Consider the following 57,671-nt stretch of genomic DNA (forward strand, 5'->3'; position numbering starts at 1 on the left):
GCCGCGCGCCCGGTAGCGCTCGGCGTACGCGGGCGGGAAGCCGACGACTCCGTCCAGTTTCATCGCACACACCTTTCGGTTCCGCGCGTCCGGCCCTGACCGAACGGGCGGTAGTACCTACTTACGTAGTACACACGGAGCCTAGAGGGGGCCCGGTACAGCGTCAAGCAGCATGCCGCACCTCACTGCACCTGTCCCCGAGTCCCGAGTGACCGCAGAGTGCTTGACTGTCCGAATCGCGGCCCCCTATGGTCCGGATAGATACCTACCTCAGTAGGTACCCTCGGAGTCCGTCAGGGCGCGAGGGCGAGCCGCAACGGCGCGGAGGCGATCATGAAAAGACGACTGGCGGGACTGGTGCTCGCCGCGATGCTCACGGCCTCGTGTGCCGGCGGAGGCGGGACCGGCGCGAAGCCGAAGGCGGACGAGCCGGTGCCGCTCACCGTGGGCACCCTCGCGATCTCCGCGACCGCCCCGCTCGAACTGGCCAGGCGGGAGGGCTACTTCGCGGACGAGGGACTCAAGGTCTCCCTCAAGTACATCGAGTCCCCGGCCGCGGTGCCCTCGGTGATGAGCGGCGCCATGCAGTTCGCCTGGCTGAGCGCGCCCGCCGTCCTCGTGGCCCGGGACAACGGGGTGCCCGTCGTGTCCGTCGCCGACGGGGTGACCATCGCCCCGCGCGGGGCGACCGCCGTCGACCTCGACACGTACCAGATCAACCTGCTGACGAAGACGGGCGGCCCGATCCGCAGCCCGAAGGACCTGGAGGGGCGGAAGATCGGGGTGAACGCGTTCTTCCAGCTCCCCGACCTCTCCGTCCGCAACGCGCTGCGCGAGTCGGGCGTCGACGTCTCCAAGATCGAGTTCATCGAGGTGCCGATGCCGCAGATGGGCGCCGCCCTCGACGCCGGGCGCATCGACGCGGCGAACGCCTCGGAGCCGTTCGTCACCCTCATGACCTCCTCCAAGAAGGCCCAGGTGCTCCTCTCGGCGGGTGTCGGGCAGGAGATCGGCACCCCGCAGAGCGTGCTGGTCACCTCGGAGAAGTACCTCAAGGGCAACCCGGAGGTCGTGAAGGCGTTCCAGCGCGCCGTCGGCAAGGCGGCCCGGTACGCGGCCGACCACCCCGACGAGGTGCGCGCGATCGTGCCGACGTACACGACGATGCCCGCGGAGGCCGCCGCGAAGATCCGGCTGGGCTCCTACGGCGGGGAGTCGGACCGGGCGGGCTGGGAGAAGTGGGCCGACATCCTGAAGAAGGAGGACGTGCTCAAGAAGGAACCCGACGTCGGCAAGGCGTTCGTGGAACCCACCGGCTGACGGCGCGGCACCGAGGCGCCCGCGCGGCTCAGTCGTCGGCGTAGAGCGCGGTGAGCAGGGCGATCACGTCCGGGGCGGCCGGGTGCGGGTCGGCGCGCCACCACAGCAGGCGCACCGCGACCGGCTCGGCGTCCCGCACCGGGCGGTAGACGACGCCCGGCCTCGGGTACTGGTGCGCGGTCGACTCGGCCGTCACACCGACGCCGCGCCCGCCCGCGATGGCGGTGAGCCAGTCGTCGACGTCGAGGGTCTCCTCGGTGACCGGCCGGGACTCCACCGGCCACAGGTCGGCGGTGGTCGTGCCGGTACGGCGGTCCACCAGCAGGGTGCGTGCCGCGAGGTCGGCGAGCCGGACCGCGCGGCGGCGGGCCAGCGGGTCGTCGGCCGCCAGCGCGCACACCCGGCGCTCCTCGCCGACCACCGCCGTGCCGAACCGCCGGTCCGCCGGGGCGCGCCGCACGACCGCGAGGTCGCAGGCGCCCTCCGCGAGACCGGCGGTCGGCGCGTTGACCCGCACCAGCCGCAGGTCCGCGCCGGGATGCGTCGCGGCCCAGCGGCGGTGGAAGGCGGCGGTGTGCCGTCCCAGCGCCGACCAGGCGTAGCCGAGCCGCAGCCCGTCGGACCCGGCGGTCGCCGTACGGACCAGCCCGTCGACCTCGGCGAGGGTGCGCCGGGCCCGCTCCAGCACCCGCAGCCCCGCCGGGGTGGGTGCCACCTCCCGCGATGTGCGCCGCAACAGCCTTACGCCCAGGGCCTGTTCGAAGGCGGCGAGGGAGCGGGAGACGGCGGCCTGGGAGACGCCGAGGGTGAGCGCGGCGTCGGTGAAGGTGCCCTCGTCGACGATGGCGACCAGCGCGCGCAGGTGCCGCAGTTCGACGCGGGACACCTTCTCGGCGTGCCCCGCCGGGGACGCGGTCCGCTCGGGGTGCTCGGTCCGCGCGGGCTGGCTGGGCGTCGCTTCCTGGTCCATGACTCCAGCGTATGGAGGCGGGCGCCATCCATGACGGTGGCGTATGGATGGGCCGGTCCGCGCATTTTGCGCGAGGTGGGGCCGGACCCAGGATCGGCGCATGTCATCAGCTCGCGCGGGCCACGGGTCCGACGTCGCCGCGGTCCCGGACCCGGCCGCCCCGGACGCCGTTCCCGTGGTCCCCGGCGCCTCCGGGGCCGGTTCCCGGCGGCTCGCCGGGGTGCTCGTGATGACCGGGAGCGGGCTGTCCAACCAGGTCGGCGCCGCGGTCGGCTCGCTGGCCTTCCCGGTGATCGGCCCGGTGGGGGTGGTGGCGGTACGGCAGTACGTCGCCGCGGCCGTCCTGCTGGCCGTGGGGCGCCCCCGGCTGCGCGGCTTCACCTGGGGGCAGTGGTGGCCGGTGCTGCTGCTCGCCGTGGTCTTCGGCACCATGAACCTGTCCCTCTACACGGCCGTCGACCGGATCGGCCTCGGGCTGGCGGTGACCCTGGAGTTCCTCGGCCCGCTCACCGTGGCGCTGGCCGCCACCCGGACCCGGCTGGACGCCTGCTGCGCGCTGGTCGCGGCGGCGGGCGTCGTCACCCTGCTGCGCCCGCGCCCGTCCGGCGACCATGTCGGCTTGGCCCTGGGGCTGCTGGCCGCCGCCTGCTGGGCCTCGTACATCCTGCTCAACCGGACCGTCGGGCGGCGCGTGCCCGGCGCGCAGGGCGCCGCCGCGGCGGCCGGGGTCTCCGCCCTGCTGTTCCTGCCCGTCGGGATCGTGGTGGCGGTGCACCGTCCGCCGACCCCGGCGGCCGTCGGCTGCGCCGTGGCCGCCGGGGTGCTCTCCTCGGCCGTGCCCTACCTCGCGGATCTGCTGACGCTGCGTCAGGTCACGCCGCAGGCCTTCGGGTTGTTCATGAGCGTCAATCCGGTGCTGGCCGCGCTGGTCGGACTCGTCGGGCTCGGCCAGGAACTGGGGGGAGCGGAGTGGGCGGCGATCGGCGCCGTGGTCGCGGCGAACGGGCTGAGCGTGCTCGCCCGGCGGCGGGGCTGAGCAACCCCCTTGTGCCGGAGCGGAGTTCAGGCCGGGGCCGGGGCGGGGTCCTGCGTGGGTTTCCGGGCGGGGTCCTGCGTGGGTTTCCGGGCGGGGTCGTGGGTGGGTTCCTGGGCCGGGGTCTCGTCCTCCGGGCGGGCGAACTGGGTGCGGTACAGCTCCGCGTACCGTCCCCCGGCCGCCAGCAGCCCTTCGTGCGTGCCGCGTTCGACGATCCGTCCGGCCTCCACGACGAGGATCAGATCGGCGGCCCGCACGGTGGACAGCCGGTGCGCGATGACGACCGCCGTACGGTCCTGAAGCGCCTCGGTGAGGGCCTCCTGGACGGCTGCCTCCGAGGTGTTGTCGAGGTGGGCGGTGGCCTCGTCGAGGATGACGACGCGCTGGCGGGCCAGGAGCAGCCGGGCGATGGTCATGCGCTGGCGTTCGCCGCCGGAGAGCCGGTAGCCGCGTTCGCCGACCACGGTGTCGAGGCCGTCGGGCAGCGAGCGGACCAGGTCGTCGAGGCGGGCGCGGCGCAGGGCGTCCCAGAGGTCGTCCTCGGTGGCGGCGGGGCGGGCGAGGAGCAGGTTGGCGCGGACCGACTCGTGGAAGAGGTGGCCGTCCTGGGTGACCATGCCGACGGTCGCCCGCAGGGAGTCGGCGCTCAGGTCGCGGACGTCGACCCCGCCGACGCGGACGGCGCCCCCGTCGACGTCGTAGAGGCGCGGCAGGAGCTGGGCGACGGTGGACTTCCCGGCGCCGGAGGAGCCGACGAGGGCGACGGTGCGGCCGGGTTCGGCGCGGAAGGAGACGCCGTGCAGGACCTCGGCGCCGCCGCGGGTGTCGAGGGCGGCGACCTCCTCCAGGGAGGCGAGGGAGACGCGGTCGGCGGCGGGGTAGCCGAAGCGGACGCCGTCGAACTCCACGGAGACGGGGCCGTCGGGGACCTCGCGGGCGCCGGGCTTCTCGGCGACGAGCGGGGTGAGGTCGAGGACCTCGAAGACCCGCTCGAAGCTGACCAGGGCGCTCATCACCTCCACGCGCGCTCCGGCGAGCGCGGTCAGCGGCGCGTAGAGGCGGGTGAGGAGGAGGGCGAGGGCGACGACGGCGCCGGGGTCCAGGGTGCCGTCGAGGGCGAGGCTGCCGCCGAGGCCGTAGACCAGGGCGAGGGCGAGGGCGGAGACGAGGGTGAGGGAGGTGATGAACACCGACTGGGCGGTGGCGGTGCGCACGCCGATGTCCCGGACGCGGGCGGCGCGGGCGGCGAACTCGGCCGACTCCTCGGCGGGCCGGCCGAAGAGCTTGACCAGGGTGGCGCCGGGGGCGGAGAACCGCTCGGTCATCCGGGTGCTCATGGCGGCGTCGAGGGTCGCCGCCTCGTGCTGCATGGCGGCCATCCGGCGGCCGAGGCGGCGGGCGGGCACCACGAACACCGGGAGGAGGGCGAGGGAGAGCAGGGTGACCTGCCAGGACAGGGTGAGCATGACGGCGAGGGTGAGGACCAGCGTGACGATGTTGCTGACCACGCCGGAGAGGGTGTTGCTGAAGGCGCGCTGGGCGCCGATGACGTTGTTGTTGAGGCGGGAGACGAGCGCGCCGGTGCGGGTGCGGGTGAAGAACGCGACCGGCATCCGCTGCACGTGGTCGAAGACGGCGGTCCGCAGGTCGAGGATGAGTCCTTCCCCCAGCGAGGCGGACAGGCGGCGGCCCAGGATGCCGAGGGCCGCCTCCACGACGGCGATGGCGGCGATCAGCAGGGCGAGGCGGACCACGGTGCCGCTGTCGCCGTGCGACACGATCGCGTCGACGACCCGCCCGGCCAGCACCGGTGTGGCGACGGCGAGCAGCGCGGTGGCCGCGCCGAGGACGACGTAGAGGACGATCCGGCGGCGGTGGGGGCGGGCGAAGACGGCGATACGGCGGAGGGTGGCGCGGTCGAAGGGACGCCTGCGCCGTCGTCGGCGCCGGGGTTTTCCGTCCTGGGGGTCCTCGTCTCGGGGATCGTCGTCGCGGGGGTCGTCGTGCCGGGCGTTGAGGACGCTGTAGAGCTGCGTCCAGGCGGTGGTCTCCATGCTCATACCGGCGACCGTAGAACCTCAAGTTTTGTTGAGGTCAAGAGGAGAAGGGTACGGGCGGGGCGCTCCGGTCGGGGCGTGCGTGCCGAAGGGGGAGGGTGGGGGCGGGACATGGCGATGTGCGCTGCTTCCCTGCCTGCGTCCACGCTGCGGTCATCCCGTGTTGACGTGGCGGGGAGAACGTCTCCGAATGTGACAGCGGTCCCCCTCGCCGGGCCCACCCGGCCCTCGCGCCCCCGGCCCCCGCGCTCCCCGCTCCGGGCGGGGTGTCTCCGGCGGCTGCCGGTGCGCCGCGCCCTGTGTCTGCTGCCGCTGGTGCTCGTCGCGGTGGTCGCGGTGCGCAACCGGCGGGTGCTGCTGGACGGTGTGGCCCAGCTGGGCTCCGCCGACTGGCGGTGGCTGGTGGCGGCGGCCGGGGCGACCTGTCTGACGTGGGTCGCGGCGGCCGTCACCCGGCAGGGCGCGGTGACCCAGCGGCTGCCCCGACTGCGGCTGCTGGCCACCCAGTTCGCGGCGGGCGCGGCCAACCACCTGCTGCCGACGGGGCTCGGCGCGAGCGCGGTCAACCTGCGGTTCATGACGGTGTGCGGCGTCCCCGCGGCCCGCTCCTCGGCGGCCCTCGCCCTCTACCTCCTGGCGGAGGCCGTGGCGCGGGTCGCCCTCCTGGCCGCGCTGCTCCTGGCGTTCCCCGGCGCCCTCCGCCTGGGCACGCTGCTGCCCGAGGGCGCGGCGGGCCCGCTGGCCGCACTGGTCGGTGGTGCGGTGGCGCTGGCGGCCGGGGCGGTCGTCGCCGTACGGCGGTGGCGTACGGCGGTGACGTCGTTCCTGCGAACGGCGTACGGGGAGGCCCGGTCGGTGCACGCCCGCCCGGCGCGCGCCCTGGCCCTCTGGGGCGGCTCCCTGGCCTTTCCCGTGCTCCAGGCGGCCGGACTGGCGGCGGTGGGCAGGGCGCTGGGGCTGCCGGTGCCGCCGGTCCACATGATGCTGGCCTACCTCGCGGCCACCGTCGCGGTCGCCCTGGTCCCCACTCCGGGCGGCATCGGCTCGGTCGAGGCGGCCCTCGTCGTCGCCCTGGTCGCGACGGGCGCCCCGGCCGCCCTCGCGACGGCGGTCGTCCTGGCGTACCGGGTGATCACGGTGTGGGCGCCGATGGTGCCGGGGGCGGTGACGCTGGGGGTGCTGGTGCGGAGGAAGGTGATCTGAGCGGCGGCCGGGCCGCCCGACCGGTGACGGGCCGCGCGGCGGGCCGGCCGTCTACTCAGGAGCCCTGGATCTGCTCGGCGAGTCCGACGATGACGCCGTCCGGGCCGCGGAGGTAGCAGAGCAGGTAGCTGTCCTCGAACCGGGCGATCTCGCCCACGAGTTCGCCGCCGTGCGGGCGGAGGCGGGCGACGGTGTCCTCGATGTCGTCGACGGCGAACATGACGCGGTGCGTGCCGAGGATGTTGTGCGGCTTGTCCCTGGGCCCGTCCGCGATCGCCTCGGGGCTGCGGTACCGCGCCAGCTCCAGGCGGCTGTGCCCGTCGGGGGTCCGCAGCATGGCGATGTCGCAGTGGGTGCCGCTCAGCCCCGTGCACTGATCGGCGAACCCGCCCCGCACCTCTCCCCTGCCCTCCAGCTCCATCCCCAGCTCCACGAAGAACGCGACGGCCGCGTCCAGGTCCCCCACGACGATGCCGACGTTGTCCATCCGCTGAACGGCCATGCCGCACTCTCCTCATTCACGTCATTCACGTCATTCACGGCTTCCGACGCGGCCGGGACGACCGCCGCCACCCCTGGGACGGAGCGGGTGCCCCGTTCTCGACATCCGCGGCCCCACGGACCCCGAGCACCTGGATCGTGCCTCAGGGGGGACCGTCCCGCACGCACCGACGTGCCGCTCCTCAGTGCGCGGCGGGGCCGAGCGACGCGATCCAGGACGTGAGGTCGGCGGCCACGACCTCGAAGCCCGCCGGGTCCAGATCGCCGAGCCCGGAGGAGAAGACGGCCGAGTCCGGGTCACCGCCGCGTACGAGGAAGCCGCGTCCGCCGCTGTCGTCGCCGACGAGGAGGAACCCCGGCGCGTACAGGCCGACTTCGTAGGTGGCGTTCCGTTCGGCGACGTCCCCGGCCGCGTACACCACGATCCCGGACGCGGTGAGCAGGCCGTCCCGCTCGTTCCACGCGGTCCCCGTCACACCGCACCCTTCTCCTGGTTCTCCGGCCGCCCGCAGGCGGCCGTCCCGGCGGATCTCGGCCTGTTCGGGCCCGCCGTGAGCAGACCCAGCAAACCACCGCAACCGTCCTCGCGCGCAACCCCGTTCGGCCTCCGTCAGGGCGGCGCGTGGTGCGAACTGGTGTTCCGGATGCGGGAGGATGGCGGGCGCGGTCGTGTGGTGGTGCACGGGCGTGTCCGTTCTTCTACACGAGCAGGTGACTACGTGACGACGACACTGCACGGCGGTCCGTCCGCCCCCTCCCTCCGCGGGGGTGGCCGGTGACCCGTGGGCTGACTCTGGACGACTTCGTCCTGGCCGGGATCGCGGTGGCGGCCGGGCTGCTGGTGGCGTTCCTGTCGCGGACGGTGCTGCGGTGGCTGGCCAAGCACGCCAAGCGGACCAAGTGGAGCGGCGACGACGTCGTGGTGGACGCGCTGCGCACGGTCGTGCCGTGGGCGGCGATCGCGGCGGGCGGTGCGGCGGGCGCCGCGGTGCTGCCGCTGACGCGGGCCGTGCAGCACACCGTCAACCAGAGCCTGACCGTGCTGCTGATCTTCGCGGTGACCGTGTCGGCGGCGCGGGTGATCGCCGGGCTGGTGCAGACCGTCACGCACGCCCGCTCGGGCGTCGCCGGGTCCGCGACGATCTTCGTCAACATCACCCGCGTCCTGGTCCTGGCGCTCGGTTTCCTCGTCGCCCTCCAGAGCATCGGGGTCTCCATAGCGCCGATGCTGACCGCGCTCGGTGTCGGCGGTCTGGCCGTCGCGCTCGCCCTCCAGGACACTCTCGCCAACCTCTTCGCGGGCATCCACATCCTGGCCTCCAAGACCGTCCAGCGCGGCGACTACATCCGGCTGAGCAGCGGCGAGGAGGGCTACGTCGAGGACATCAACTGGCGTCAGACGACGGTCCGCGCACTCTCCAACAACCTGGTCGTCATCCCCAACGGGCAGCTCGCCAAGACGAACATGACCAACTTCATGCGTCCCGAGCAGATGCTGACGATCCTCGTCCAGGCCGGCGTGGCCTACGACAGCGATCTGGAGCAGGTGGAACGGGTGACGACGGAGGTGGTCACCGAGGTGATGACGGAGATCACCGGCGCGGTCCCGGACCACGAACCGGCCGTGCGGTTCCACACGTTCGGTGACTCGCGGATCGGGTTCACGGTGATCCTGGGCGTGGGCGAGTTCAGCGACCAGTACCGGATCAAGCACGAGTTCATCAAGCGCCTGCACCGCCGCTACCGCGACGAGGGCATCCGCATCCCGGCGCCCACCCGCACGGTCGCGCTCCAGCAGGGCGCGGTGGTGATCCCGCAGCAGCGCACCGGCGACGGGATCGTGCAGGGCGGTCCGCCGAACGCCCTGCACGAGTAGCCACCGGAGACCGTCGCGGGGCGGGGCATCCGGCGCCCCGCCCCGCAACGGCGTTACAGCGTGGCCGAGTTGTCGTGCGGGCGGGCCGCTGTGTCCCGGCGCGGTCGGGCGGGGGCGGTGACGACGGGGGTGACGGTCCAGTCCGGGTGACCGGGCATCCGCGGGGTCGTCGTGCCGTACAGCCAGTCCCGGAGGAATCCGGTCACGTGCCGTCCGCCGACGTGCGCGGCCAGCTCGACGTAGTCCTCGGTCGAGGCGTGGCCGTCGCGGTGCCGGGCGAGGAACAGCCGCTCGACGGCGTGGAAGCGGTCCTCGCCGATCAGGTTGCGCAGCGCGTACAGGACGAGGACGCCGCCCAGGTAGCGCTGGCTGTCGAAGAGGTTCGCGGCGTTCGGCGCGGCCACCGGGCCGGACGTCCGCCGCCACTGGTCGCCGCGCGCGTACGTGTCCTTCATGCGCGCCTCCAGCGTGGTGAGGCCCAGGGAGTCGGCCCAGCCGCGCTCGTAGCGGTACAGCAGCCCGTAGAAGTCGGCGTGGCCCTCGTTGAGCCAGAGGTCGGACCAGGTGGCGGGACTGACGCTGTTGCCGAAGTAGGCGTGGACCAGCTCGTGCATCATGTGCGAGCCGATCTTCGACTCCTCCTGGAGGAGGAAGTTCGGCTTGTAGAGCGTGAGGGTCTGCGTCTCCAGGCCGGTGAAGTCGAAGGCGTCCGGGGCGTCGTTGTTGCAGGGCAGCAGCCCGTACGTCTCCAACGGGTAGGCGCCCAGGTGCTGTTCGGCCCAGGCGACGATGCCCGGGGTGAGCGCGAGCGCCGGTTCCAGGGCCTCGGCGCGGGCGGTGGGCACGATGTCGCGCAGCGGCAGCCCGTGCGGGCCGCGCCGCTCCTTGACGACGTAGTCGCCCACCGTGATCTGGACGATCTCGGTGGCGATCGGGTGGTGGGAGCGGTAGACGAACGCCGTGCGGTCGCCGGGGAGTTGCTCGGTGCGGACCAGGCGTCCGCTGGCCACGCCGCGCAGTCCGGCCGGGACGGTGACGCGGAAGGTGAAGTCCGCCTTGTCGGAGGGGTGGTCGTTGCAGGGGAAGACGGTGTGCGCGGAGTCGGGCTGCGGGCAGATCGCGAAGCCGTCCGGGGTGGGCACCCAGGCCGTGTGCGGGAGGGCGCGGCGCGGGTCGGCGGTGTAGGCGACGCGCACGGTGGTACGGGTTCCGGCGCGCAGCGGGCGGGCCGGGGTGACGCGCAGCTTCTCCTCCGCCTGCTCGTACGTGGCGGGGCGTCCGGCGACCTCGACGGAGCGTATGTCCAGGCCGAGGGCGTCGAGGGAGAGGCGGGTCAGGGCGCCGGTGGTGCGGATCTCCAACTCGGCGGTGGCGTCGACGAGGCGGGTGCCGGCGTCGTAGGCCAGGTCGAGGTGGTAGGCGGAGACCCGGTAGCCGTCGTTGCCGAGGGCCGGGTAGACGGGGTCGCCCAGGGTCTCGGGGCCGGGGACGGGGTCCTTGCCGGGCCCGTTCCCGGGGCCGGTGCGGCGGTCGGTGCCGGTGGCGGCCGGTCCCCCGGGGGCCGCGTGGGCGGTCGGGGTGACGGCGAGGGCCGCCGTGCCCAGCAGGAGGGCGGCCGGTGCCGTCACTCGGGTGCGATGTCTCATGGTGGTGAGTCCGCTTTCGCCAGGCGGCCGGATGGTCGGTCCGGCCGTCGTGGAAGGTGGTCGTGGATCGTGCCGGTCGATCCCGGTCGCGGAGCCTCGGTGCCGCGTGCCCGCCGGTCGTGGTTGCCCCCGGCCGGTCCCGCGCGGACGTCGATCGTCGTTCCGCGCCGGTCGTGGTCGTGCGCCGGGCGCGGGTCCCCGTCGATCGTGAGCCCCCGTCGATCATTGATCTTCGTACGATCTACCTGGATGACGAGCGGGGAGGCCGGTTCGGTTGCCCGCGGAGGCCCATGGGTTCGCCTCCGGTACCGGCTGCGGGCCGCGGCCGGATCGTTGCCGGGACGCCCGGCCGCTGTCGAGCCCGGCACGGGCACGAGATATCTTGATGTCGAGCAATGTTGCAGACGTGGAGCGGAGCACCCGGTGACTGACTCGACCATCATCTATACGCACACTGACGAGGCCCCGGCCCTCGCGACGTATTCCTTCCTGCCGGTGGTCCAGGCGTACGCCGCGCAGGCCGGTGTCTCCGTGGAGACGCGGGACATCTCGCTGGCCGGGCGCATCATCGCCGTGTTCCCGGAGTACCTCACCGAGGACCAGCGCATCCCGGACGCCCTGGCCGAGCTGGGCGACCTGGCGAAGACGCCCGAAGCCAACATCATCAAGCTGCCGAACATCTCGGCGTCGATCCCGCAGCTCAAGGCCGCCGTCGCCGAGCTTCAGGCGCAGGGCTACGCGCTGCCGGACTACCCGGACGACCCGAAGACCGACGAGGAGCGGGACGTCCAGGCCCGCTACGACAAGGTCAAGGGCTCCGCCGTCAACCCGGTCCTGCGCGAGGGCAACTCCGACCGGCGCGCCCCCGCCTCGGTCAAGAACTACGCCAAGACCCACCCGCACCGCATGGGCGCCTGGACCTCCGGGTCGAAGACGAACGTCGCGACGATGGGCGAGAACGACTTCCGCTCCACCGAGAAGTCCACGACGGTCCCCGCGGACGACACGCTCCGTATCGAGCTGGTCGCCGAGGACGGCACCACCACCGTGCTGCGCGAGTCCGTACCGGTCCTCGCGGGCGAGGTCGTCGACGCGTCGGTGCTGCACGTGGCCGCGCTGCGCGAGTTCCTCACCGCGCAGATCGCCCGCGCCAAGGCCGACGACGTGCTCTTCTCGGTCCACCTCAAGGCCACGATGATGAAGGTCTCCGACCCGATCGTCTTCGGCCACGTGGTCCGCGCCTTCTTCCCGAAGACCTTCGACCGCTACGGCGCCGCCCTGGCCGCCGCCGGTCTCTCCCCCAACGACGGTCTGGGCGGCATCCACAAGGGCCTGGAGTCGCTGCCCGAGGGCGCCGAGATCAAGGCGTCCTTCGACGCGGAGCTGGCCGAGGGCCCGGCGCTGGCGATGGTCGACTCCGACAAGGGCATCACCAACCTGCACGTGCCGTCCGACGTGATCGTCGACGCCTCGATGCCCGCCATGATCCGCACCTCCGGCCACATGTGGGGCCCCGACGGCCAGGAGGCCGACACCCTCGCGGTGCTCCCGGACTCCTCGTACGCCGGTGTCTACCAGGCCGTCATCGACGACTGCCGCGCGCACGGCGCCTACGACCCGGCGACCATGGGCTCGGTCCCCAACGTGGGCCTGATGGCGCAGAAGGCCGAGGAGTACGGCTCCCACGACAAGACCTTCGAGGTGAAGGCCGCCGGTACGGTCCGCCTGGTGAACACCGCGGGCGAGACCGTCCTGGAGCAGGCCGTCGCCGAGGGCGACATCTTCCGCGCCTGCCAGACCAAGGACGCCCCGATCCGCGACTGGGTCAAGCTGGCCGTGACCCGTGCCCGCGCCACCGGCGACCCGGCCGTCTTCTGGCTGGACGCCACCCGCGCCCACGACGCGCAGCTCATCGCGAAGGTCGAGGAGTACCTGGGCGAGCACGACACCGAGGGCCTGGACATCCGCGTCCTCGCCCCGGTCCAGGCCACCGAGCTGTCGGTGGAGCGCATCCGCCGCGGCGAGAACACCATCTCGGTCACCGGCAACGTGCTGCGCGACTACCTCACCGACCTCTTCCCGATCCTGGAGCTGGGCACCAGCGCCAAGATGCTGTCGGTGGTCCCGCTGATGGCGGGCGGCGGCCTCTTCGAGACCGGCGCGGGCGGCTCCGCGCCCAAGCACGTGCAGCAGCTGGTCAAGGAGAACTACCTGCGCTGGGACTCCCTCGGCGAGTTCTTCGCCCTGGTGCCGTCCCTGGAGCAGTACGCCGAGGCCACCGGCAACCCGCGCGCCAAGGTCCTCGCCGACACCCTCGACCGCGCGACGGCGACCTTCCTCAACGAGGACAAGTCCCCGACCCGCCGCGTCGGCGGCATCGACAACCGCGGCAGCCACTTCTTCCTGTCGCTGTACTGGGCGCAGGAGCTGGCCCGCCAGACCGACGACGTCGACCTGGCGAAGGCGTTCACCGGGTTCGCCGAGGCGCTGGCGGCCGACGCGGAGAAGATCGTCGGCGAGCTGAACGCCGTGCAGGGGCAGCCCGCCGACATCGGCGGCTACTACCAGCCCGACCCGGCGAAGGCGGCGGCGGTCATGCGTCCGTCGGCCACCTGGAACGAGGCGCTGGCCTCGCTGAGCTGACGTCCCGCACCTCCCGGACCCCGCGACGGGGTCCCCGTCCCGCCCCCGGCCGGCGTTCCGCCCCGGCCGGGGGCGCGGTCGTGTCCGGACCGCCGGACGCCATGGCTCCCCTTCCTCTGGAGGGGTGATTGCCGTGGTTTGTGACGTCCTCGTGTCACGTCCCGAAGAAGCCTGTCGTGGCCCCGGCCGCCCGTGCTTACCTCGACGCAGGTTCCCGCCTCACCCGCACGAGGAGCACCATGCCGAGCCAGCCCATCGACTCCGTCACCGCCGGTCACACCCCGGACGAGCAGCCCGCCGCGCCCGACACGTCGGCCTGGTCGTTCGAGACCCGGCAGATCCACGCCGGGGCCGTACCCGACCCGACCACGGGGGCGCGGGCCACGCCGATCTACCAGACGTCGTCGTTCGTGTTCCGCGACACGCAGCACGCGGCCGACCTGTTCTCGCTGGCCGAGCCCGGCAACATCTACACCCGTATCCACAACCCCACCCAGGACGTGTTCGAGCAGCGGATCGCCGCGCTGGAAGGCGGGGTGGCGGCCGTCGCGCTGGCCTCGGGGCAGGCCGCCGAGACCCTGGCGATCCTGACCCTGGCGGGCTCCGGCGACCACATCGTCTCCAGCACCTCGCTGTACGGGGGCACCTACAACCTCTTCCGGCACACCCTGCCGCGCCTCGGCATCGAGGTGTCCTTCGTGGACGACCCGGACGACGCCGAGGCCTGGCGGGCGGCGGTCCGGCCGAACACGAAGGCGCTGTTCGCGGAGACCCTGGGCAACCCGCGCGGCAACGCCCTCGACGTCCGGGCGGTCGCCGACGTGGCGCACGCGGCGGGCGTCCCGCTGATCGTCGACAACACGGTGCCGACGCCCTACCTGCTGCGGCCGATCGAGCACGGCGCGGACATCGTCGTGCACTCGGCGACCAAGTTCCTCGGCGGGCACGGCACGACCATCGCGGGCGTGGTCGTCGACGGCGGCACCTTCGACTTCGGCGCCCACCCGGAGCGCTTCCCCGACTTCACCGAGCCCGACCCCAGCTACCACGGCCTCCAGTACTGGCCCGCCCTGGGCCCCGGCGCCTTCGCGATCAAGCTGCGGGTGCAGCTGCTGCGCGACCTCGGCCCGGCGCTCTCCCCGCACTCGGCGTTCCTGCTGCTCCAGGGCGTGGAGACGCTGAGCCTGCGGCTGGAGCGGCACTCCGCCAACGCGCTGGCGCTCGCCCAGTGGCTGGAGCAGCGCGACGAGGTCGCCGCCGTCCACTATCCGGGACTGCCGTCCAGCCGCTGGTACCAGGCGGCGCAGACGTACCTGCCGAACGGGGCGGGCGCGGTCGTCTCCTTCGAGCTGCGGGACGGCGTCGAGGCGGGCAAGCGGTTCGTGGACGCGGTCGAGCTGTTCAGCCACCTCGCCAACATCGGTGACGTCCGCAGCCTGATCATCCACCCGGCCTCGACGACGCACAGCCAGCTGGACGAGGCCCAGTTGGCGGCGACCGGCACCTCGCCGGGGCTGGTGCGGCTGTCGGTGGGCATCGAGAACCTCGCCGATCTGAAGGCCGACCTGGAGGCGGGCTTCCGCGCGGCGAAGGGCGCGGGGTCCTGAACGCCGTACCCGAAGAGGGGGTTCCGCTCCCGCCGGCCACCGGGGCCTGGCGGGAGGGGGACTCGGCCGGGCGGCGGCAGTGGTACGTCGCGAAGGAGCCGCCCGTGCTGGAGGCGGGCGGTGAACTGCCGGGCGCGCGGCTGGCGTTCGAGACGTGGGGGCGGCTCGCCCCGGACGGCTCGAACGCGGTGCTGGTGCTGCACGCGCTGACCGGGGACAGCCACGCCGCGGGTCCGGCCGGGCCCGGTCATCCCACGCCCGGCTGGTGGGACGCGCTGGTCGGGCCGGGGCGGGCCCTGGACACCGGCCGCTGGTTCGTCGTCGCGCCGAACGTGCTGGGCGGCTGCCAGGGCAGTACGGGCCCGGCCTCACCGCGGCCCGACGGGCGCCGGAGCTGGGGCGGGGCGTTCCCGTTCCTCACCCAGCGCGACCAGGTGGCCGTCGAGGCGGGCCTCGCGGACGCGCTCGGCGTCGACCGGTGGGCGCTGGTGGTCGGCGGGTCGATGGGCGGGATGCGGGCGGTGGAGTGGGCGGTGTCGTACCCGGAGCGGGTCGGCGCGCTGCTGCTGCTCGCGACGGCGGCGGCGGCGAGCGCGGAGCAGATCGCCTGGGCGGCCGTGCAGACCGGGGCGATCCGCGCCGACCCGCACTGGCACGGCGGGGACTACCACCACACCGGGCGCGGCCCGCACGCCGGCCTCGGCCTCGCCCGCCGTCTGGCCCACGTCACCTACCGCAGCGAGCCCGAACTCCGGGTCCGCTTCGGCCGTGCCCCGCAGGACACCGAGGACCCCTTCGGCGGCGGCCGCTACCAGGTCGAGTCCTACCTCGACCACCACGCGGCCAAGCTGGTACGGCGGTTCGACGCGGGCAGCTACGTCGTCCTGACCGAGGCGATGAACGCCCACGACGTCGGCCGCGACCGCGGCGGCCCGCGCGCCGCCCTCCGCCGGGTCACCGCCCCGACGCTGGTCGCGGGCGTCGACTCCGACCGCCTCTACCCCCTGTCCCAACAGGCGGAACTGGCCGCCCACATCCCGGCCGCGGACCACCTCCGGGTGGTGGAATCCCCTCACGGCCACGACGGCTTCCTCATCGAGACGGAACAAGTGGGTTCACTGGTCGCGGAGTTGGTGGGTCGGGTACGGGCTGGTGGGGGCGGCGGGAGCGGCGTGAGTGGGGGCGCGTGACCGGGGCACGGCACGCGGGCACAGGGGGCCGACCCCGCGCCGCCGTCGGTGGCGTGTGGCACCGTGAGGTGGCCGATGTGTGCCGTGACCCCAGGGAGCAGCCGTATGACCCCCGCCGAGCCGTCCTTCGTCCTCCTGCCCGGGGCGGTGCGGTCGCCGGTGGTGCTGCATGTGCCGCACGCGGCGCGGGAGATCCCTCGGGAGGCGCGGGAGGGGATCGTGCTGGACGACGAGGCGCTGGCGCGGGAGGTGGATCACCTGACCGACGCGCACACCGACCGGATCGCCGCGGAGGCGGCCGGGCGGGCGGAGGTGGCGCCCTGGCGGTTCGTCAACCGGGTGTCGCGGCTGGTGGTCGACCCGGAGCGGTTCCCGGACGGGCGTGAGGAGATGCTGAAGGCGGGCATGGGCGCCGTCTACACGCGGACCACGCGCCAGCAGGCGCTGCGGGCCCCCGACACCGACCCCGAGCCGCTGCTCGCCCGCTACTTCCGGCCGTACGCGCGGGCGATGGGCGAGGCCGTCGCGGAGCGGCTGGCGGCGACGGGGCGCGCGGTGGTCCTGGACGTGCACTCCTACCCCACCGAGCGGTTGCCGTACGAGCTGCACGGCGGCGGCCCGCGCCCGCCGGTCTGCCTGGGCACGGACGCCTTCCACACCCCGCCCGCGCTGGTCGCCGCCGCGCGGAAGGCGTTCGCGGGGATCGGGGAGACCGGCCTCGACAGCCCGTTCGCCGGGACGTACGTCCCGCTGGAGTACTACGGGACCGACCCCCGGGTCTCCGCCCTGATGATCGAGATCCGGCGGGACACCTACATGAGCGAGCCGGGCGGCCCGGCCGGGCCGGGGCTGACCCGGCTCGCGGCGGCGCTCGCGGACCTCGTGGACGCCGTCACCGGGTGACCGGGCTCCACCCGGCGACGGGGCTCAGGCCCGCATCCACTCCGTGACGACCGTCTCGCCGCCGGTGCGCAGCCGCAGCGCGAACGGCCCCGACGGCGGGGCCTCGCCGCTGAACCGGCCCAGGTCGTCGGCGGTGAGGGAGGCACGGGCGCGCGGCCCGTCGAGGACCTCGATCGACGCGGGCTGCGGCGGCAGCAGCTGGCCGATCAGCCCGGCGGAGGTCACCTCGACGTCGACGGTGAGCCCCCCGGAGTGGAAGGTGAGCATGCGCGGCGGGTCGGCCGCGCCCCGTACGGGGATGGCGTCCACCAGCGAGTCGAAGGTCAGCTCGGCGATCCGGGCGTCCAGGTCGTGCAGCGCGTACGCCTCCAGGGCGAGACGGCGCAGCCCGGACGGGACCGGGTCGAGGATCGCGGCGGCCTGCCGCAGCTCCTCCTCCAGACTCCCGTGGTCGAACTCCACGTCGAGGTCGAGGTCGTCGGCGTCCTCGTGGGCGTCGTCGGCGTTGTTCTCGGTGCGGCTCACTGTGCTCCCCGTGCGTCGAGTCGGGCCCGCAGCCGCCGCAGGCATCGCTGGCGCATCGGTCCGATGCTGCCGACGGCGATGCCCAGGGCGGCCGAGACCTCCTGGTAACTGGGCGGCGGCGAGGAGATCAGCACCCGCAGCAACTGCCGGCAGCGCTCACCGAGCGCCTCGAACTCCTGCCAGAGGTGGCGGACGCGCTCGCTCTGCTCGGCCGCCTCCTCCGCGTCCAGCACCGCCTGTTCCGGCGTACGGTCCTCGCTGACCCGGTCGAGCAGCTGGGGATCGTCCGTCGGGGTGAGACGGCGCAGACTCCTGATCACTTTCAGGCATTCGTTGCGCGTGGTGCTCGCCAGCCAGGAACCCGCCTTGTCCGGTTCACGGATGCGCCCGAGGTGCTGGGCGAACCGGAACCAGGCGGTCTGGTAGACCTCGTGGCCGTCGGCCTCGGACAGCCGGTGCGCGCGCACCACCGACCAGACCAGCGGGCTGAGCCCCTCCACGAGCGCCTTCCAGGCCGCCGTGTCACCGTCGACGGCGGACTGGACGAGCGCGCCGACTTCACTACGGTCCACGGTCCCACCCCTCGAGTACGGCATGTCATCGTACGCCGTGAGGGAACGGGGCCCGGACCTCATGCCGGCCTCACGCGGGGCCGCCCGGCGCGGTGACGGGCACCGGCCGCCAGGTCGGCGGCAGCAGCGCGGGCACGTGCCCGCCGCGCACCTCGGCGAACTCCTCGGCGCCCTCCAGCAGTTGGCGGGCGGCGGCGCGCGGGTCGGTCTCGCCGGTCAGTGTCATGTGGGCGGCGACCAGCCCGGCGACCAGGGGCGTCGCGAAGGAGGTGCCGCTCCAGGAGGCCAACCCCTCGAACATCACCTGGTCGGGCTTGCCGGTGGCGGTCGCGCCGGGCTCGCTCAACACCCCGCTGTGGCGCGGCGACTGGCAGGTGCAGGCGTAGGTGAAGCCGTAGCGGCACTCGTCGTAGGTGGAGTGCTGGTAGACGTACGGGACGGGGCTGCCGAAGCCGGTGAGGGCGCTGGTGAGGCGCTCGCCGGGGGCGAAGACCCGTACCCAGGGGCCGTGGTTGCTGAAGCAGGCGCCGAACTCGCCGTCACCGCGCAGCGCGCCGACCGAGAGCACGGCGTCGGCGTAGTCGGGCAGGGTGGCGTAGGCGGCGGGCCAGAACGGTGTGGCGCTGGCGTTGTTGCCCGCGGCGGCGACCAACAGGGTCCGCTGTGCGCGTAGTTCGTCCATGAAGGCGGCGACGCCGAGCAGGCCGTCGATCCGGCCGTTGGAGGTGCCGGCGGAGAGACTCAGGATGTCGGGCCAGCCGCCCTGTTCCACGGAGTCGAAGAGGCGGTCGCCGAAGTCGTACTCCAGGATGGCGCCCGCGTCGTTCAGGGTGTTGCGGACGGTGACGTCGGTGTTGGGGGCGACGGCGGCGACCAGTCCGGCGATGAACGTGCCGTGTCCGACGTACTGCTGGAGGACGCCCTCGTCGTCGGTCTCGACGAGCTGGGTGTCGCCGTCGGTGTGGGCGAGCAGCGGGTAGGAGCGGAAGTCGTGGGTGAGGCCGTTGTCGACGACGAGGACACCGACGGCGTCGGCGCCGTGGGCGATGTCGGCGGCGGCCGGGTTGGGGAGGTCGTGCGGGGAGACGGGGACGGGTTCGTCGCCGGGGCAGGCGTTGACCGCGATGGACACCACGTGGTTGCGGCTGACCAGGCGGCGGCCCGCGCGGCCCTCGGCGCCGCGCAGCGCGCGCAGCGCCCCGGCGACGGCCCGGTCGGTGCCGGGGGCGCCCTGGCCGGGGTCGGCGACCTGGATGCGGGTGATCCCGGACCGGTTGGTCTCGGGGCCCGCGCGGCGCACGTGGTCGGGGGTGAGGTCGGGGGCGGCGGTGAAGTGGCTGCGGACGGCGTCCTCCACGACCTGGGCCTCCTCGCCGTCGCGGGCGAGGACCACACCCTTCTCGTAGATGAACTCGGCGGAGTCGTCCGGGCCCATCGCGAGGGGGACCCCGGGCAGCGCGCGCTGGATGTGGTCGAACTGCTCGTGGAATCTCCGTGGTGCCATGGCGTGTTCCTCCCCTGAACCCGATGGTCGTCAGTCAGAGCCGTGAGGCGTCCTCCTGATACAGGTGGTGCGACGACCAGGACGGGGGGTGCGGTTGCGCCCGCCCGGAGCGCGCCGCCGGACACGCGCCCACCCGCGTACGCCCTCCGTGTGTCCCCGGCCCGCGCGACGGGGGCCGGGAGGCGGTCAGGGGGATGGTGCGGGAGGTGCCTCCGGGGCTCGGCGGGCGGTCCGCGGGGGCCGCTGGACAGGACATTCCGTCGATATGACGTGATGTGCCTCCGGCCCTGTGTGCGCTCCCGGCGGGAGCACTACCATCCATGGGGTGACAGCGGGAAACGACACGGTTCTCGAACTGCTGCCGATGGTGTTCGCCGCTCCCAACGACGCCCTGGCGCGGGCGGAGGGAGTCCTTCGCACCGATCCGCCGCCGTTGCACGCCTCCGTGGCCCACCAGGTGATCGGCATCTGGCAGCGGGACTGGGGCGACATGCGTCTGGCCCTGGACCATCTGCGGCGCGCCCGTGATCTCGCGGCCCGCGCGGACTCCGCCGAGCGGGAGGCGGACGTGCTGGCCACGCTCGGGGTGGCGCTGGTGCACGCGGGCCGCACCCGCCAGGGCCTGGCCGCGTTCGAGCGGGGCGTCGGCCGGGGCAGCGGCCACACCCGCGCCCGGGTGCTGTTCCGGCGGGCGTACGCCTGGTGGGTGCTGGGGCATCACCGGGAGGCGCTGGAGGACGTACGGCGGGCCGTGCCGGTGCTGCGGCAGGCGGACGACGTGATCTGGACGGCGCGGGCGCTGACGCTGCGCGCGACCGTGCACCTGGCGCTGGGGGCGGTGGACCGGGCGGACGCCGACTTCACGGCCGCCGAGGCGCTGTGGGACACCACCGGCCAGGAGCACGACAAGGCGGACGCGGTGGAGAGCCGGGGGCTGGCCGCGTTCCGGTCGGGGGACGTCCCGGCGTCGCTGCGGCTGCTCGACGAGGCCGAGGAACGCTACGCCAAGCTCGGCACGCCCACGTTCATGCTGGACATCCGGCGCTGCGAGGTGCTGATGGCGGCCGGTCTGGCCCCGGAGGCGCTGGCCCTGGCGGACGGGGCGATCGCCGTGCTGGACGGGCTGGGCGGCCAGTCGACCCGTAAGGCGGAACTCCTGCTGGCGGCGGCGAAGGCCGCGCGGCTGGCCGGTGACCCCGCGACGGCGACGGCGCGCGCGGCGGTCGCGGTGCGGCTCTTCGCCGGGCAGCGGCGCACCTGGTGGGAGGCGCACGCCCGGCTGGTGCTGATCGAGAGCCGGGTGGCCGCCGGCCGGGGTTCGGGGCGGCTGGTGGCGGAGGCGGTCCGGGTCGCGGAGCGCCTGTCGTCGTTCGGGGCGCCGGCGGCGCCGGAGGCCTGGCTGCTGGCGGGGCGGATCGCGCTGGGCCTGGACTGGACCGAGGACGCCGAGCGGTATCTCGCGGTGGCGGCCCGCAGCCGCCGCAGCGGGACACCGCTGGCCCGGCTGACGGGCTGGGCGGCGCAGGCGTTGTGGGCGCGGGCCACGGGGTCGGAGCGGGGGGTGCTGGAGGCCTGCCGGCGCGGGCTCGACGTCCTCGACGACCACCGCACCACCCTCGGGGCGTCGGAGCTGCGGGCCCGCGCCACCGCGCAGGGCGCCGAACTCGCCGCGCTGGCGCAGGAGGTGAGCCTGGAGCGGGGCGGGCCGCGCCGGTTGCTGGTGTGGAGCGAGCGGTGGCGGGCGACGGTGCTGTCGGCGCCGCCGACCCGGCCGCCCGCCGACCCGGCGCTGCTGAGCGGGCTCACGGCGTACCGGGAGATCGCCGCCCGCGCGGAGGAGGCCCGGCGGGACGGGCGGCCGGTGCCGACGCTGGAGCGGGAGGAGCGGCGGCTGGAGCGGAGCATCCGTTCGCGGACCCTGCACATCCGGGGCGAGTCCCCCGGCGACGGGGACCGGTTCGACGTGGGGCGGCTGCTGGAACGGCTCGGGGAGACACGGCTGGTCGAACTCGCGGTGCTGGACGGGCGGGTGCAGGTGCTGCTGTGCGGGGGCGGGCGGGTGCGGCGCTTCGTCGGCGGGCCGGTCGCGGAGGCCGAACGGGAGGCCGAGCACGTGCAGTTCGGGCTGCGGCGGCTGGCGCATCCGGGCGCGGAGCGGATGGTGCCGGTGGTGGAGGCGGCGGGCCGCACCCTGGAGCGGCTGCTGCTGGGCGGGGCCGCCGCCCACCTGGGCGCCGGGCCCGTGGTCGTGGTGCCGCCCGCCCGGCTGCACCAGGTGCCGTGGGCGTTGCTGCCGTCGCTGCGGGACCGGGTGCTCAGCGTGTCGCCGTCGGCGGGCAGTTGGCTGCGGGCCCGGGAGACGGAGCCGCCGCCGGGCGGGCGGCATGTCCTGGTGCGCGGGCCGGGGCTGGCGACCGGGGGCGCGGAGGTGCCGGAGGTGGCCGGGCGGTACGGCAGGCCGACGGTGCTGGAGCACGCCGACGCGCGGGCACCGCGGGTGCTGGCCGAACTGGACGGGGCGGCGCTGGCGCACATCGCGGCGCACGGCACGTTCCGGGCGGACAGCCCGATGTTCTCCTCGCTGCGGATGGCGGACGGCCCGCTGATCGTCCACGACTTCGAGCGGCTCGCCCGCAGCCCCTACCGGATCATCCTGTCCTCCTGCGACACGGCCCGCCTCGCCTCGGTCGGCGCCGACGAACTCCTCGGTCTGGTCACGGCGTTGCTGCCGCTGGGCACCGCCGGGGTGGTGGCGAGCAGCGCGCCCGTCAACGACGAGGCGGTCGTCGCGCTGATGCTGGCCCTCCACAAGGGCGTCAGCGCGGGCCTCTCCCTGGCGGAGGCCCTGCGCGACGCCCGCGCGGCCCTGCCGGGCGACGCCCTGCACCAGGCGACGGGCTGGGCGTTCACGGCGTTCGGCGCCGCCTGAGCCCGGCCGCGCGCACCGCCCTCCGGGCCGGACCGGGCGGCCGTCTCACGCGGTCCGGGTGTCCGGGCGAGCCATCGGCTGGGGCAGGTCCATCGGCTGGGGCAGGTCCGCCGGTCGGGGCAGCTCCACCGGCCGGGGCACGTCCCGCGGGCGCGGCCGGGGCAGGGCGACCAGCGGCGGGAGGGCGGTGCGGTCTGCGGCCCCGAGGCGGGTGTAGGCGCCGTAGAGGTGGTTGCCGACGGTGCGGACGGAGAGGGTGAGGCGTTCGGCGATCTGCCGGTTGCTGAGTCCGGCGGCGGCGAGAGTGACGATCTGCCGCTGGCGGGCGGTGAGTTCACCGAGGACCAGGCCCGCGAGGGCCGGGGTGCGGGCGCCCTGGCAGCGCCGGGCCAGGGTGACGGCCCGGGTCCGGGCGGTGCGGGCCGGGCCGGGCGCCCGGTGGACCCCGGCGGCCTGCGCGGACGCCTCGGCGGCGAACAACAGGAAGCCGCGCGCCTCCAGTTCGGCGGCGACCGCGTCCAGGGCGGGCCCGTCCGCGCGGGCCAGCGCGTCGGCGTGCCGGGCGAACACCCCGCCGGGCGGGAGGAGTCCGGCGGCGCGCTCGGGTGCGCCGAGGCGCACGGCGTCGTAGGCGGTGGCGGCGTCGAGGTCCGCGAGCGCGGTGTCGAGGTCGCCGTGGGCGGCGGCGGACCAGAGGGTGGCGGGGCACGCGGCGGCGGTGGGACGCGGCCGTGCGCCGTCGGGGGCGGCGGGCGAGGTCCGTGCGGCGGGGGTGGGGGTGCCGCCCGACTGGGCGGTGGCGGAGGCCAGTTCGGATCGGCAGGCCGGGTCGGCCGGGCTCGTGGCGAGGCCTTCGCGGGCCCAGGCGGCGGCCTCGTGGAGTGCGCCGCGCAGCCGGGACCAGCGGGCGCGGGCGGCGGCGTAGGCGGCGGGGACCGGTTCGCCCTCGGTGACCAGCCACTCCCCCACCGGGGCGCGCAGCGTGCGGACGTCGGCGCGGGCGATGCCGTCCGCGACGGCCGCCGCCTCCGTGTCCAGGGCGGGCCCGTACGGCGGCCGGTGCGCGGTGAGGCGGCGGGCCCGCAGGCGTCCGGCGGCGGCGCGCAGCAGCGGGCCGTGCAGCGGGTGGGCCAGACGGACGGTGCCGTCGTCCTCCACGTGGACCAGTCCCTCGGCCTCCAGGTCCTCCAGGACGCGCAGCGCACGGCCGTCGGCCGGCAGTGCCCGCGGACGGGGCTCGGCGAAGGCGAGCCGGTCGAGGGCGTCGCGCTCGTCGGGGCGGGGGCGGTCGAGGACGGCGGCGGCCCGCTCCCGCAGCGCCGGGGTCACGGGAAGCGGGCCGCGCCACGCCCAGGTGACGCCGTCCCGCGCGCCGCGCTCCGGCACGGCGCCTCGGGCCGGTGTATCCCGGCCGCGCACCGCGTCCAGCAGGTCGCGCAGCAGCCGCAGGTCGCCCGCGGCGAGGTCGTGCAGGCGGCGGGCGGTGAAGGGCTCCGCGCGCACCCCGACGGCGGCCTCCAGCAGTCGGCCGGTGTCCTCGCGGGACAGCGGCTCCAGGTCGAGGCGGGGCAGGAGTCCGCCCGTCCACAGCCGGGTGACGGCGCCGGGCGCGGGCGCGCCGTCGGCGACGAGGACGAGGAGCCGGGTGCGGCCCTGGACGGCGAGCTGGTGCACGAGGGCGGCGGAGGCGGCGTCGAGGAGGTGGGCGTCGTCCACGAGCAACAGGCGTACGGCGGACAGGAGTCGGACCGCGCGGTGCAGGGTGACGCCCTCCGGGAGGAGGTGGGCGAAGGCGCCGAAGGCGGTGCCCCGCGTCTCGGGCGTCCCGGCGACCCGGGCGGCGTCGGTGCCGCGCAGCGCCTCCGCCGCGAGCCGGGTCCGGCCGACGCCCGCCGGTCCGCCGAGCACCAGGCCGGGCCGCCCGGCGGCGAACGAGCCCCGGACCAGGTCCAGTTCCTCGTCCCGGCCGGTGAACGGCCACGGCAGCGCGTCCACCACCGTCAGGGCCGGGGCGGTGCCGGTGGCGGGCGCGGGGACCGGCGGGGCGGTCAGGGCGGCGGCCGGGGCCGGCAGCGGGGAGGCCGGGGTGGGCAGCGGGGCAGGGGCGTTCGCAGTCGTCACACCTACAGGAGTCGGCGTACTCACCCCTGATACAGGGGCACTTGAGTAGACCCCGACTCAGGTCCGGGAGCGGTGCGCCGGGGCAGGGTGGACCCCATGACCGCCCGATACTGCTCGCTCGCGCGGCAGCCGGTCCCCGCCTACGCGCCGGGGCTGGCCGCCGAGCGGCTGGGCGCGCTCCTCGGCGGTCACCGCATGTGGCTCAACGGCACGGTCCTGCACTACTGCTTCCTCGACGGCGGGACCGACGGTTCCGTCATCCCCGTACCGGGCTCCGGGGCGACCCGGTGGGTGTCGTGGGTCGGGGACAAGGAGCAGCGGGACGTGGTCCGCGACGCCTTCCGCGCGTGGGAGGACCTGGGCATCGGGGTGTCGTTCGCCGAGGTCTCCGACCGTACCGAGGCCGAGCTGCGGATCGGCTTCCAGCACGGCGACGGGTCCTGGTCGGCGGTGGGGCGGGACGCGCTGCGGGTCGGTCTGCACGAGCGGACCATGAACTTCGGCTGGGACCTGACCCCGCCGGGCGAGCGCGCGACGGCGCTGCACGGCATCGGGCACGCGCTCGGCATGCAGCACGAGCACCAGAGCCCGTACGCGGGCATCCACTGGGACGACGAGGCCGTCTACGCCGACCTGGCCGGGCCGCCCCACCACTGGAGCCGGGAGCGCACCTATCTGAACGTCCTGCGGAAGCTGGACCCGGCCGAGGCCAACGGCTCGGTGTGGGACCCGCATTCGGTGATGCAGTACCCGCTGCCCGCCGGACTGGTCCTGGAACCGGAGCAGTTCCGCGGCGGCATCCAGCCGCCGGGCGGACTGTCGCCGCTGGACAAGGAGTTCGTCCTCCGCTGGTATCCGCCGCGGGGCACGTCCCGGCCGCCCGCGCTGGTGCCGTTCCGGTCGGCGCGGCTGACACTGGCGGCGGGCGAGCAGGCCGACTTCACGGTGGAGCCGCCGGAGACCCGCGCGTACACCCTCGCCGCCTTCGGGGAGGCCGACACGGTCGTCGTGCTCTTCGAGGAGCGCGGCGGGGAACCCCGCTTCCTCGCCGGACACGACGACGGCGGCACCCCCGGCAACGCCACGATCACGGCGCGGCTCGTCAAGGGCCGCCGCTACACCGTCCGGGTCCGCCTGTACTCCGGGTGGGGCTCGGGGGAGACGGCCGTCATGTGCTGGTGATGACGGGCCGGTGCGGCGCCGTACGCACCGAACAGACCACTGTCCGGCGCCGGGGGAAGGACCGGCGGACGCAGCCTTCGGGGGAGGGATGGCGTCCGCCGGTCGCGCCCCGGGCCTTCGTCCGGGCGCGAACGGCGTGTTTCCATCGTGCGAACATGCAGGCCGGGGCCCGGACAGGACCGTCGGCCGGTGTGACCATGTCGGCATGCTTCCGGGTGAGGATCGCACGGCCCGGCGAGTGCTGACGGTCTGCCTGGCGGCCGGGGTGACCACCCTGCTCGACCAGTCGGTCCTCACCATCGCCGTGCCGGCGCTGCGTCAGTCGCTGTCCGCGGGCGCGACGGACGTCCAGTGGCTGGTCTCCGGCTACTCGCTCGCGTTCGGTCTCGCGCTGGTGCCCGGCGGCAGTCTCGGCGACGCGCGCGGCCGCAAGGGGTTCTTCCTCGCCGGGCTCACCCTCTTCGTGCTGTGCGGGCTGGTCGCCGCGACCGGGACCCGGCCGGAGACGGTGGTGGTGGCCCGGCTGCTCCAGGGCGCGGGTGCCGGGCTCGTCAACTCGCAGGTGATCGGCACGATCCAGGACGTCTTCCAGGGCCTGGACCGGGCGCGGGCGCTCGGCCTGTACGCGGTGACGGCCGGGGTGGCGTCGGCGATCGGACCCGCCCTCGGCGGCGGCCTGGTCGCGCTGGCCGGGCCCGACGCGGGCTGGCGGCTGTGTCTGCTGCTGAGCGCCCCGTGCGGCGCGCTCACCCTCTGGCTGGCCGTACGGCGGCTGCCTCCGCCCCGGCGGGTCGCGGCGGCCCGCGGCCTCGACGGCTGGGGCCTGCTCTGCGTGGCGGCGCTCACCCTGTCGCTGATGCTGCCGTTCATCAGCACCCCGGACGGCGTGGGCGAGGCGGCGCTGTGGGGCGGGGCGGTGCTGGTGTCGGCCGGCGCGCTGGTGGCCGGGCAGCGGCGGCGGGCACGGCGCGGGCGGGTCCCGCTGCTCCCCGCCGCGCTGGCCCGCTCCTGGCCGTACGCGGCGGGGACGGTGGTGGCGATGGCCCAGTTCGGGGCGTCGCTGGCGGCGGTCCTGACGCTGACGCTGTTCCTCCAGAGCGGGCTCGGGCTGTCGGCGCTGGCGACGGCCGCGGTGACGGTGCCGTCGGCGGCGGCGATGGGGCTCGCCTCGGCGGTGGCGTGGCGGGTGGTGCGCCGGATCGGCGCCCGTACGGTCGCGCTGGGGCTGGCCGTGGGGGCGGTGGCCCTCCTGGCGGGCTCGGTGGCCGCGGTGACACTCCCCCGCGGGGTGCTGCCGTACGCGCTGGCGTCGGTCCAGGTGGCGGTGGGCGCCGCGGCGGGCCTGGCGGTCGCCCCGAACCAGGCCCGTGTCCTCCAGCACGCGCCCGCCGAGTCCGCCGGGGTGGCGGGCGCCGTCCTGCAGATGGCGCAGCGCGTCGCGGCGGCGGTCTGCCTCAGCGCGATCTCGGGCGTCTACCTCCGCATGTCCCCCACCCGCCCCGAGACGGCCTACGCCACCACGTCCGCCCTCTGCGCCACCCTCCTCCTCCTGGCCCTCCCCCTGACGAGAACCCCCCGCCCCCCGGAGGAACACGAGGAACCGCGCCCGACGGCCCGCCCGACCCGCACCGCGGATCCCCACCCCACGCACCCCACCTGAGGGGCGCGGGGGGTCTGCGCACGGCGCGGGGGCCGGCCCGCGCGCAGAAGCCCCGCGCCACGGGACGGTCGCCTCACGTCGCGGGAAGGTGCCCCCGCCGCCGCCACTCCGCGGCGAGCGCCCCATACGACCGCACCCGCTCCCCGTGGTCATGGGTGATCGTCGTGATGAGCAACTCGTCGGCCCCGGTGGCCTCCTGGAGCTGTTCGAGCCGGTCGGCGACCTGCCCCGCCGTGCCGACGAAGCGGGTGTCGAGCCGGTCCTGGACGAGTTCCTGGTCCGCGGCGGACCAGGGGTACGCGCGCGCCTCGTCCAGCGTCGGGTACGCGATCGCGCCCTCGGCGGTACGGATGGACCGCACCCAGGGCGCGTACCCCTCGGACAGCTCGCGGGCCCGTGTCTCGTCCTCGGCGACGACGACGTCGGCGGAGACGGTGACGTAGGGCGCGTCGAGGGCGTCGGAGGGCTTGAAGTGGGCCCGGTAGGCGTCGACGGCCTCCAGGACGGTGGCCGGGCTGACGTGGTAGTTGGCGGCGAACCGCAGGCCGCGCGCGCCCGCCACCTCGGCGCTGCGCCCGCCGGTGCTGCCGAGTATCCAGACGTCGACCCGCGCGCCCTCGCCGGGGACGACGTGGGCCTCGACGCCCTCGGGCGAGCGGTAGGTGCCGGCCAGCAGGGCGAGGAGGTCGTCGATCTGCCGGGCGTAGTCCTGGGACTCGGCGCCGGGCTGGAGGAGCAGGCCGCGCTGGAGGGCGACGCGCGGGGAGCCGAGGAGCCGTTCGAAGGAGAAGCGGGGCGGGATGAGCAGGCCGTTGGGGGCGCGGCCGTCGACGACGGGGGTGGCCGGGACGGGCACGGCGGACGGTGCGCCCTGCGGGGGGCGGCCGTCGGAGCGGCCGAGGCCGAGGTCGAGGCGGCCGGGGTGGAGGGCGTCGACGAGCCCGAACTCCTCGACGACGGACAGGGCGGTGCGGTGGCCGAGCTGGACGGCGCCGGAGCCGAGGCGGATCGTGGAGGTGGCGGCGGCGGTGAGGGCGAGCAGCACCGCCGGGGAGGTGCCCGCGACACCGGGGTTGAGGTGGTGCTCGGCGAACCAGTAGCGGGTGTACCCCTGGCGTTCGGTCCGCCGGGCGAGGTCGAGGGAGTTGCGCAGGGCGTCGGCGGCGGTCGCGCCGGTGGGGACCGGGACGAGGTCGAGGACGCCGAGGGGGATGTCAGGCACGGGCGGGCTCCTCGGGGGCCGGGGGCGGGGGCAGGACCGGCGCCCAGGGGAAGGGCGGGTCCGGTATCTCCTTGCGCAGGACGGGCGCCACCTCGGCCTGGAACAGTTCCAGGGAGGCGCGGTGGCGGGTGTCGTCGAGGCCGCCCGCGTCGGCGCTGACGTGCTGGACGGTGTGGCCGAGCCGCTCGTGGTAGCGGTGGACCTTGTCCACGATCTGCTGCGGGCTGCCGATCAGGGCGGAGCTGCGCTCGACGAAGTCGTCGAGGGTCTCGAAGACGACGGGCAGCCCGGTCTGCTTCTGGAAGGCGAGGTTGGCCTCGAAGACGGGCCGGTAGGTCGCGCGGGCCTCCTGGGAGGTGCGGGCGACATACAGCCCGGCGGAGCCCGCGCCGACGGTGAGGCGGGCCGGGTCGTGGCCGTGGTGGGCCCAGCGTTCCCGGTAGTGGTCGACGAGGGCGGCGTACGGCTCGACGGGGTGGGTGACGTTGGCGGAGAACAGGGGGTCGCCGTAGCGGGCGGCGAGTTCGACGGACTCCTTGCTGGTGGCGCTGCCGTGCCAGACCCGTACGGGTCGCTGGTAGGGGCGGGGCCACACCTCGGCCTCGTGCAGGGCGGGGCGGAAGCGGGTGTCGGCGGTGACCTTGTCCTGGCGCCAGATCCGGCGGAAGACGTCGTAGCTCTCGGCGTTGCGGTCCCACTGGTCGTCGGGCGTGACGTGGAACAGGTCGCGCTGGGCGGAGCCGTTGCCCTTGCCGATGATCAGGTCGAGGCGGCCGTCGGAGAGGTGGTCGAGGGTGGCGTAGTCCTCGTGGGCGCGGACCGGGTCGAGGAGGCTGAGGGTGGTGACCGCGGTGAAGAGGCGGATGCGGCGGGTGAGGGCGGCGATGTGGCTGAGGACGACGGGCGGGGCGGAGGAGAGGAAGGGGCGTTCGTGCCGCTCGCCCACGCCGAAGCCGTCGAAGCCGAGTTCCTCCGCGAGGAGCGCGTTGCCGACGACCTCGCGGAAGCGGTCGCGGGTGGACGGCCGCACCCCGGTGACGGGGTGCGGCCGGTGCACGATCAGGGTGATCGCGAGGAACCTCACGAGGCGACCCGCGCGCGGCCCGCCTCGTCGGGGTGGGCGAGGCCGAGGTGGTCGCGGAGGGTGGTGCCCTCGTACTCGGTGCGGTAGACGCCCCGTTCCTGGAGGAGCGGCACGACCTGGTCGGCGAAGGCGTCGAGGCCGCCGGGGGTGAGGTGGGGGACGAGGATGAAGCCGTCGCTGGCGTCGGCCTGCACGTAGTCGTCGATGGTGCGGGCGATCGTCTGCGGGGAGCCGACGAAGTTCTGCCGGTTGCCGGTCTCGATGACGAGGTCGCGGATGGACCAGTTGTTGGCCTCGGCGAGGGCGCGCCACTCGCGGGCGACGGCCAGCGGGTCGCGGTACATGCGGACCTGGGCCCGGCCGCGGGCGATGTGGGACTCGCCGAGGTCGGGGTCGATCGTGGGGAGGGGGCCCTCGGGGTCGTAGCCGGAGAGGTCCCGGTTCCAGACGAACTCCAGGTGCTTGAGGGCGGTGGCGCCGCTGACCTGCTGGCGGCGGACCTCGCGGGCGAGTTCCTCGGCCTCGGCGTCGGTGTCGCCGAGGACGAAGCTCGCGGCGGGCAGGATCAGCAACTCGTCCGAGCGGCGGCCGTACTTGGCGAGGCGGGACTTGACGTCGGTGTAGAAGGCCTGGCCGGTGTCGAGGGCGGCGTACCGGCTGAAGATGGCGTCGGCGCTCGCCGCGGCGAACTCGCGGCCCTCGTCGGAGTCACCGGCCTGGAAGATCACCGGGCGGCCCTGGGGGCTGCGCGGCACGTTGAACTGCCCGTGGATGTCGAAGTGTTGCCCCTGGTGGACGAAGGCGCCCGCCTTGGCGTCGGTGAGGAAGGTGCCGGTGGCCTGGTCGGCGACGATCTCGTCGCCCCGCCAGGAGTCGAAGAGTTCGCCGGTGGTCGCGAGGAACTCCTTGGCGCGCGAGTAGCGTTCGTCCTGCGGGAGGAAGCCGCCGCGGCGGAAGTTCTCCCCGGTGAACGCGTCCCAGGAGGTGACGACGTTCCAGGCGGCCCGGCCCGCGGAGAGGTGGTCGAGGCTGGCGAACTGGCGGGCCACCTCGTAGGGCTCGTTGAACGTGGAGTTGATGGTGCCGGTGAGGCCGAGGCGGTCGGTGACGGCGGCCAGCGCGGCGAGGACCGTGAAGGTGTCGGGGCGGCCCACGACGTCCAGGTCGTAGATCTTGCCGCCCTGTTCGCGCAGGCGCAGGCCCTCGGCGAGGAACAGGAAGTCGAACTTGGCGCGTTCGGCGGTGCGCGCGAAGTGGGCGAAGGAGCTGAACTCGATGTGGCTGCCGGCCCGCGGGTCGCTCCACACGGTGGTGTTGTTGACGCCGGGGAAGTGGGCGGCGAGGTGGATCTGCTTACGGGGCTTGCTCATGGGGGTCGGTCCCTCTCCGGCTCAGGCGGCGTAGCGGTTGGCGGGGCGGGTCAGGCCGAGGTGCCCGCGCAGGGTGTCGGCCTCGTAGGCGCGGCGGAAGGCGTCACGGCGCTGGAGTTCAGGGACGAGGCCGCGGGTGATGGCGGGCAGGTCGTGTCCGGCGACGGCCGGGCGGAGCCGGAAGCCGGTGATCCCGGTGGCCTGGAACTCCTGGAGCAGGTCGGCGAGTTGGGCGGGGGTGCCGGTGAAGATCCGGGCGTCGCTGGTGAATTCCTCCCCGGCGAGGGTGTCGAGGCGGTCGCGGCGGGCGGCGGCCTCGGCCGGGTCGTCGTCGAGGAGGACGACGAGGTCGGCGAAGACGTGCAGCGGGTCGGCGGTGCGGCCCGCCGCCTCCTGCTCGGCGCGGATCTCGGCGACGATCGCACGGGCCTGGGCGGTGTCGTGCGGGGTGACGTAGCCGACGTCGGTGGCGCGGGCGACGAGGCGGTAGGGCACGGTGGCGTGGGCGAGGGCGGTGACGAGGGGCTGGCCCTGCGGCGGGCGGGGGGTGATGGAGGGGCCCTTGACGCTGAAGTGGCGGCCCTCGAAGTCGATGTAGTGCAGCTTGTCCCGGTCGACGAAGCGGCCGGTGGCGGCGTCGCGGATCTCCGCGTCGTCCTCCCAGCTGTCCCAGAGGCGGCGGACGACCTCGACGTAGTCGGTGGCCTCGTCGAAGAGGTCGCCGACCAGGGCGGGCGTCTCGGGTGCGTCGTGGGCGGCGATCCGCGGCACCGTGCGGCGGCCGAAGTGGGCGGCCTCGTTCTGCCGGCTGGTGATCTGCACGCGGAGTCCGGCGCGGCCGGTGCTGACGTAGTCGAGGGTGGCGATCGCCTTGGAGATGTGGAACGGCTCGGTGTGGGTGGCGACCACGGTCGGGACGAGGCCGATGCGGCTGCTGAGGGGGGCGACGCGGGCGGCGATCAGGACGGCGTCGAGGCGGCCGCGGACCTGGTCGGTGCGGTCGTCGGGCTCCAGGAGGTGCGAGGACTGGGGGCCGAGTCCGTCCTCGATGGTGACGAAGTCGAGGAGTCCGCGTTCGGCCTCGGCGACCTGGTCGGCCCAGTGGGCGGCCGTGAACAGCTCCCGGGGCCGGGAGACCGGCTCGCGCCAGGCGGCGGGGTGCCAGCCGGTGCCGTCGAGGGCGACGGCGAGGTGCAGCGCGGAGGAGGCGGACGGGTCGGCGGGGCGGTGTGCGGAGGAATGGGTGTTCGAGGACACGGGGGTGCCTTCCTGGAAGTCCGTACGAGAGGGCCGGCCCGGGGACGCGGGGCGGGCGCGGCGGGGGTGCGGCGGGGCACGCCGGACGCGGCGCGGTGCGCAGACCGGGGCCGGTGCGGCGGGTGCGGCGGGGTTCAGCGACAGAGGGCGGCGGCGACGCGCTGGAGGTCGATGTGGGGCCGGGAGGTGAGGTGGAGGGGCCGCGGCGGGTGCGGGAGGCGGGTGTCCCGCGCCGTCACCCCGTGGGTCGCCTCGGTCACGTCCGTCACCTCCGCCCCTGGTACGGCGGCCGACCGCCGTCGCGGCGGGGCCTGAGCCGTCTCGTCGTGACTCACAACGTGCCCACCTCGTGGGATGTTCCCGGCGAGCGGACCGCGACGATGGTGGAGCGGCGGCGCAGGACGAAGCCCAGGGACTCGTAGAGCCGGATCGCGGGGGCGTTGTCGGCGGCGGCGTGCAGGAAGGGGGTGTCGCCGCGCTCGCGGATTCCGGCCGCGACGGCACGCAGGAGGCGGGTGGCGAGGCCTTGTCCGCGGTGGGCGGGGTCGGTGCAGACGGCGCTGATCTCGGTCCAGCCGGGCAGCCGCAGCCGCTCTCCGGCGAGCGCGATCAGCCGCCCTTCGTGACGCAGCCCGAGGTAGGTGCCGAGGGCGACGGTCCGTTCGAGGAAGGGGCCGGGCCGGGTGCGGGCGACCAGGTCGAGGATCTCGGGCACGTCGGCGGTGCCGAGTGGCCGCGCCTCGGGGTCGGGCGCGTCACGGAAGGCGTCGGTGGCGACGAGCTGGACGCCCGTGCCGCCGCCGAGCAGCTCCCAGCCGTCCGGAATCCGGTCGACGGGCTTGACCCGTACGGCCGTCGCGGGGCCGACGAGGGTGCGCAGGTCGGCCCAGGCCGCCGGGTCGGCGGGGTCGTCGAGGGCGGCGAAGGCGTACACGTCGGCCGGGTAGCGGGCGGCGCGGCCGTACCGTTCGGCGAGGTGGGCGTGGGGGCCGGTCAGGGCGTTCCAGACGGCGTTGTCCAGGGGGTGGGGCGGGGCGGGACGGGTGGCGAGGGGGACTCCGCCGCCGCGGAGGTCGGTCGATGGGGCCACGGGGGCGGAGTCCCTTCTTCGTGCGTGTGCGGGTGCGCGTGCTGGTGGTGCGTGCGGATCGGTGGCGCCAGACGGCGCCTTACGTATCGTCAGGCGTTGTCGAGAGGCAGGCCGGGCGGGTTGACCTCGGACTTGGCGACCGCCTCGTTGGAGAGGTTCCAGGCGGCGAGCCACTTGGCGTACTGGCCGCCCTCGACGAGGTGGTTGATGGCCTCGGCGAGGGGCTCGGCGAGCCCGCTGTCCTTCTTGGCGGTGGCGGCGATGAGGCCCTGAAGGGTCTCGCCCGCGCCGGAGAAGGTGCCCGCGGAACGGGTGGCGGTGGCCGTGCCCGCGCTCTTGGCGACGTTGTAGGCGATGCCGGGGTTCGGGCCGAAGAAGGCGTCGATCTTGCCGCTGCTGAGGGCCAGGTAGGTGCCGTTGCGGTCCGGGTAGTACTTGACGGTGAGCTTCTTGCCCTCGCCCTCCAGCTTCTTCTTCCACTCCAGGAGGATCTTCTCCTGGTTGGTGCCGGAGCCGACGGCGACGGTGAGGCCCGCGAGCTTCTTGTAGTCGCCGTCGAAGTTCCAGGTACTGGACTTGGGCACCTCGAAACCGAGGTTGTCCTGGCGGTAGGAGGCGAACTCGTACTTCTTCTTGCGCTCCTCGGTGTCGGTGATGTTGGAGAAGCCGACGTCGACCTTGCCGCTGTCGATGCCGACGAAGAGGTTCTCCCAGGTGGAGTTCTTCACGTCGGCCTTGAGGCCGAGGACGGCGGCGACGAGGCGGCCGAAGTCGGGCTCGGCGCCGGTGAGGGTCTTCTGGTCGCTGCCGACGTAGGCGAGCGGGGCGAACCCGGCCGGAAGAGCGCCGACGCCGATGTGCAGGGTGCCGCTCTTCTTGACGGCGGCGGGCAGCTTGTCGCTGATCGACTTGACCTCGGCGACCTTGAGGGTGGTCTCCTTGGCGGCGCCGTTGGACAGGCGGCCGACGGTGACGCTGCCCTCGGTGGTCTTCTCCGTGGTGGTGGCGGCGTCGCTCTCCCCGCCGCAGGCGGCGAGCCCGGTGGCGAGGGCGGCCACCGCGGTGGCCGCGGTGAGGCCGCGTATCAGGCTGCGTCGGGTGAGGTGCGTAGACATGGTCGTCCTTCGTGCTGGGCGCGCGGGAAGTCGCCGAGGGTGCTGGTGAGGTGGGTGCGGGGGCGTGGTGGGGGGTGTGGGGGGAGGTCTCGGGGGCGCCGCGGGGTGCGCGGCGCCGGGGGCGGGGGGCAGTGCCGGAGGGCGGTGGCGGGGTGGCGCGGTCAGAGGACCTTGCTGAGGAAGTCCCGGGTGCGTTCGTGGCGCGGGTTGTCCAGCACCTCGGCGGGCGGGCCCTGTTCGACGATCCTGCCGCCGTCGATGAAGACGACCCGGTCGGCGACCTCGCGGGCGAAGCCGACCTCGTGGGTGACGATGACGAGGGTGGTGCCGCTGGTGGCCAGGTCCTTGATGACGGCCAGGACCTCACCGACGAGTTCCGGGTCGAGTGCGGAGGTGGGCTCGTCGAAGAGGATCACGCCGGGACGCAGCGCCAACGCGCGGGCGATGGCCACGCGTTGCTGCTGGCCGCCTGACAACTGCCTTGGGTAGGCGGTGGACTTGTCGGCGAGGCCGACCCGGTCGAGGAGTTCGCGAGCCAGGGCCAGTGCCTCGGGTTTGGCGAGCCTGCCGGTGGCGACGGGCGCGGCGGCGACGTTGTCCAGCACGGTGAGGTGCGGGAAGAGGTTGAAGTTCTGGAAGACGAACCCGATGCGGCTGCGCTGGGCGAGGATGGCCCGCTCGCTCAGCTCGCGCAGCCGGTCGCCGTGGCGGCGTACGCCGATCAGCTCGCCGTTGACGCTGACGTAGCCGATCTCCGGCTTCTCCAGGTGGTTGATGACCCGCAGCAGGGTGGACTTGCCGGAGCCGGACGGGCCGAGGATGACGGTGACCTCGCCGGGCCGCACGGTCAGGTCGACGCCGTCCAGCACCCGGTGGGCGCCGTACCACTTGTGCACGTCGTGGACCTCCACGGCGGCGGGCGCGACCTCGGCACCTATGAGCGCGCCGGCGGCCTTCACCTCGCCCGAACCCGTACCCGTACCCGTGTCGGTGTCGGGGTCCGTGTCGGACTGCCCGGCGGCGTCGCCGGCGTCTGCCGGGTTCCTGACGGTGCCCGCGTCGTTCACGGTGCCCGCGTTCTTGACGGTCTCGGTGCTCATACGGCGGTCTCCCTGCGGATTCGGGCACGCAGGTCGGTCAGACCGGTGCGCAGCTTCTGCAACGGCGTCGGCGGGAGGGTGCGCGAGGCGCCCCGCGCGTAGTAGCGCTCGACGTAGAACTGGACGACGGAGACGAGGCTGGTGAGGATCAGGTACCAGACGGTGACCACCAGGAGCAGCGGCACGATGTCGCCGGGGTAGGTGGAGCCCATGGTCTGGGCGGTGCCGAACAGGTCGAGCAGGGACACGTAGAAGACCAGCGAGGTGGACTTGACGAGGCCGATCAGCTGGTTGACGTAGTTCGGGGTGATCGAGCGCAGGGCCTGCGGGAAGACGATCCGGCGGAACTGGTAGCCCTTGGGCAGGCCGAGCGCGGAGGACGCCTCGTGCTGGCCCTGGTCCACGGAGAGGATGCCGCCGCGGACCACTTCGGCCGCGTAGGCCGCCTCGTTGAGGCTGAGGCCGATGACGGCGATCGCCTTGTCGGTGGCGAGCCGGGACTCGTCGAAGGTGAAGAAGGCCGGTCCGAACGGCACGCCGATGCTCAACGTCTTGTACAGGGCGCTGAAGTTGTAGAGGAAGAGCAGCACCACGATGAGCGGGATGGAGCGCAGCGCCCAGACGTAGGTCCAGCTGACCGCGCGGAGCACGGGGCTGCGGGAGAGCCGGGCGAGGGCGAGCAGGATGCCGCCGAGGAGACCCAACACGGCACTGTAGGCGGTGACTTCGAGGGTGATCAGCAGACCGTCGAGGATGACCGGCCGCAGGAACCAGTAGCCGAAGCGGTCCCACTGGTAGAACGGGTTGGAGATCAGTCCGTGGATGAACTGGGCGACGAGGACGAGGACGACGGCGGTGGCGATCCAGCGTCCCGGGCGGCGCAGCGGCTGCACGCGCTGGGCGGTGAGCCGGGGCGGCGGCGGGGTGTCGGCGGGCGGTGCCTCGGCGAGGGTGACGGCGCCTGGGGGTTCGGTCATGAGGGGCTCCGGATGGAGTCGGGCATCCCGGACCACGGCGTACGTGGGTGACCGCGGCGGCGGGGCGGCGGGGACCGCTCCGCGCCGGGCGCGTGGGCACGGCGCACGGAGGCGTACGGAGAACCGGGATGGGGCGGGCAACGGCACACCGGTGGGCCGGTGTGCGTCAGGAACGCGGAAGCGGGGCGGTGTGAGGGGTCAGCCCCGACAGCGGGCACGGCCCGGTGCGGTACACAGTGCGCTGTTCACGCGGAGGAGGTCGACGGCGCGGTCGGCGACCAGGGGCTGCGCGTACGGGCGTACGCAGCCCGCGGAGCGGCGGGGCGCCGTCCTGGGAGCTGCGTACATGTCCGTCACCGTGTTTCTTCCGGCCCCTGGGGCCCTCGCGCTTACCGAAACGTCATCCGGTCCGGTCGTCACCTGGGGCACCCCACCGCCGAGCGAGGGTTGCCGGTCAGCAAGCCAGGGCTTGTCGCTGACGCTCATGACCGTTCTGGGGCGTAAGTAAGACAGTTGGCCGGATGAATGTCAACGCCGGTCCGAGGGGTGGAACGGGTCAGGGGCGTTCGACCTGCGGTGCCGTGTCCTGGGCGGGCTCGGTGTGGGCGGCCCAGTCCAGGATCTGGACGGCGGAGCCGGCTGCCTCCAGGCCCTGACAGCGGGCGTGGTGGCGGCGGGCCACGGCGTCGAGGTCGAGGTGGGTGCCGAAGGCGGGGTGGGCGGCCAGGCGGCGGGCGTAGTCCCACAGCGCGCGGTGGCCCGCGATCCGGCGGACGGCCTCGGCGTCCAGATGGTGGCGGTGGACGGTGTCGAGCTGGACGAGCGTCACCCACAACTCGACGTCGGCCGCCGTGATCTGATGGCTGATCAGGTGAGGCTGGGCGGCGAGTCCGCGTTCGAGGACGTCGAGGGTGGCGAGCAGGGTGTCCAGGGCGACGGCCCGCTCGGGCTCCCCGGCCGCGGCGGCCCCGGCCCGCTGGGCGGCCTCCTCGATGCCCTCGGCGCACATCCGCTCGACGGCCTCGATCTCGGACTCGGCGCCGCACGGGTGGAGGACGGCCCGGCCGCCGCCGAAGCGCCGGGCCAGGTCGCGGGCGATGTCGGGGCCGTGGGTGGAGACGATGCGGCCGGACCAGTCGTCGCTGAGGACGGGGCCGACGGCGGGGCCGGTGTAGCGGTGGGCGCTGGCGTCGTAGAGGGGCCGCAGGGCCGAGTGGCCGCCGTCGGGACAGTCGGGGACGGCGGGCAGGACGGTGACCGGACAGGCGCGGTCGAGGCCGAGGAGGCTGTGGGTGACGGCGATGCGCAGCCCGTCCGGGTCGGCCGGGGAGAGGTGGAGGCGGTAGCGGCCGGGCACGGCGTAGTGGCCGCTGCGGGCGTCGCGTCCGATGCGGCCCCGGAAGGCGGGGGCGGGGCGGGCGGACGGGTGGGCGGCCAGCGGTGTGACGGACATGACTCTCCCCTGGGGGCGGTGCGCGGGCGGGCGCGCGGCGGGTGGGGCGGACGCGGGTCCGGCGGACGCGGGCGCGTCGGCGGAGCGGGTGCGGTGGGCGGGGCTCGCGTCCGCGCGCGACGCGGGGGCGGTACGCCGGGGACCTCACGGTGTCCGGGGGGACCGCCGGGGCGGTGTCGCGCGCGGGGACGACCTGTTCAGCCCCTGGGGATCGCGCTGGAGACGCGCTGGAGGTCGATGTGACGGCGGGAGGTGAGAAGGGGCGACGTCCACACGGTGCGGCTCACTCGGCCTGCGAACGGCTCACGCCCCATGATTCCCTACCTGTTCACTAGGATTCCCGATCCGAGTGTCGATCGGGCCCCGGCGGGCGTCAAGAGGGCGTCCGCCAGGTGGTCGCGCCGTCTCGGTGGGCGGGCAGCACGGAGGGGACGGGTGGTGCGGAAGGGGCGGGTGGGACGAGGGGGGCGAGGGGAACACCGCCGGAGGGGACGGGAATCTCCGGGCGGGGGACGTCGGGAGCGAGCCGTCGGAGGGGACCGGGCGTCGGGCGGGTCCTAGAACGGCAGGCGGTACACGGAGACGTGGGAGGCGGACTCGGCGGTGAAGGGGGTGCCGGTCCAGTCGGCGTGGCGGCTCTCGCGGGCGAAGCCCGCCAGGCGGGCCATGAGGTCGAGTTCGGCGGGCCAGATGTAGCGGTGGGGGCTGAGGTGGAGGGTGGCCCGTTCGTCGCGGCCGGTGCGGGCGCTCGTCCGCGCGTCGTAGCGGACGTGGTGGGAGACGACGTGCTGGCGCAGGACGTCGTAGGTGTCGAGGCCGAGGTAGCCGGGCTCGGTGTGCCAGACGGTGGCCTCGCGGCCCGGCGGGAGGCTGCGCAGTTCGGGCACCCACAGCTCGACCACGAACCGGCCGCCGGGGCCGAGGTGCCGGGCGGCGTTGCGGAAGCAGTCGATCTGCGCTTCCTGGGTGAGGAGGTTGGAGATCGAGTTGTAGACGACGTAGACGAGGCGGTACTCCCCCGGCGCCCGCGCGGTCGTCATGTCGCCGACGACGACCGGGAGCGCGGTCGCGTCCGCCTTGGTCCGCAGCTGTCCGACCATCGGCGCGGACAGCTCGATGCCGGTGACGGGGACGCCGCGCGCGGCGAGCGGGACGGCGACACGTCCGGTGCCGATCGCGAACTCCAGCGCCGGGCCGCCGTCGGCGAGTGCGGCGAGCCGGTCGACGGCCGGGTCCAGCACCTCGGGCGCGAACATGCCGGCGCCGGGGGTGTCGTAGCGGCGGGCGGTGTCCTCGTCCCAGAGGTCGTCCTGTTCCATGACCTCAACGGTCGTCAGCCGGTGGGCGGTTGTCCAGCCGTTTTCCGTGGGGTGGCCGCCGCGAAGGCGTCGGCGGCGGCGAGGTCGAAGGCGCCGTGGTCGCTGCCGAGGCCGCCCGCGACGAGGGCGGCGGCCGCGCAGCCGAGGACGGCGGCCTCACCCGGTGCGCGGCCAAGGGAGACGCCTCGGAGGTAGCCCGCGGAGAAGGCGTCGCCGCAGCCGGTGGTGTCGACGACGTCGACGGCGAAGGCGGGCACGGTCTCGGTGCCGTCGTCGCCCACCACGAGCGCGCCGTCGCCGCCCCGGGTCACGGCGACCGTGCCCGCCCCGGCGGCCCGCAGCTTCTCCACCCCGGCGAGCAGGTCGCCCTCCCCGCTGAAGCCGAGGACCTGGTCCTCGTTGGGCAGCAGGTGATCGACGTACGGCAGGGCCGCGGCCAGCTGCTCGAAGGAGCCGAGGACACCGGGGGCGAGGAGGTCCACGGAGGTGACGGTGCCGTGCTCCCGGGCGTGCGCGAGGATGCGGGCCGCGGTGTCGACGCCGATCAACTCGGGGCCGCCGAGGTGCAGATGGGTGGCGGCGGCGATCGCGTCCCAGGGCACGTCGTCGAGGCCGTAGGTGATGTTGGCGCCGAGCAGGTGCAGGGACGGGCGGTCGCCGTTGGGGCGGATCGGCAGGACGCTGGCCGAGGTGGCGGTGTCCGCGCGCCGGACGAGGAGTCCGGTGTCGACGCCGCCGCGTCCGAGGAGCTGGATCAGCAGGTCGCCGGTGGGGTCGGTGCCGACGGCGCCCGCGGTGCGGACCGTCGCGCCCAGTTTGGCGAGCGTGAGGGCGGTGCCGCCCGCCGTCCCGGCGGCGGTCATCCGCAGGTCCTCGACCAGGGTCGCGCCCTGCCCCTCGGGGATGGCGTCCACGGGGCGGACCAGGACGTCCAGGACGTGGACACCCAGGGTGACGACGCGCATGGCGGGCGTACCGGAGGGGTCGGACGTGGCGTGGGGCGTGGCCTCGGGTGTGGCGTGGGGCGCGTGCGGGGCGCTCATCGGCTCTCCTCGTGCGGGCCTCGGCCGCCCTCCTGCGGGGCGGGCGGTACGGGGTGGGTGGTGCCGTAGTCGCGGGCGAGCGCGGCCTCGATCACCGCGTGTTGCTGCGCCTCGTCGAGGACGCGGGGTGTGCCCAGGGCGAGGGCGTCGCGGTAGACGCCGCAGGCCCATTCGAGGAGCAGGGCGTGCTCGACGGCGATGCCGAGCGTCGGCGCGTGGGTCACGGCGCCGTGGTTGGCCATCAGCGCGGCGGCGCGCCCGTCGAGGGCGTCGAGCACGGACGCGGCGAGTTCCGGGGTGCCGAAGGTGGCGTAGGGCGCGACCCGGACGGAGCCGCCGAGGGCGAGCATCTGGTAGTGGACGCAGGGCAGTTCGTCGAGGACGCAGGAGGCGGCGGTGGCCAGGGGGGCGTGGGTGTGGACGACGGCGCCGGAGCCGTAGCGGCGGTACACGCCGAGGTGGAGGTCGAGTTCGGAGGTCGGCCGCAGGGTCCCGGCGATGATGTTCCCGGCGAGGTCGACGACGGTGACCTGGTCGGGGGTGAGGGTGGCCAGGACCGCTCCGGTCGCGGTGATCGCGACCCGGTCCCCGCTCCGCACGCTGACGTTGCCCGCCGTGCCGACGAGAAGCCTCTCGGCTCCCAGCCGTCGGCAGGCGTCCGCCACAGCGGCCCGGTCCGCCACCGCGTCCTGTTCCTCCGCGGTGGCCCTTTCCTGACCCGGCACGGCGGTGGAGTCGGTCATGGCGGCGACGGTAGCCCAGAGGTGAACGGTTGTCACGTTCGGGGACAGGGTCAACTCCGCTTCCCGAAGGTGCTGTTGGGAGCACCGGGGTCCGGCCTCGGAGCCGCGTCCGGGGGGGGCGGACGTGCGGTGCCCGGTCCCTCGCGGCGGGCCACGGCGGGCTGGTGCCGGCGGACGGGCCCACGGGGGCCCGGTGACGGGTGGGACGGGCGTACGACGGACCGCGGGAAGGAGGAGACGCCGGGACGACGGACAGCGGGCCCGCCTCGTCGGCGGACCCGCTGTTCACGACCACTGTCGGGACGACAGGATTTGAACCTGCGACCCCTTGACCCCCAGTCAAGTGCGCTACCAAGCTGCGCCACGTCCCGTCACGTTCCGTGCCGGTGAACCGTGGGAACGCGCAGGTGAACCTTACCGTACGCGCACGGGTGCCGTGTCCGGCGCCGGGTGCGGGGCGGGCGCTGCGGGCGCTTCGGGGCGCCGTACGGGGACCAGCAGGGCGGCGAGGGCGGCGCCCAGGCAGAGGAGCGCGAGCAGGGCGAACCCGTGGGTGTAGCCGGAGTCGTAGGGCAGGCCGGAGGGCTGGAGGCGGCCGGTGACCAGGACGGTGGTGACGGCCGCGCCGATGGAGCCGCCGATGGTGCGGATGTTGGCGTTCATGCCGGTGGCGGCGCCGGTCTGGGCGGCGGGGACGCTGCCGACGATCAGGTTCGCCATGGAGGCGAAGGCCAGGCCGATGCCGAGGCCGAAGATGCCGGAGACGACCGCGATCTGCCACTGCCGGTCGTGCCAGAGGGCCAGGAACCCGAGGGCCACGGCGCCGAGGGCGGCGCCCGTGGTGAGCAGGGCCTTGGCGCCGACGCGGGGTTCGAGACGGCCGCTGAGCACGCCGGAGGCGAACATCGCCACCAGCATGGGGAGCATGAGCAGCCCGGAGGCGGTGACGCTGGCGCCGAAGCCGTAGCCCGCACTGCTGGGCGTCTGGACGAAGCCGGGGAGGAACGACCAGATCGCGTACATGCCCGCGCCGAACAGCAGGGCGGCCAGGTTGGTGGTCCAGACGGCGGGCAGGCGCATCACCCGCAGGTCGATCAGCGGGTTGCGGGCGCGCGCCTCGGTCACCAGCCAGACCGCGAAGAGGAGCACGGCGACGGCGAACAGGCCGAGCGTGCGCGCCGAGCCCCAGCCCCAGGTGCCCGCCTGGCTGAGCGGCAGCAGCAGCGCGACGAGCCAGCCCGACAGCAGGGCCGCCCCGAGCCAGCCGACCCGGCCCTCGGCGCGCCGGGGGGACTCGGGGACGTACCGTACGGCGATCAGCGCGGCGGCCGCGACGATCACCACCGGAATCCAGAACAGCCAGCGGTAGTCGAGGACCGCGACGATGGGTCCGGCGGCGACGATGCCGACGCCGCCGCCCGCCGCGATCACCGCGGAGAGACTGCTGATACGTCCGCTGACCTGCGCCGGGGCGAACTCGTCGCGGATGATGCCGAAGGAGAGCGGGAACAGGGCGCCGCCGACGCCCTGGACGACGCGGGCGACGATCAGGACGCCGATGGTCGGGGCGAGCGCGGCCAGCAGACAGCCCGCGAGGACCGCGACCAGCACCGCCACCAGGGTCCGCTTCTTGCCGATCAGATCGCCGACGCGGCCGAGGATCGGGGTGAAGACGGACGCGGAGAGGAGGTAGGCGGTCATGACCCAGGTCGCGGTGGACTGGGAGGTGTGCAGGGCGTGTTGGACGGTCGGCAGGGCGGGCGCGATGAGCGACTGGAGCATGGAGAACACGCCCGCGCCAGTCGCGAGGACGGCGAAGGTGAGGCGGGTCGAGGAGCGGGAGCCGTTCACGGACTTCGAGTCCTTGGACGACGCCGACGGCACCGCGGGCGTGGTGGAGGCGGAGGACGAGCGGGGCATGGCGGAACCTCTCCGGATCGATCCGGACGACGGACGGGGTGAAGCGACGGAGTGGGACTACGGAGTGAGACGCACGACGGGACGGTGCGGCGACGCGACAGCGGGTCGGCGCAGCGGGACCTCGGAGCCGGGCGCCGAGGATGGTGAAACGGATGCCGGGGGCGCCGGGCGGCCGAGCGGCGGGTCGGGGCACGGCACGGCCGGAGGCGCCCCACCCTGTTAAAGTGGAGGCATACCTCCACTGTAGCGGAGGTGACCCTCCACTTCAATCGCGGCGGCTTCGGGAGGCAGCAGTGACGGACCGGACGTTCCCTGTCGGCGAGATCGTCGCGGCCCAGCGCCCGCACCGCCGGGACGCCGCCCGCAACTACGACGCCCTGCTCGCCGCGGCCCGCGAGGCCTTCACCGAGAAGGGCGCCGAGATCGCGCTGGAGGACGTCGCCCGGCGCGCCGGGGTCGGCATCGGCACGCTCTACCGGAACTTCCCGACCCGCCGCGCCCTCTTCGAGAGCGTCTACGCCGACGAGGTCAACGCCCTGTGCCTGGCGGCCGTCGAGGTGGCCGACCGGGCGCCGTGGGAGGCGCTGACCGCCTGGCTGGAGCGGTTCGCCGGGTACATGGTGACCAAGCGGGCCGTACGGGAGGCACTGGACGAACAGTCGGAGATCTTCGACGCCTGCCGCTCGTCGATGTACGCCGCCGGCGGCCCGCTCTTCGCCCGCGCCCAGGAGGCGGGCGAGGCCCGTGCGGACATGGACTTCGGTGATCTGCTGCGGCTGGTCGCGGGTGTCACCGCGACGACCTTCACGGACGACGCGCAGCGCGACCGCGTCCTGGCGATCGCCCTGGACGGGGTGCGCGCCCGGCACTGAGCCGGACCCGCCGGTCGGGCCTGGTCACGCCGGGGGCCCGAGTGCGTCACGACGTCCGCGGGGACGCGGACCGGGGGCGTCACGACCTGGTCCTTCCCGGTCACTCGGCGTCGACACACAGAATTTCCATATCGGCCACATGGAGCCGGAAAAACGCGCACCCCTTTGCGGACATGCGGTCCAAAGGAACCCATTTCCTTCGCTGGTGCGCGTTTCAACAATGTGCGTGGCACGTGAACACGACCAGCAAGAAAAGCAATTGATCCGTTTTCCTACCGCCTGGTCATTTCCCCGTGACTGACCGAATCGGTACGACGGCAAAGTCGACGATCGTTCAAACGTTGACCGGCGAGTAACAACCCCACTACCTTTCAACGCGCTTCTAACAAGCCCCCAAATCGGCCTTCCGCGGCGCCTCGACACCGACGTGTGCCCGCCGGAACGAAGTGTTCTGCTTTTTGACGTCCCGAACCCCCCACCGTGCAGTTTCCCTTGATTCGGAGAACCGGAGAATCAATGACGACCGCTGTGCGCTCCGCGGACATGATCATCGGCATCACGCCTTTCGGTGAACCCGACGCCGGGCTCGCCCTGGCCGTCGGCCGGGCCGGCGGGCTCGGCGTACTCGATCTCGGCGACGGCCGCCGAAGAGCGCGTGAGGCGCTGTCCCGGCTGCGCCGCGAGGCGCCCGGCGGATTCGCGGTCCGGATCGGTCCGCGCTGCCGCCTCTCCCCCGCCGACCTCGCGGGCACCGACGGGCCCCGCACCGTGGTGCTGGCCCCGGACACGACCTGGCCGTTCACCGGCCCCGCCAGCGGGGAGGGCGCCCCGGCGCGGCTCCTGGCCGAGGTGACCGACCTGGCGGCGGCCCGCCGGGCGGCGCGTGCCGGGGCGGACGGGCTGATCGCCCGCGGCTGCGAGAGCGGCGGCCGGACCGGCACGCTCAGCACCTTCGTCCTGCTCCAGCAGCTCCTGTCCGCGCCGGACCTGGACCTGCCCGTGTGGGCCTGCGGCGGGATCGGCCCGCGGACGGCCGCCGCGGCGGTGGCGGGCGGCGCCGCGGGCGTCGTGCTCGACGGACAGCTCGCCCTGCTGGCCGAGTCGGCGCTCCCCGAGGCGAGCGCCGCGCTGCTGCGCGCCCTCGACGGCTCGGAGACCGTCGTCCTCGCCGGGCACCGCGTCCTGCTGCGCCGCGGCCCGGACGCGCCGCGGGTGCCCGAGGACGCGGCGCCGGACGACGTGGCGGCGCTGCTCGGCGCCGAGGACCCCGGCGCCCAACTGCTGCCGGTGGGTCAGGACGGCTTCCTGGCCGCCCGGTTCGCGGACCGGTGGGGCGACGTACGGCGGACGTTACGCGCCGTGCGCGACGCGGTGGACGGCGCTCTGTCCGAAGAGGGTTCAGCCGCACGGGCGTTGGCGGACGGGTCGCCGATGAGCCGGGCGCTGGGCACCCGACTGCCCGTCGCCCAGGGGCCGATGACCCGGGTGAGCGACGGGCCCGCGTTCGCCGCGGCCGTCGCGGCCGACGGCGCGCTGCCGTTCCTCGCGCTGGCCCTCGCGGACGGCGCCCGGACGCGGGCGATGCTGGCCGGGACGCGGGAGGCGGTCGGCGACCGCCCCTGGGGCGTCGGTGTGCTCGGCTTCGCGCCGGAGGAGGTGCGCGCCGCCCAGCTGGAGGCCGTACGGGAGCTGCGGCCCACGCACGCGATCATCGCGGGCGGCCGTCCCGCGCAGGCGGAGGCGCTGGAGAAGGACGGCATCCGGACCTTCCTGCACGTGCCCTCGCCGGGGCTGCTCGGGCAGTTTCTGCGGGCCGGGGCGCGCCGCTTCGTCTTCGAGGGCGCCGAGTGCGGCGGGCACGTCGGTCCGCGCGGCAGCTTCCCCCTGTGGGAGGCACAGCTCGCCGTCCTGGAGGACTTCCTGGACGGCGGCGACGCCTCCGGTCTGGAGGTCTTCTTCGCGGGCGGGGTGCACGACGAGCGGTCGGCGGCGATGGTCGCCGCGCTCGCCGCCCCGCTCACCGCGCGGGGCGCCGCCGTCGGCGTCCTGATGGGCACCGCCTACCTGTTCACCGAGGAGGCGGTGACGCACGGCGCGATCCAGCCGCTGTTCCAGCGGCAGGTGCTGGCCGCCGACCGCACCACCCTGCTGGAGTCGGCTCCCGGGCACGCCACGCGCTGTGTGCCGAGCCCGTTCGCCGCCGGGTACCGGGAGGAGGAGGCCCGGCTGCGCGCGGCGGGCGTGCCGGACCGGCGGATCTGGGAGGAGCTGGAGCGGCTCAACGTCGGCCGGCTGCGTCTGGCCAGCAAGGGGCGGACGCGGGACGCGGACGGCACGCTCACCGCCGTCGACGAGCAACGGCAGCTCGCGGAGGGGATGTTCATGGCCGGGGAGGTGGCCGTGCTGCGTTCCGCGACCACCACGGTCACCGCGCTGCACACCTCCGTCACGACGGGCGCCGCCGCGTTCCTCGCCGCCCGCGCGGCCGACCTCGCCGAGGGCACGCCCGTACGGCCGGAGGCGCCCGCCCCGCTGGACGTGGCCGTCGTCGGGATGGCCTGCATGTTCCCCGGCGCCCCGGACCTGGCGGCGTTCTGGGCGAACGTCGTCGGCGGGGTCGACGCGGTCGGGGAGGTCCCGGCCGACCGCTGGGACCCGGCCGTCCACCACGGCACCTCCACCACGTCCAAGTGGGGCGGCTTCCTGCCGCGGATCCCCTTCGACCCGCTGCGCTACGGCATCCCCCCGGCGTCGCTCGGCTCGGTCGAGCCGGTGCAGCTGCTGTCGCTGGAGGCGGCCCGCCGGGCGCTGGAGGACGCCGGATACGGCGACGGGGGGCGGGAGTTCGACCGGTCGCGCACCTCGGTGGTGTTCGGCGCGGAGGCGGGCAGCGACCTCTCGAACGCGGCGACCCTGCGCTCGGTCCTGCCGTCGTACTACGGCACCGTCCCGGCGGGGCTGGAGGACCAGCTGCCGCAGCTCACCGAGGACTCGTTCCCCGGCATGCTCGCCAACGTCATCTCGGGCCGGATCGCCAACCGGCTGGACCTCGGCGGCGCCAACTTCACCGTGGACGCGGCCTGCGCGTCCTCGCTGGCCGCCGTCGACGTCGCCTGCAAGGAACTCGTGGGCGGCACGAGTGACGTGGTGCTGTGCGGCGGCGCCGACCTGCACAACGGCATCAACGACTACGTGCTGTTCTCGTCGGTGCACGCCCTCTCCCCCACCGGCCGCTCCCGCGCCTTCGACGGCTCCGCCGACGGCATCGCCCTCGGGGAGGGGGTGGCGTGCGTCGTCCTCAAGCGCCTCGCGGACGCCGAGCGCGACGGCGACCGGGTCTACGGCGTGATCAAGGGCCTCGGTTCGTCCAGCGACGGCCGTTCCCTGGGGCTCACGGCGCCCCGTCCGGCGGGCCAGCGGGCCGCGCTGGAGCGGGCCTACCGCAACGCGGGCGTCTCCCCGGCCGACGTCGGTCTCGTCGAGGCGCACGGCACCGGCACGGTCGTCGGCGACCGGACCGAACTCGGCGTCCTCAGCGAGGTGTTCACCGAGTCCGGGGCCGCGCCCGGCCAGTGTGTGATCGGCTCGGTGAAGTCGCAGATCGGGCACACCAAGTGCGCGGCCGGTCTGGCGGGCCTCATCAAGACGGCCCTCGCGCTGCACACCGGGGTCCGGCCGCCCACCCTGCACGTCACGGAGCCCAACCCGGCCTGGCAGGCGGACAGCAGCCCCTTCGCGTTCCACACCGAGACCCGGCCGTGGGCGGTCCCGGCGGCCGAACGTGTCGCCGGGGTCAGCGCGTTCGGGTTCGGCGGCACCAACTTCCATGTGGTGCTGGCCGCGCACGCGGACGGCGTGCCCCCGGTGCGCGGGCTGGACGAATGGCCCGCCGAACTGTTCGTCCTCCGCGGCCGGGACGACAAGGCCTTCCGCCGCGCGGCGGAGGACCTGCTGCGGCTCGCCGGGACGGACGGCCGCCCGTGGCGGCTGCGCGACCTGGCGCTCGGCGCCGCCCGCCGCGCCGACACGGGCACCGGACCGGTCCGGGCCGCGCTCGTCGCGGACGACGTGGACGACCTGGTGGAGAAGCTGCGCGGCCTGCTGGCCGGTACGGCGTCCGACGACCCCAAGCGGGGCGTCCACCTGGCCCCGACGGCTTCCTCCGCGCCCGAGAGCAGCGACGGCGGCACAGGGTCCGGTTCCGGGACGGACGACAAGGAACCCGCTCCCGGCCGGGACCGCCACCGCGATCCCGAGGACCTCTCCCTCGGGGCGCGCGACCGCGCGGGCGCCCCCGGCTCGGGGGAAAGCACGGGCTCCGGCGGCGCCGCGGTCACCGGCTCCGGCCCCGGCAAGGTCGCCTTCCTGTTCCCGGGGCAGGGCAGCCAGCGCCCCGGCATGCTGGCCGAGTTGTTCGTGGCCTTCCCCGAGCTGCGCCCGTACCTGGAGCTGGGCCGCGCCCATGCGGGACCGCTGTACCCGCCCGCCGCCTTCGCCGACGACGTCCGCGACCGGCAGCGGGCTGCGCTCACCGACACCCGCGTGGCGCAGCCCGCCCTCGGCGTCGCCGGACTCGCCGCACACTCCCTGCTCACGGCCGCCGGGGTCCGCCCCGACATGGCGGCCGGGCACAGCTACGGCGAGCTGGTCGCCCTGAGCGCCGCCGGGGCCCTCGCCCCGGAGACCCTGCTGGAACTCAGCTCCGAGCGGGCGGCGGCGATCCTCGGCGCGGCCGGGGAGGACCCCGGCACGATGGCGGCGGTGTCGGCCGGGGCCGAGGAGACCGAGCGGGCCCTCAAGGCGGCGGGCGCACCGGAGTCGGTGGTCGTCGCCAACCGCAACTCCCCCGCCCAGACGGTCGTCTCGGGCCCGACGGACGCGGTCGCCGAGGCCGTACGGCTGCTGCGCGCCGCCGGGTTCGGCGCCCAGCGCATCCCGGTGGCCTGCGCCTTCCACAGCCCGCTGGTCGCGGCGGCCGGTGACCGGTTCGCGGCGGCCCTCGCCGAACGCCCCGTGCACGCGCCGGAGTTCCCCGTGTGGGCCAACCGCACGGGCGCCCCGTACGGCGACGATCCGGACGCGGTGCGGGCGGAGCTGGCCGCGCAGATCGGCGCGCCGGTCGGCTTCGTGGACCAGATCGAGGCGATGTACGAGGCGGGGGCCCGGGTCTTCGTCGAGGCGGGCCCCGGGTCGGTGCTGACCCGGCTCGTCGCGAAGATCCTCGGCGACCGCCCCCACACCACGGTGGCCTGCGAGCCGCGCCCCGCGTCCGGGCTGCGCGGCTGGCTGAACGCCCTCGCCCGGCTGGCCGTGGCCGGGGTGCCGGTGCGCGCCGGGCGCCTGCTGCGCGGCCGGGACGCCGTGGACGCGGCCCGGACCCCCGTGCCCCGCCGACCGGGCTGGACGGTGGACGGGCAGCTCGTGCGGACCGCGTCCGGTGCCCTGCTGCCCGGTGCGCTCGCACCGGCCCGACGTGTCGCGCATCCCTCGCAGACAACGGAGACGACAGTGACGACCCACTCCCCGAACGGCGTCCCCTCCGACCGGGACGCCCTGATCGCCGACTTCCTGCGCACCAGCCGGGACATGATCGCCGCCCAACGGGACGTGCTGCTCACCTACTTCGGCACGGCGGGCGGTACGGCGGTGGCCGCGCCGGTCCTCGTGCAGGCGCCCCTCGCCGGGGTCCCGGCCCTGCCCGCGGCGGCCCCCGCGTCGTACGCCGCGGCCCCGGCTCCGTACACCGCCGCCCCGTACGCCCCTGAGACGCCGGCGGTCGCCGCAGCGCCGACCGCCGGGGTCCCCGCGACCAGCGCGGCGGACGCGGCGTCGGTGCCCGCCGACGGTCCGGTGGACGTCGGCCAGATGGTCCTGGAGATCATCAGCGAGCGCACCGGCTACCCCGTGGACATGATCGAGCCGGACCTCGATCTGGAGGCGGACCTGAGCATCGACTCCATCAAGCGGGCCGAGATCGCCGGGGAGTTGGCGCGGCGGCTGGGCGCGGGGGCGGGCGCGGACCTCTCCGCCATGGCGGACGCCGAGCTGGAGGAGCTCACGAAGGCGCGGACCGCGGCGGCGGTCACCGACTGGCTGACGGCCCGCCTCGTCCCCGCCACCGCTCCGGCCGCCTCCTCGGCCCCTACGACCCCGGCCGACGAGGCCATCCCGTCCACCCCGGCCACCGAGGCCGCCCCGGCATTCCTGGCTTCCGTGACCCCGGCCGCCGGAACCGCTCCCTCCGGCCTCGCCGCCGCTCCGGTCGCCGACACGTCCGCCCCGGTGAAGGGTGAGCCGCCCCGGCGGCACGTCCTGCGGGCCGTCCCGCTCGACACCCCGGCGACCACCGGGGCCGACGCGGTCACCGACCCCGCCGCCGTCTTCGCGGGAACCCGCTGGGCCGTCCTCGGCGACGGCTCCGAAGTGTCCGCCCGGCTGGCCGAGGCGGGTGCCGAGGTCGTCGCGCGCGGCCGGGATCATCTGCTCGGTGAGGCGGACGGGGCCGTGGACGGCGTGGTGTACCTCGGCGCGCTCGCCGGGGACGAGGCGCCGGTGCTGCCGGACGCGTTCCCGGTGCTCAAGGCGGCTCTGGCCCGTGGCCCGCGCTGGCTGCTGGCGGTCCGCGCGTCAGGTGCCGAGCCCCGGACGGCGGGGCTGCGCGGTGTGTTCCGGACCGTGTCCCGCGAGTACCCGGAGACCGTCGCGCGGCTGATCGACCTCGACGCCGCACCGCGGGACGGTGGTTCGGACGACGCCACCGGCGGCACTGTCACGGTCACCGGCGCGCTGGTCGCGGAGGCGGTGATCGCGGAGGCCGTGGCCGCCGACCGGACGCCGGTCGTGGTATGGACCCCGGCCGGGCGGTTCGGCTTCGAACTGGTGGAGGCGCCGCTCGGCGCGCTGGGCAGCACGGGTGCCGGGCCCGCCGGGGACGGCGTCGCGGAGGCCGCCGCGCTGGGCCTGGACCGGGACGCGGTCGTGGTGCTGGCGGGCGGGGCGCGCGGCATCACCGCGCAGTTCGCGCTCGCCCTGGCGGGCGCCGCCCGCTGCCGTCTGGAACTGCTGGGCCGTACGCCCGCCCCGGAGGGCCCCGAGGCCGCCGACACGGCGGGGGCGGGCACTCCGGCGGAGCTGCGGGCCGCGCTCGCCGCGCGCGGCGGGGCCAAGCCCGCCGAGATCAACCGGGCCGCCGAACTGCTGCTGGCGCAGCGGGAGATCACGGCGACGCTGGCCGAGCTGGACGCGCTCGGTGCGCGGGCGCGCTACCGCAGCGTCGACTTCCGGGAGCCGGAGGCGGTGCGGCAGGCGGTGAAGGAGATCCACGCCGAGTACGGGCGGCTGGACGGTGTGGTGCACGCGGCGGGCGTCATCGAGGACCGGCTGATCGCCGAGAAGACGCCCGAGTCGTTCCAGCGGGTCTACGGCACGAAGGCGACCGGCGCGCAGGCCCTGCTCGCCGCGCTGGAGGAGCTGCCCGCGCCGCCCGCGTTCACGGTGCTCTTCGGCAGCATCGCGGCCGTCCTCGGCAACCGGGGACAGGTGGACTACGCGGCGGCCAACGACGCGCTGGAGAGCCTGGGTTCGGCGTTCGCGGCCCGTACCGGGCGCCGGGCGCTGACCGTGCACTGGGGTCCGTGGGCCCCGGCCGCCGGGCACGCGGGCATGGTGGGCGTGGAGCTGGCGCGGGAGTACGCGCGACGTGGCATCCGGCTGATCGACCCCGAGGAGGGCACCGCGGCGCTGCTGCGTGAGCTGGCCTGGGGCGAGGAGTCCGCGACGGCGGTCGTCCACACCGCGTCGGGCTGGTGACGGCCCCCGTGACGGTGACGCCCCGTCAGGTGCCGGTCGCCATCGTCGGGATGGCGGTGCTGCTGCCCGGTGCCCCGGATCTGGACGCGTACTGGCGGAATCTGCGGGACGGCGTGGACGCCGTCGGTGAGGTGCCGGACGGCCGCTGGGACGCGGACTACTACCGGCCGGGCAGTGCGGCCGGACCGGCCGTCGCCGACCGGGTCTACGCGCGGCGCGGCGGGTTCGTGGACGGGCTGGCCGAGGTGGAGGTGACCCGGTTCGGGATCATGCCGCACTCGGTGGCCGGGACCGAGCCCGACCAGTTGATCGCGCTGCACGTGGCCGCCGCAGCCCTGGACGACGCGGGCGGCACGGACCGTCTGCCCGACCGGGGGCGGGTGGGCGTCGTGCTGGGCCGGGGCGGCTATCTGACGCCCGGTCTGGTCCGCCTGGACCAGCGGGTGCGGACGGCGGGCCAGCTCGTGCGCACGCTGGGCGAGCTGCTGCCCGACCTGACCGAAGCGCAACTCGGCTCGGTGCGCGAGGCGTTCACCGAGCGGCTGGGTCCGGACAGTCCGGAGTCGGCGATCGGGCTGGTGCCGAACCTGGCGGCCTCCCGGGTCGCCAACCGGCTGGACCTGCGCGGCCCGGCGTACACGGTGGACGCGGCCTGCGCCTCGTCGTTGGTCGCCGTGGACCAGGCGGTGAACGAACTCGCGGGCGGGCGCTGCGACCTGATGCTCGCGGGCGGGGTGCACCACTGCCACGACATCACGCTGTGGAGCGTCTTCTCGCAACTGCGGGCGCTCTCCCCGAGCCAGCGCATCCGGCCCTTCCACCGGGACGCCGACGGCATCCTCATCGGCGAGGGCACGGGGGTGGTCGTGCTGAAGCGGCTGGCCGACGCCGAGCGCGACGGCGACCGCGTGTACGCCGTGATCCGGGGCACCGGGGTGGCGAGCGACGGCCGGGCGGCCGGGCTGGTCAACCCCGACCCGGGCGGCCAGGCCCAGGCGGTACGGCAGGCGTGGCGGGCCGCCGGTCTGGATCCGGCGGCGCCCGGTTCGGTGGGGCTGCTGGAGGCGCACGGCACCGCCACCCCGGCCGGGGACGGCGCCGAACTCACCACTCTGGCCGAGGTGTTCGGACCCGTGGACGGGGCGGCCGGGGACGCCGTCATCGGCTCGGTGAAGTCGATGATCGGGCACACCATGCCCGCCGCCGGGGTGGCGGGGCTGGTGAAGGCGGCCCTCGCCGTCCACCACGGCACGCTCCTGCCGACGCTGCACTGCGACGACCCGCACCCCGCGCTGGCCCGCACCCGCTTCCGCACCCTGGAGAAGGCGGCCCCCTGGGAGACGACCGCCGGACAGCCGGTGCGGCGGGCGGCGGTCAACGCCTTCGGGTTCGGCGGGATCAACGCCCACGTGGTCCTGGAACAGCCCCCCGGGGCCCCGACCGGCGCACCGACGGCCCCCGTTGCGGCCCCGGCCGCCGGGTCACGGAACGCCGTCCCCGCGGCCCGTACGACGACAGCCACACCCGGACCCGCGTCCGCCCCTGTCGCGGCGGCCGACGTCACCGAGCCCGAGGCCGTGCTGCTGCTGGCCGCCGGGACACCGGACGCGCTCGCCGCCCTGCTCGACGGCGACGACACCGCCGTACGGGCCGCCGGGCTCGCGCCCGACCGGCCGCACCCGGCGGCGGGGCCGGTCCGGCTCGGCATCGTCGGTCCGACGGCGAAGCGGCTGGCGCTGGCCCGCCGGGCGGTGGCCAAGGGCCGCCCCTGGCACGGCCGCAGCGACGTGTGGTTCCGGCCCGGCCCCCTGCTCGGGGGTGACGGCGGCGGCGGGCTGGCGTTCCTCTTCCCGGGCCTGGAGGGCGAGTTCACACCTCGCGTCGACGACGTGGCCGACCACTTCGGGCTGCCCCGCCCGGCGGTCGCGGACGACCGGGCCGACGACCTGGGGCGGCACGGTCTGGGGGTCGTGGCGGTGGCCCGGCTGCTGGACACCGCCCTGCGGCGGAGCGGGATCGTGCCCGACGCGGTCGCCGGGCACAGCCTGGGCGAGTGGACCGCCATGGCGGCGGGCGGGCTCTACGCGGGGGACGAGGTGGACGCCTTCATGGCGGACTTCGACCCGGACAGCGTGACCGTGCCCGGCCTCGCCTTCGGCGCGATCGGCGCACCCGCCGACCGGGTGCTGGCCGCGCTGCGCGAGCCCGGCGGGACGGACGCGGGCCTGGTGCTGTCACACGACAACGCGCCCGGCCAGTCCATGGTGTGCGGCCCGGACGCGGCGGTGGACGCCTTCGTCCGGTCGTTCCGCGCCCAGGGGGTGCTCAGCCAAGTGCTGCCGTTCCGCTCGGGGTTCCACACGCCGATGCTGGAGCCGCACCTCGGCCCGATCAAGGAGGCCGCCGCCCGGTTCCGCCTCCATCGTCCGCACACCCCCGTCTGGTCGGGCACCACCGCGGCGCCGTTCCCCGCCGAAGAGGCCGCGGTCCGGGCCCTGTTCGTCCGTCACCTGCTGGAACCCGTGCGGTTCCGGCAACTCGCCCAGGCCCTGCACAGGGCCGGGCACCGGGTGTTCGTGCAGGTGGGTCCGGGGCAGCTCGGCTCGCTCGTCGGGGACACCCTCGGCGGCCACGACCATCTGGTGGTCGCCGCCAACTCCCCGCACCGGGACGGCCTCGACCAGCTTCGTCGGGTGGCGACGGCCCTGTGGACCGCGGGCGCGGCGGTGGCCCCGGCCCTGCCCCGGCCCACGGCACCGGCCACAACCGTACGAGCGTCCTCACCGTCGCTCTCGCCCGCACGCGCCTCCTCACCATCGCTTTCGTCGGCACGCGCGTCCTCACGCCTGTCCTCGTCCCGGCCGCCCGTCCCGCTCGACCTGGGGGGCGCGCTGGTGAGCCTCGCGCCCGACCGACTGGCCGAGCTGCGGGCGGAGTTGAGGGTCGGGTCGACGGCGGCGGGCCCCGACCCGGCGCGCGCGCATCCCGTGCCGCCCGGTCCGCCGGGCAGCCCCGCCCATGCCGCTCTTCCGGGCGCCGTCGGCGCCCTCGGCGCGCTGGACGCGCTCGTCCCCCGGTCCTCGGTGGCCGCAGAACTCAGCGCCCTGCTCCAGGACACCGCCGACACGGCCGCCGCTCTGCTGACGGCACCGTCCCCCGCCCACCGCCCGCCGGTGCCGGTACCGGCCCCCGCACCCGTGCCGACGACCGTCCCCGCGCCCCCCGCCCCGCCGCCCACGCCCCTGCGCACCACGGTCCGTGTCTCGCCGGACACCATGCCGCACCTCCTCGACCACTGCTTCTTCCCGCAGCGGCCGGGGTGGCCGGACGTGCACGACCGGTGGCCGGTGGTCCCGGCGACGACGATCGTGCAGCACATCGTGGACCTCGCGCGGGAGGCGGCGCCCGGCCGGGTGCCGGTCGCCGTGCACGGGGCACGGTTCGAGGAGTGGCTGACCGCGACCCCGGCGGTGGACGTGGCGGTCACGATCGTCCCCGAGGGCGCGGACCGGTTCGCGGTCTCGTTCGGCCCGCGCGCCCGCGCCACGGTCGAACTCGCCCCCGCCGCACCGCCCGCACCCGCCCCCTGGCCCGCCGTCGCCCCCGACGACGAGCAGGTCCCGGCGCACACGGCCGACCGGCTCTACTCCGAGCGCTGGATGTTCCACGGCCCCGCCTACCAAGGCGTGACCGCGCTCACCGCGCTCGGCGACCGGCACGTGCGGGGCGTGATCACCACCCCGGCCGCGCCGGGCGCGCTGCTCGACAACGTGGGCCAGCTCCTCGGCTACTGGATCATGGCGACCCGCACCGAGCGGACAGTCGTCTTCCCGGTCGGGATGCGGGAGATGCGGTTCTACGGGCCGCATCCGGCGCCCGGCACCGAGGTGGCGTGCGTGGTGCGGGTCACCGCGCTCACCGACACCTTCCTGGAGGCCGACGTCCAGCTCACCGTCGACGGCACGGTCTGGGCGGAGCTGAACGGCTGGCAGGACCGGCGCTTCGACAACGACCCGCAGACCCGTCCCGTGGAGCGCTTCCCGGAACTGAACACGCTCTCCGAACGGCAGCCGGGCGGCTGGTCGTTGCTGCACGAGCGGTGGCCCGATCTCGCCTCGCGCGAGCTGATCATGCGCAACGCGCTGGGCGGGCCGGAGCGTTCGCGGTACGCCGAGCACGCGCCGCGCGGGCGCCGCCAGTGGCTGCTGGGCCGGATCGCCGTCAAGGACGCCGTGCGGCAGTGGCTGTGGGACCAGGGCGAGGGCCCCGTCTTCCCGGCCGAACTCCGCGTCCACAACGACGACTCGGGCCGCCCGTACGTCACCGGGGTGCACGGCCGGGTGCTGCCCCGGCTGGACGTGTCGCTGGCGCACTGCGCGGAGGCGGGCGTCGCGATCGTCCGCCCGCACACGCCCGGCCCCGGGCCCGGCATCGACATCGAGGAGGTCACCGAGCGCACCCCGGAGACCCTGGCGGCCGCCCTCGGCGAGACCGAACTCCGCCTGCTGCGCTCCCGATCCGCGCAGGACGCCGGGGCGACGGAGGCGCTGTGGTTCACCCGGTTCTGGGCGGCGAAGGAGGCGGTCGCGAAGGCGGAGGGCACCGGATTCGGCGGCCGGCCACGGGACTTCACCGTCCTCGACGCCGACCCGGCCGGTGACCGGCTGACCGTCTCGGGCCGTCTCGAACGCGCCTACACCGTGCGCTGCGCCCCCGCCGCCAACCCGCCCCGCCTGCCGGACCGCGCCTACGTCGTCGCCTGGACGACCGGACCCGACCCAGCGAAGGAGACCGACCGATGACCCCCCACACCCCCGTCACGCCCACCGCGTCCGCCACCCCGTCCCCCAGCGAGGAGATCACCGGGGAGTTCACCGGGGAGGCCGCCGGCACGGCGGCGGTCCTCGCCGACATCACCGGCCTGCTGGCCCGGCTGCTGGAGGACGAGTACGGCCTCGACGACGTCGAGATCGGCATGACGACCACCTTCAACCGCGATCTGGAGCTGGAGAGCATCGACCTGGTGACCCTGGCCGGACTGCTCCAGGAGCGGTACGGCGACCGGGTCAACTTCGCCGAGTTCCTGGCCGGGATGGAGTTCGACGAGATCATCGAACTGACCGTGGGGCGGCTCGTCGAGTACGTCGTGACGAGCCTCAAGGCCGCGGAGGGGAGCTGACGGTGGCGATGCTCGACACCGGCACCGTCCGGTTGCACGTCCAGCGGCTCGGCCCCCGCGACGGGCAGCAGCCCACCGGCACCGTGGTGCTGGTGCACGGCCTGCTCACCGACAGCCTGGCCAGCTACTACTTCACGGTGGCGCCCGCGCTCGCGGCGGCCGGACTCGACGTCGTCATGTACGACCTGCGCGGTCACGGCCGCAGCGAACGCCCGTCCGAGGGCTACACGGTGGACCACCACGTCGACGACCTGGAGGCGCTGCTCGACCGGCTCCAGGTCGGCGGTCCGGTGCATCTGGTGGGCAACTCCTTCGGCGGGACGGTCGCGTTCGGCTTCGCGGCCCGCCATCCGGAGCGGGCCGCGAGCCTCACCCTGATCGAGTCCGAACCGGCCACCGCCGCCTGGGCGGTGAAGCTCGGCGGCATCCTGGAGCGGGTGGTGACAGAGCTGGCGTACAACGAGTCCGACGCGCTCGCCTGGATCTCCGCACACCGCGGCCACAACACCGCCCGTCTCGCGAAGGGCGCGGCCCGCCTCGCCCGCGAGACGGCGCTCGGCCGGGACATCCCCGCCAGCCGGGTCCTGACAGCGGATCAGATCGCGTCCGTGCGCTGCCCGGTGCTCGGGGTGTACGGCGGGGACTCCGACCTCGCGGACCTCGCGCCGTGGCT

41 protein-coding genes, 1 tRNA gene and 1 riboswitch (2 of these 43 running past the window's edge) are annotated in these 57,671 nt (G+C 74.9%); of the genes, 16 read left to right on the plus strand and 26 right to left on the minus strand.

The genetic code is table 11. From position 1 onward, the window contains the following. A protein-coding gene (locus tag ACIQPQ_RS15150) for a (2,3-dihydroxybenzoyl)adenylate synthase (RefSeq protein WP_401303773.1) crosses the window boundary here: on the minus strand, positions 1-63 show its beginning. 1,587 nt of this gene lie to the left of the window's left edge; 63 of the gene's 1,650 nt are visible here — the first part of the coding sequence; the start codon lies at positions 61-63; its stop codon lies beyond the left edge, outside the window. Positions 64-333: 270 nt separating this feature from the next. Between ACIQPQ_RS15150 and ACIQPQ_RS15155 the strand changes: the two genes are divergently transcribed. Then, a complete protein-coding gene (locus ACIQPQ_RS15155; RefSeq protein ID WP_401303775.1) occupies positions 334-1,320 on the plus strand; it encodes an ABC transporter substrate-binding protein in 987 nt (328 codons plus the stop codon). A gap of 28 nt (positions 1,321-1,348) precedes the next feature. On the opposite strand, the gene ACIQPQ_RS15160 is transcribed toward ACIQPQ_RS15155, so the two are convergent. Beyond that, positions 1,349-2,290, minus strand: a complete 942-nt coding sequence (locus ACIQPQ_RS15160; protein ID WP_401303777.1) for a LysR family transcriptional regulator — start codon at positions 2,288-2,290, stop codon at positions 1,349-1,351. A gap of 100 nt (positions 2,291-2,390) precedes the next feature. On the opposite strand from ACIQPQ_RS15160, the gene ACIQPQ_RS15165 reads away from it, so the two are divergent. After that, positions 2,391-3,326, plus strand: a complete 936-nt coding sequence (locus ACIQPQ_RS15165) for an EamA family transporter (protein ID WP_401303779.1) — start codon at positions 2,391-2,393, stop codon at positions 3,324-3,326. 26 nt (positions 3,327-3,352) lie between these two features. Here ACIQPQ_RS15165 and ACIQPQ_RS15170 read toward each other — a convergent pair whose 3' ends face one another. After that, complete coding sequence (locus ACIQPQ_RS15170) at positions 3,353-5,386, minus strand: ABC transporter ATP-binding protein (protein ID WP_401303781.1); 2,034 nt, start codon at positions 5,384-5,386, stop codon at positions 3,353-3,355. Positions 5,387-5,575: 189 nt separating this feature from the next. Between ACIQPQ_RS15170 and ACIQPQ_RS15175 the strand changes: the two genes are divergently transcribed. Continuing rightward, positions 5,576-6,586: a YbhN family protein gene (locus ACIQPQ_RS15175; protein ID WP_401303783.1), complete on the plus strand. Its 1,011-nt coding sequence runs from the start codon at positions 5,576-5,578 to the stop codon at positions 6,584-6,586. A gap of 55 nt (positions 6,587-6,641) precedes the next feature. On the opposite strand, the gene ACIQPQ_RS15180 is transcribed toward ACIQPQ_RS15175, so the two are convergent. Both ACIQPQ_RS15180 and ACIQPQ_RS15185 read right to left on the minus strand, forming a co-directional pair. Further along, positions 6,642-7,088, minus strand: a complete 447-nt coding sequence (locus ACIQPQ_RS15180; RefSeq protein ID WP_401303785.1) for a VOC family protein — start codon at positions 7,086-7,088, stop codon at positions 6,642-6,644. A gap of 181 nt (positions 7,089-7,269) precedes the next feature. After that, a complete protein-coding gene (locus tag ACIQPQ_RS15185) occupies positions 7,270-7,563 on the minus strand; it encodes a hypothetical protein (protein ID WP_401303787.1) in 294 nt (97 codons plus the stop codon). A gap of 299 nt (positions 7,564-7,862) precedes the next feature. On the opposite strand from ACIQPQ_RS15185, the gene ACIQPQ_RS15190 reads away from it, so the two are divergent. After that, positions 7,863-8,963 carry a mechanosensitive ion channel family protein gene (locus ACIQPQ_RS15190; RefSeq protein ID WP_401303790.1) on the plus strand — a complete coding sequence of 367 codons (1,101 nt, stop codon included), beginning with the start codon at positions 7,863-7,865 and terminating at the stop codon, positions 8,961-8,963. Positions 8,964-9,016: 53 nt separating this feature from the next. Here the strand turns inward: ACIQPQ_RS15190 and ACIQPQ_RS15195 are convergent, their stop codons facing one another. Beyond that, the gene (locus ACIQPQ_RS15195) at positions 9,017-10,609 is read right to left on the minus strand and encodes a M1 family metallopeptidase (protein ID WP_401303793.1); all 1,593 of its coding nucleotides are present in this window, start codon (positions 10,607-10,609) and stop codon (positions 9,017-9,019) included. A gap of 423 nt (positions 10,610-11,032) precedes the next feature. On the opposite strand from ACIQPQ_RS15195, the gene ACIQPQ_RS15200 reads away from it, so the two are divergent. The 4 genes from ACIQPQ_RS15200 to ACIQPQ_RS15215 all read left to right on the plus strand — a co-directional run bounded on the left by ACIQPQ_RS15200 (position 11,033) and on the right by ACIQPQ_RS15215 (position 16,952). Further along, positions 11,033-13,252, plus strand: a complete 2,220-nt coding sequence (locus ACIQPQ_RS15200) for an NADP-dependent isocitrate dehydrogenase (RefSeq protein WP_401303795.1) — start codon at positions 11,033-11,035, stop codon at positions 13,250-13,252. A gap of 239 nt (positions 13,253-13,491) precedes the next feature. Further along, entirely contained in the window at positions 13,492-14,859 is a 1,368-nt protein-coding gene (locus tag ACIQPQ_RS15205; RefSeq protein ID WP_401303796.1) for a bifunctional o-acetylhomoserine/o-acetylserine sulfhydrylase, read from the plus strand. Continuing rightward, positions 14,856-16,049 (plus strand): homoserine O-acetyltransferase, encoded by a 1,194-nt coding sequence (locus ACIQPQ_RS15210; RefSeq protein WP_401304516.1) that lies wholly within the window; start codon positions 14,856-14,858, stop codon positions 16,047-16,049. Before ACIQPQ_RS15205 ends, ACIQPQ_RS15210 begins: the two co-directional genes overlap by 4 nt. Positions 16,050-16,154: 105 nt before the next feature. Beyond that, positions 16,155-16,952 (plus strand): N-formylglutamate amidohydrolase, encoded by a 798-nt coding sequence (locus ACIQPQ_RS15215; RefSeq protein WP_401303798.1) that lies wholly within the window; start codon positions 16,155-16,157, stop codon positions 16,950-16,952. A gap of 24 nt (positions 16,953-16,976) precedes the next feature. Here ACIQPQ_RS15215 and ACIQPQ_RS15220 read toward each other — a convergent pair whose 3' ends face one another. From ACIQPQ_RS15220 to ACIQPQ_RS15230, 3 genes are read right to left on the minus strand one after another with little or no spacing between them, the layout of a single operon-like run. Next, positions 16,977-17,477 (minus strand): hypothetical protein, encoded by a 501-nt coding sequence (locus ACIQPQ_RS15220; RefSeq protein ID WP_401303801.1) that lies wholly within the window; start codon positions 17,475-17,477, stop codon positions 16,977-16,979. Then, positions 17,474-18,073, minus strand: coding sequence for an RNA polymerase sigma factor (locus ACIQPQ_RS15225; RefSeq protein ID WP_383766304.1), 600 nt, complete (start codon positions 18,071-18,073; stop codon positions 17,474-17,476). Before ACIQPQ_RS15225 ends, ACIQPQ_RS15220 begins: the two co-directional genes overlap by 4 nt. A 46-nt stretch (positions 18,074-18,119) precedes the next feature. Further along, positions 18,120-19,553, minus strand: coding sequence for a S8/S53 family peptidase (locus tag ACIQPQ_RS15230; RefSeq protein WP_401303804.1), 1,434 nt, complete (start codon positions 19,551-19,553; stop codon positions 18,120-18,122). Between the two features lie 364 nt (positions 19,554-19,917). Between ACIQPQ_RS15230 and ACIQPQ_RS15235 the strand changes: the two genes are divergently transcribed. Then, a complete protein-coding gene (locus ACIQPQ_RS15235) occupies positions 19,918-22,482 on the plus strand; it encodes a CHAT domain-containing protein (protein WP_401304519.1) in 2,565 nt (854 codons plus the stop codon). A 45-nt stretch (positions 22,483-22,527) separates the two neighbouring features. Here ACIQPQ_RS15235 and ACIQPQ_RS15240 read toward each other — a convergent pair whose 3' ends face one another. Further along, complete coding sequence (locus ACIQPQ_RS15240) at positions 22,528-24,480, minus strand: LuxR C-terminal-related transcriptional regulator (RefSeq protein WP_401304521.1); 1,953 nt, start codon at positions 24,478-24,480, stop codon at positions 22,528-22,530. Between the two features lie 219 nt (positions 24,481-24,699). Between ACIQPQ_RS15240 and ACIQPQ_RS15245 the strand changes: the two genes are divergently transcribed. Both ACIQPQ_RS15245 and ACIQPQ_RS15250 read left to right on the plus strand, forming a co-directional pair. Then, positions 24,700-25,785 carry a M12 family metallopeptidase gene (locus tag ACIQPQ_RS15245; protein ID WP_401303807.1) on the plus strand — a complete coding sequence of 362 codons (1,086 nt, stop codon included), beginning with the start codon at positions 24,700-24,702 and terminating at the stop codon, positions 25,783-25,785. Positions 25,786-25,990: 205 nt separating this feature from the next. Next, a complete protein-coding gene (locus ACIQPQ_RS15250) occupies positions 25,991-27,445 on the plus strand; it encodes an MFS transporter (protein ID WP_401303809.1) in 1,455 nt (484 codons plus the stop codon). Positions 27,446-27,518: 73 nt separating this feature from the next. Here ACIQPQ_RS15250 and ACIQPQ_RS15255 read toward each other — a convergent pair whose 3' ends face one another. The 16 genes from ACIQPQ_RS15255 to ACIQPQ_RS15330 all read right to left on the minus strand — a co-directional run bounded on the left by ACIQPQ_RS15255 (position 27,519) and on the right by ACIQPQ_RS15330 (position 43,138). Next, complete coding sequence (locus ACIQPQ_RS15255) at positions 27,519-28,667, minus strand: LLM class flavin-dependent oxidoreductase (RefSeq protein ID WP_401303811.1); 1,149 nt, start codon at positions 28,665-28,667, stop codon at positions 27,519-27,521. Beyond that, positions 28,660-29,751 (minus strand): LLM class flavin-dependent oxidoreductase, encoded by a 1,092-nt coding sequence (locus tag ACIQPQ_RS15260; protein WP_401303814.1) that lies wholly within the window; start codon positions 29,749-29,751, stop codon positions 28,660-28,662. Before ACIQPQ_RS15260 ends, ACIQPQ_RS15255 begins: the two co-directional genes overlap by 8 nt. Continuing rightward, complete coding sequence (locus ACIQPQ_RS15265) at positions 29,748-31,121, minus strand: NtaA/DmoA family FMN-dependent monooxygenase (RefSeq protein WP_401303816.1); 1,374 nt, start codon at positions 31,119-31,121, stop codon at positions 29,748-29,750. Before ACIQPQ_RS15265 ends, ACIQPQ_RS15260 begins: the two co-directional genes overlap by 4 nt. 21 nt (positions 31,122-31,142) lie before the next feature. Beyond that, positions 31,143-32,378 (minus strand): LLM class flavin-dependent oxidoreductase, encoded by a 1,236-nt coding sequence (locus ACIQPQ_RS15270; protein WP_401303818.1) that lies wholly within the window; start codon positions 32,376-32,378, stop codon positions 31,143-31,145. Positions 32,379-32,512: 134 nt separating this feature from the next. Beyond that, positions 32,513-32,638, minus strand: coding sequence for a putative leader peptide (locus ACIQPQ_RS15275; RefSeq protein WP_401303820.1), 126 nt, complete (start codon positions 32,636-32,638; stop codon positions 32,513-32,515). A gap of 71 nt (positions 32,639-32,709) precedes the next feature. Then, the gene (locus ACIQPQ_RS15280; protein WP_401303822.1) at positions 32,710-33,468 is read right to left on the minus strand and encodes a GNAT family N-acetyltransferase; all 759 of its coding nucleotides are present in this window, start codon (positions 33,466-33,468) and stop codon (positions 32,710-32,712) included. An 89-nt stretch (positions 33,469-33,557) separates the two neighbouring features. Continuing rightward, positions 33,558-34,583 (minus strand): transporter substrate-binding domain-containing protein, encoded by a 1,026-nt coding sequence (locus ACIQPQ_RS15285; protein WP_401303824.1) that lies wholly within the window; start codon positions 34,581-34,583, stop codon positions 33,558-33,560. 161 nt (positions 34,584-34,744) lie between these two features. After that, positions 34,745-35,683 (minus strand): amino acid ABC transporter ATP-binding protein, encoded by a 939-nt coding sequence (locus ACIQPQ_RS15290; protein WP_401303826.1) that lies wholly within the window; start codon positions 35,681-35,683, stop codon positions 34,745-34,747. Beyond that, entirely contained in the window at positions 35,680-36,660 is a 981-nt protein-coding gene (locus ACIQPQ_RS15295) for an amino acid ABC transporter permease (RefSeq protein ID WP_401303827.1), read from the minus strand. Before ACIQPQ_RS15295 ends, ACIQPQ_RS15290 begins: the two co-directional genes overlap by 4 nt. Before the next feature lie 380 nt (positions 36,661-37,040). Beyond that, positions 37,041-37,150: riboswitch (SAM riboswitch) on the minus strand. Positions 37,151-37,216: 66 nt separating this feature from the next. Beyond that, the gene (locus ACIQPQ_RS15300; RefSeq protein ID WP_401303830.1) at positions 37,217-38,113 is read right to left on the minus strand and encodes a glutathione S-transferase C-terminal domain-containing protein; all 897 of its coding nucleotides are present in this window, start codon (positions 38,111-38,113) and stop codon (positions 37,217-37,219) included. A 197-nt stretch (positions 38,114-38,310) separates the two neighbouring features. Continuing rightward, positions 38,311-38,427: a putative leader peptide gene (locus tag ACIQPQ_RS15305; protein WP_383766345.1), complete on the minus strand. Its 117-nt coding sequence runs from the start codon at positions 38,425-38,427 to the stop codon at positions 38,311-38,313. Between the two features lie 243 nt (positions 38,428-38,670). Then, on the minus strand, positions 38,671-39,432 hold the full coding sequence (locus ACIQPQ_RS15310; protein ID WP_401303832.1) for a class I SAM-dependent DNA methyltransferase: 762 nt from the start codon (positions 39,430-39,432) through the stop codon (positions 38,671-38,673). Positions 39,433-39,446: 14 nt separating this feature from the next. Continuing rightward, positions 39,447-40,397, minus strand: coding sequence for a carbohydrate kinase family protein (locus ACIQPQ_RS15315; protein WP_401304523.1), 951 nt, complete (start codon positions 40,395-40,397; stop codon positions 39,447-39,449). A gap of 74 nt (positions 40,398-40,471) precedes the next feature. Continuing rightward, positions 40,472-41,218, minus strand: a complete 747-nt coding sequence (locus tag ACIQPQ_RS15320; protein ID WP_401303835.1) for a class II aldolase/adducin family protein — start codon at positions 41,216-41,218, stop codon at positions 40,472-40,474. Positions 41,219-41,515: 297 nt separating this feature from the next. Beyond that, a tRNA-Pro gene (locus ACIQPQ_RS15325) sits at positions 41,516-41,589 on the minus strand. A gap of 43 nt (positions 41,590-41,632) precedes the next feature. After that, a complete protein-coding gene (locus tag ACIQPQ_RS15330; protein WP_401303838.1) occupies positions 41,633-43,138 on the minus strand; it encodes an MFS transporter in 1,506 nt (501 codons plus the stop codon). A gap of 293 nt (positions 43,139-43,431) precedes the next feature. Between ACIQPQ_RS15330 and ACIQPQ_RS15335 the strand changes: the two genes are divergently transcribed. From ACIQPQ_RS15335 to ACIQPQ_RS15355, 5 genes are all read left to right on the plus strand, one after another. Continuing rightward, complete coding sequence (locus ACIQPQ_RS15335) at positions 43,432-44,010, plus strand: TetR/AcrR family transcriptional regulator (RefSeq protein ID WP_401303841.1); 579 nt, start codon at positions 43,432-43,434, stop codon at positions 44,008-44,010. 516 nt (positions 44,011-44,526) lie between these two features. Continuing rightward, a complete protein-coding gene (locus ACIQPQ_RS15340; RefSeq protein ID WP_401303843.1) occupies positions 44,527-51,819 on the plus strand; it encodes an SDR family oxidoreductase in 7,293 nt (2,430 codons plus the stop codon). Positions 51,820-51,869: 50 nt separating this feature from the next. Next, a complete protein-coding gene (locus ACIQPQ_RS15345; RefSeq protein WP_401304526.1) occupies positions 51,870-56,621 on the plus strand; it encodes a beta-ketoacyl synthase N-terminal-like domain-containing protein in 4,752 nt (1,583 codons plus the stop codon). Positions 56,622-56,677: 56 nt separating this feature from the next. Further along, on the plus strand, positions 56,678-56,998 hold the full coding sequence (locus tag ACIQPQ_RS15350) for an acyl carrier protein (RefSeq protein ID WP_401304528.1): 321 nt from the start codon (positions 56,678-56,680) through the stop codon (positions 56,996-56,998). 8 nt (positions 56,999-57,006) lie between these two features. After that, positions 57,007-57,671 carry the 5' portion of an alpha/beta fold hydrolase gene (locus ACIQPQ_RS15355; protein ID WP_401304530.1) on the plus strand. The gene runs 142 nt beyond the window's last position, so the window shows 665 of its 807 coding nt (coding positions 1-665); its start codon is at positions 57,007-57,009; its stop codon lies off the right edge, out of view.

It is taken from the genome of Streptomyces sp. NPDC091281 (assembly GCF_044757425.1).
Classification (GTDB): Bacteria; Actinomycetota; Actinomycetes; order Streptomycetales; family Streptomycetaceae; genus Streptomyces.

Coding starts and splice junctions, on each gene's coding strand:
- ACIQPQ_RS15180 (WP_401303785.1), bottom strand. CDS start 7,088: ATGGCCGTTCAGCGGATGGACAACGTCGGCATCGTCGTGGGGGACCTG.
- ACIQPQ_RS15285 (WP_401303824.1), bottom strand. CDS start 34,583: ATGTCTACGCACCTCACCCGACGCAGCCTGATACGCGGCCTCACCGCG.
- ACIQPQ_RS15235 (WP_401304519.1), top strand. CDS start 19,918: ATGGTGTTCGCCGCTCCCAACGACGCCCTGGCGCGGGCGGAGGGAGTC.
- ACIQPQ_RS15310 (WP_401303832.1), bottom strand. CDS start 39,432: ATGGAACAGGACGACCTCTGGGACGAGGACACCGCCCGCCGCTACGAC.
- ACIQPQ_RS15345 (WP_401304526.1), top strand. CDS start 51,870: ATGGCGGTGCTGCTGCCCGGTGCCCCGGATCTGGACGCGTACTGGCGG.
- ACIQPQ_RS15225 (WP_383766304.1), bottom strand. CDS start 18,073: ATGCCGTACTCGAGGGGTGGGACCGTGGACCGTAGTGAAGTCGGCGCG.
- ACIQPQ_RS15330 (WP_401303838.1), bottom strand. CDS start 43,138: ATGCCCCGCTCGTCCTCCGCCTCCACCACGCCCGCGGTGCCGTCGGCG.
- ACIQPQ_RS15245 (WP_401303807.1), top strand. CDS start 24,700: ATGACCGCCCGATACTGCTCGCTCGCGCGGCAGCCGGTCCCCGCCTAC.
- ACIQPQ_RS15160 (WP_401303777.1), bottom strand. CDS start 2,290: ATGGACCAGGAAGCGACGCCCAGCCAGCCCGCGCGGACCGAGCACCCC.
- ACIQPQ_RS15250 (WP_401303809.1), top strand. CDS start 25,991: ATGCTTCCGGGTGAGGATCGCACGGCCCGGCGAGTGCTGACGGTCTGC.
- ACIQPQ_RS15315 (WP_401304523.1), bottom strand. CDS start 40,397: ATGCGCGTCGTCACCCTGGGTGTCCACGTCCTGGACGTCCTGGTCCGC.
- ACIQPQ_RS15290 (WP_401303826.1), bottom strand. CDS start 35,683: ATGAGCACCGAGACCGTCAAGAACGCGGGCACCGTGAACGACGCGGGC.
- ACIQPQ_RS15205 (WP_401303796.1), top strand. CDS start 13,492: ATGCCGAGCCAGCCCATCGACTCCGTCACCGCCGGTCACACCCCGGAC.
- ACIQPQ_RS15155 (WP_401303775.1), top strand. CDS start 334: ATGAAAAGACGACTGGCGGGACTGGTGCTCGCCGCGATGCTCACGGCC.
- ACIQPQ_RS15230 (WP_401303804.1), bottom strand. CDS start 19,553: ATGGCACCACGGAGATTCCACGAGCAGTTCGACCACATCCAGCGCGCG.
- ACIQPQ_RS15305 (WP_383766345.1), bottom strand. CDS start 38,427: ATGGGGCGTGAGCCGTTCGCAGGCCGAGTGAGCCGCACCGTGTGGACG.
- ACIQPQ_RS15195 (WP_401303793.1), bottom strand. CDS start 10,609: ATGAGACATCGCACCCGAGTGACGGCACCGGCCGCCCTCCTGCTGGGC.
- ACIQPQ_RS15320 (WP_401303835.1), bottom strand. CDS start 41,218: ATGACCGACTCCACCGCCGTGCCGGGTCAGGAAAGGGCCACCGCGGAG.
- ACIQPQ_RS15170 (WP_401303781.1), bottom strand. CDS start 5,386: ATGAGCATGGAGACCACCGCCTGGACGCAGCTCTACAGCGTCCTCAAC.
- ACIQPQ_RS15295 (WP_401303827.1), bottom strand. CDS start 36,660: ATGACCGAACCCCCAGGCGCCGTCACCCTCGCCGAGGCACCGCCCGCC.
- ACIQPQ_RS15165 (WP_401303779.1), top strand. CDS start 2,391: ATGTCATCAGCTCGCGCGGGCCACGGGTCCGACGTCGCCGCGGTCCCG.
- ACIQPQ_RS15265 (WP_401303816.1), bottom strand. CDS start 31,121: ATGAGCAAGCCCCGTAAGCAGATCCACCTCGCCGCCCACTTCCCCGGC.
- ACIQPQ_RS15215 (WP_401303798.1), top strand. CDS start 16,155: ATGACCCCCGCCGAGCCGTCCTTCGTCCTCCTGCCCGGGGCGGTGCGG.
- ACIQPQ_RS15340 (WP_401303843.1), top strand. CDS start 44,527: ATGACGACCGCTGTGCGCTCCGCGGACATGATCATCGGCATCACGCCT.
- ACIQPQ_RS15300 (WP_401303830.1), bottom strand. CDS start 38,113: ATGTCCGTCACACCGCTGGCCGCCCACCCGTCCGCCCGCCCCGCCCCC.